At 48.1% G+C, this 56530-nt stretch carries 57 protein-coding genes and 1 pseudogene (2 of these 58 cut by a window edge); 26 read left to right on the forward strand and 32 right to left on the reverse strand.

Translation table 11 applies throughout. The features are described from left to right. Both oadA and ABXJ76_RS01975 read right to left on the reverse strand, forming a co-directional pair. Positions 1–334 carry the start of a sodium-extruding oxaloacetate decarboxylase subunit alpha gene (oadA, locus tag ABXJ76_RS01970; RefSeq protein ID WP_432743597.1) on the reverse strand. Its footprint begins 1457 nt before the window's first position, so 334 of the gene's 1791 nt are visible here — the first part of the coding sequence; the start codon lies at positions 332–334; its stop codon lies beyond the left edge, outside the window. 154 nt (positions 335–488) lie between these two features. Next, positions 489–722, reverse strand: coding sequence for an OadG family protein (locus ABXJ76_RS01975; protein ID WP_432743599.1), 234 nt, complete (start codon positions 720–722; stop codon positions 489–491). 354 nt (positions 723–1076) lie between these two features. Here ABXJ76_RS01975 and msrB point away from each other — a divergent pair, with 354 nt between their 5' ends. The 6 genes from msrB (at position 1077) to ABXJ76_RS02005 (ending at position 8668) form a co-directional block, all read left to right on the forward strand. Further along, positions 1077–1475 carry a peptide-methionine (R)-S-oxide reductase MsrB gene (msrB, locus tag ABXJ76_RS01980; protein WP_432743601.1) on the forward strand — a complete coding sequence of 133 codons (399 nt, stop codon included), beginning with the start codon at positions 1077–1079 and terminating at the stop codon, positions 1473–1475. Continuing rightward, positions 1472–2779 (forward strand): M18 family aminopeptidase, encoded by a 1308-nt coding sequence (locus ABXJ76_RS01985; RefSeq protein WP_432743603.1) that lies wholly within the window; start codon positions 1472–1474, stop codon positions 2777–2779. Before msrB ends, ABXJ76_RS01985 begins: the two co-directional genes overlap by 4 nt. Further along, positions 2779–3363, forward strand: coding sequence for an alpha-ketoglutarate-dependent dioxygenase AlkB family protein (locus ABXJ76_RS01990; protein ID WP_432743605.1), 585 nt, complete (start codon positions 2779–2781; stop codon positions 3361–3363). The genes ABXJ76_RS01985 and ABXJ76_RS01990 overlap by 1 nt, the downstream gene beginning before the upstream one ends. Positions 3364–3613: 250 nt before the next feature. After that, a complete protein-coding gene (locus tag ABXJ76_RS01995; protein ID WP_432743607.1) occupies positions 3614–4156 on the forward strand; it encodes a YfiR family protein in 543 nt (180 codons plus the stop codon). Further along, entirely contained in the window at positions 4149–6551 is a 2403-nt protein-coding gene (locus tag ABXJ76_RS02000) for an EAL domain-containing protein (protein WP_432743608.1), read from the forward strand. The genes ABXJ76_RS01995 and ABXJ76_RS02000 overlap by 8 nt, the downstream gene beginning before the upstream one ends. Beyond that, on the forward strand, positions 6548–8668 hold the full coding sequence (locus ABXJ76_RS02005; protein ID WP_432743610.1) for a TonB-dependent receptor plug domain-containing protein: 2121 nt from the start codon (positions 6548–6550) through the stop codon (positions 8666–8668). Before ABXJ76_RS02000 ends, ABXJ76_RS02005 begins: the two co-directional genes overlap by 4 nt. 264 nt (positions 8669–8932) lie before the next feature. On the opposite strand, the gene ABXJ76_RS02010 is transcribed toward ABXJ76_RS02005, so the two are convergent. After that, entirely contained in the window at positions 8933–9718 is a 786-nt protein-coding gene (locus ABXJ76_RS02010) for a PEP-CTERM/exosortase system-associated acyltransferase (protein ID WP_432743612.1), read from the reverse strand. A gap of 449 nt (positions 9719–10167) precedes the next feature. Here ABXJ76_RS02010 and ABXJ76_RS02015 point away from each other — a divergent pair, with 449 nt between their 5' ends. Next, positions 10168–10950, forward strand: a complete 783-nt coding sequence (locus tag ABXJ76_RS02015) for a methyltransferase domain-containing protein (RefSeq protein WP_432743614.1) — start codon at positions 10168–10170, stop codon at positions 10948–10950. Positions 10951–11059: 109 nt separating this feature from the next. Here ABXJ76_RS02015 and purD read toward each other — a convergent pair whose 3' ends face one another. From purD to aroQ, 12 genes are all read right to left on the reverse strand, one after another. Then, complete coding sequence (purD, locus tag ABXJ76_RS02020) at positions 11060–12337, reverse strand: phosphoribosylamine--glycine ligase (RefSeq protein WP_432743616.1); 1278 nt, start codon at positions 12335–12337, stop codon at positions 11060–11062. A gap of 90 nt (positions 12338–12427) precedes the next feature. Further along, a complete protein-coding gene (purH, locus tag ABXJ76_RS02025) occupies positions 12428–14038 on the reverse strand; it encodes a bifunctional phosphoribosylaminoimidazolecarboxamide formyltransferase/IMP cyclohydrolase (protein ID WP_432743617.1) in 1611 nt (536 codons plus the stop codon). 70 nt (positions 14039–14108) lie between these two features. Next, a complete protein-coding gene (locus tag ABXJ76_RS02030) occupies positions 14109–14393 on the reverse strand; it encodes a helix-turn-helix domain-containing protein (RefSeq protein WP_340121688.1) in 285 nt (94 codons plus the stop codon). A 1-nt stretch (position 14394) separates the two neighbouring features. Beyond that, positions 14395–15378: a tRNA dihydrouridine synthase DusB gene (gene dusB / locus ABXJ76_RS02035; protein WP_432743619.1), complete on the reverse strand. Its 984-nt coding sequence runs from the start codon at positions 15376–15378 to the stop codon at positions 14395–14397. Positions 15379–15808: 430 nt separating this feature from the next. Next, positions 15809–16336: a hypothetical protein gene (locus tag ABXJ76_RS02040; RefSeq protein WP_432743621.1), complete on the reverse strand. Its 528-nt coding sequence runs from the start codon at positions 16334–16336 to the stop codon at positions 15809–15811. A 218-nt stretch (positions 16337–16554) separates the two neighbouring features. Beyond that, the gene (locus ABXJ76_RS02045; RefSeq protein WP_432743623.1) at positions 16555–17751 is read right to left on the reverse strand and encodes a class I SAM-dependent rRNA methyltransferase; all 1197 of its coding nucleotides are present in this window, start codon (positions 17749–17751) and stop codon (positions 16555–16557) included. A 155-nt stretch (positions 17752–17906) separates the two neighbouring features. Beyond that, the gene (gene prmA / locus ABXJ76_RS02050) at positions 17907–18785 is read right to left on the reverse strand and encodes a 50S ribosomal protein L11 methyltransferase (protein ID WP_432743625.1); all 879 of its coding nucleotides are present in this window, start codon (positions 18783–18785) and stop codon (positions 17907–17909) included. A 148-nt stretch (positions 18786–18933) separates the two neighbouring features. Continuing rightward, positions 18934–19164, reverse strand: a complete 231-nt coding sequence (locus ABXJ76_RS02055; RefSeq protein ID WP_432743627.1) for a type II toxin-antitoxin system HicA family toxin — start codon at positions 19162–19164, stop codon at positions 18934–18936. A gap of 2 nt (positions 19165–19166) precedes the next feature. Next, positions 19167–19376 (reverse strand): type II toxin-antitoxin system HicB family antitoxin, encoded by a 210-nt coding sequence (locus ABXJ76_RS02060; protein WP_432743629.1) that lies wholly within the window; start codon positions 19374–19376, stop codon positions 19167–19169. 77 nt (positions 19377–19453) lie between these two features. Continuing rightward, positions 19454–20797 carry an acetyl-CoA carboxylase biotin carboxylase subunit gene (gene accC, locus ABXJ76_RS02065; RefSeq protein ID WP_432743631.1) on the reverse strand — a complete coding sequence of 448 codons (1344 nt, stop codon included), beginning with the start codon at positions 20795–20797 and terminating at the stop codon, positions 19454–19456. Between the two features lie 19 nt (positions 20798–20816). Further along, the gene (gene accB / locus ABXJ76_RS02070; protein ID WP_432743633.1) at positions 20817–21254 is read right to left on the reverse strand and encodes an acetyl-CoA carboxylase biotin carboxyl carrier protein; all 438 of its coding nucleotides are present in this window, start codon (positions 21252–21254) and stop codon (positions 20817–20819) included. A 3-nt stretch (positions 21255–21257) separates the two neighbouring features. Continuing rightward, positions 21258–21704, reverse strand: a complete 447-nt coding sequence (aroQ, locus tag ABXJ76_RS02075; RefSeq protein WP_432743635.1) for a type II 3-dehydroquinate dehydratase — start codon at positions 21702–21704, stop codon at positions 21258–21260. Between the two features lie 301 nt (positions 21705–22005). Here aroQ and ABXJ76_RS02080 point away from each other — a divergent pair, with 301 nt between their 5' ends. Beyond that, positions 22006–22353, forward strand: a complete 348-nt coding sequence (locus ABXJ76_RS02080; protein ID WP_432743637.1) for a hypothetical protein — start codon at positions 22006–22008, stop codon at positions 22351–22353. 40 nt (positions 22354–22393) lie between these two features. On the opposite strand, the gene ABXJ76_RS02085 is transcribed toward ABXJ76_RS02080, so the two are convergent. The 3 genes from ABXJ76_RS02085 to cutA are packed head-to-tail and all read right to left on the reverse strand — an operon-like array spanning position 22394 to position 25439. Beyond that, the gene (locus tag ABXJ76_RS02085) at positions 22394–22909 is read right to left on the reverse strand and encodes a TlpA family protein disulfide reductase (protein WP_432743640.1); all 516 of its coding nucleotides are present in this window, start codon (positions 22907–22909) and stop codon (positions 22394–22396) included. Then, entirely contained in the window at positions 22906–25119 is a 2214-nt protein-coding gene (locus tag ABXJ76_RS02090) for a protein-disulfide reductase DsbD (RefSeq protein ID WP_432743642.1), read from the reverse strand. The genes ABXJ76_RS02085 and ABXJ76_RS02090 overlap by 4 nt, the downstream gene beginning before the upstream one ends. Continuing rightward, the gene (gene cutA, locus ABXJ76_RS02095; protein WP_432743644.1) at positions 25098–25439 is read right to left on the reverse strand and encodes a divalent-cation tolerance protein CutA; all 342 of its coding nucleotides are present in this window, start codon (positions 25437–25439) and stop codon (positions 25098–25100) included. Before cutA ends, ABXJ76_RS02090 begins: the two co-directional genes overlap by 22 nt. Positions 25440–25531: 92 nt before the next feature. Between cutA and ABXJ76_RS02100 the strand changes: the two genes are divergently transcribed. Beyond that, positions 25532–25969, forward strand: coding sequence for an FxsA family protein (locus ABXJ76_RS02100; RefSeq protein ID WP_432743645.1), 438 nt, complete (start codon positions 25532–25534; stop codon positions 25967–25969). Positions 25970–26029: 60 nt separating this feature from the next. On the opposite strand, the gene ABXJ76_RS02105 is transcribed toward ABXJ76_RS02100, so the two are convergent. Further along, on the reverse strand, positions 26030–26251 hold the full coding sequence (locus tag ABXJ76_RS02105; protein WP_432743647.1) for a YgaP family membrane protein: 222 nt from the start codon (positions 26249–26251) through the stop codon (positions 26030–26032). Between the two features lie 137 nt (positions 26252–26388). Between ABXJ76_RS02105 and uvrD the strand changes: the two genes are divergently transcribed. From uvrD to sufT, 6 genes are all read left to right on the forward strand, one after another. Next, positions 26389–28617, forward strand: coding sequence for a DNA helicase II (gene uvrD / locus ABXJ76_RS02110; protein WP_432743648.1), 2229 nt, complete (start codon positions 26389–26391; stop codon positions 28615–28617). A gap of 185 nt (positions 28618–28802) precedes the next feature. After that, positions 28803–29882 (forward strand): class II fructose-bisphosphate aldolase, encoded by a 1080-nt coding sequence (gene fbaA, locus ABXJ76_RS02115; RefSeq protein WP_432743650.1) that lies wholly within the window; start codon positions 28803–28805, stop codon positions 29880–29882. A gap of 219 nt (positions 29883–30101) precedes the next feature. Next, entirely contained in the window at positions 30102–30809 is a 708-nt protein-coding gene (gene ubiG / locus ABXJ76_RS02120; protein WP_432743652.1) for a bifunctional 2-polyprenyl-6-hydroxyphenol methylase/3-demethylubiquinol 3-O-methyltransferase UbiG, read from the forward strand. A 3-nt stretch (positions 30810–30812) separates the two neighbouring features. Next, positions 30813–31490: an HAD family hydrolase gene (locus tag ABXJ76_RS02125; RefSeq protein ID WP_432743655.1), complete on the forward strand. Its 678-nt coding sequence runs from the start codon at positions 30813–30815 to the stop codon at positions 31488–31490. Continuing rightward, a complete protein-coding gene (locus ABXJ76_RS02130; protein WP_432743657.1) occupies positions 31481–32209 on the forward strand; it encodes an SDR family NAD(P)-dependent oxidoreductase in 729 nt (242 codons plus the stop codon). Before ABXJ76_RS02125 ends, ABXJ76_RS02130 begins: the two co-directional genes overlap by 10 nt. 10 nt (positions 32210–32219) lie before the next feature. Beyond that, on the forward strand, positions 32220–32768 hold the full coding sequence (gene sufT, locus ABXJ76_RS02135; protein WP_432743659.1) for a putative Fe-S cluster assembly protein SufT: 549 nt from the start codon (positions 32220–32222) through the stop codon (positions 32766–32768). A 185-nt stretch (positions 32769–32953) separates the two neighbouring features. Here the strand turns inward: sufT and ABXJ76_RS02140 are convergent. The 5 genes and pseudogenes from ABXJ76_RS02140 to ABXJ76_RS02160 form a co-directional block, all read right to left on the reverse strand. Continuing rightward, positions 32954–33363 (reverse strand): annotated as a pseudogene (locus ABXJ76_RS02140) (UbiD family decarboxylase domain-containing protein); the annotation flags it as partial. A 242-nt stretch (positions 33364–33605) separates the two neighbouring features. Then, the gene (locus ABXJ76_RS02145; protein ID WP_432743661.1) at positions 33606–34343 is read right to left on the reverse strand and encodes a transposase; all 738 of its coding nucleotides are present in this window, start codon (positions 34341–34343) and stop codon (positions 33606–33608) included. Beyond that, entirely contained in the window at positions 34343–34783 is a 441-nt protein-coding gene (locus ABXJ76_RS02150; protein ID WP_432743663.1) for a type II toxin-antitoxin system VapC family toxin, read from the reverse strand. Before ABXJ76_RS02150 ends, ABXJ76_RS02145 begins: the two co-directional genes overlap by 1 nt. Beyond that, the gene (locus ABXJ76_RS02155) at positions 34783–35016 is read right to left on the reverse strand and encodes a hypothetical protein (RefSeq protein WP_432743665.1); all 234 of its coding nucleotides are present in this window, start codon (positions 35014–35016) and stop codon (positions 34783–34785) included. Before ABXJ76_RS02155 ends, ABXJ76_RS02150 begins: the two co-directional genes overlap by 1 nt. 143 nt (positions 35017–35159) lie before the next feature. Next, positions 35160–35399, reverse strand: coding sequence for a tetratricopeptide repeat protein (locus tag ABXJ76_RS02160; RefSeq protein WP_432743667.1), 240 nt, complete (start codon positions 35397–35399; stop codon positions 35160–35162). A 755-nt stretch (positions 35400–36154) separates the two neighbouring features. On the opposite strand from ABXJ76_RS02160, the gene ltrA reads away from it, so the two are divergent. Further along, positions 36155–37525, forward strand: a complete 1371-nt coding sequence (gene ltrA / locus ABXJ76_RS02165; protein WP_432743669.1) for a group II intron reverse transcriptase/maturase — start codon at positions 36155–36157, stop codon at positions 37523–37525. A 119-nt stretch (positions 37526–37644) separates the two neighbouring features. Continuing rightward, complete coding sequence (locus ABXJ76_RS02170) at positions 37645–38610, forward strand: class I SAM-dependent methyltransferase (RefSeq protein WP_432743671.1); 966 nt, start codon at positions 37645–37647, stop codon at positions 38608–38610. Positions 38611–38743: 133 nt separating this feature from the next. On the opposite strand, the gene ubiD is transcribed toward ABXJ76_RS02170, so the two are convergent. From ubiD to ABXJ76_RS02195, 5 genes are all read right to left on the reverse strand, one after another. Continuing rightward, the gene (gene ubiD / locus ABXJ76_RS02175; RefSeq protein ID WP_432743673.1) at positions 38744–40204 is read right to left on the reverse strand and encodes a 4-hydroxy-3-polyprenylbenzoate decarboxylase; all 1461 of its coding nucleotides are present in this window, start codon (positions 40202–40204) and stop codon (positions 38744–38746) included. After that, positions 40201–42288, reverse strand: a complete 2088-nt coding sequence (prlC, locus tag ABXJ76_RS02180) for an oligopeptidase A (RefSeq protein WP_432743675.1) — start codon at positions 42286–42288, stop codon at positions 40201–40203. Before prlC ends, ubiD begins: the two co-directional genes overlap by 4 nt. Before the next feature lie 8 nt (positions 42289–42296). Then, positions 42297–43655, reverse strand: a complete 1359-nt coding sequence (locus tag ABXJ76_RS02185) for an HDOD domain-containing protein (RefSeq protein ID WP_432743677.1) — start codon at positions 43653–43655, stop codon at positions 42297–42299. Positions 43656–43726: 71 nt separating this feature from the next. Further along, positions 43727–44197 carry an RDD family protein gene (locus ABXJ76_RS02190; RefSeq protein WP_432743679.1) on the reverse strand — a complete coding sequence of 157 codons (471 nt, stop codon included), beginning with the start codon at positions 44195–44197 and terminating at the stop codon, positions 43727–43729. Then, positions 44198–44377 (reverse strand): hypothetical protein, encoded by a 180-nt coding sequence (locus tag ABXJ76_RS02195; RefSeq protein WP_432743682.1) that lies wholly within the window; start codon positions 44375–44377, stop codon positions 44198–44200. It lies immediately after the preceding gene. A gap of 214 nt (positions 44378–44591) precedes the next feature. On the opposite strand from ABXJ76_RS02195, the gene pcnB reads away from it, so the two are divergent. From pcnB to panD, 5 genes are all read left to right on the forward strand, one after another. Next, positions 44592–45980 carry a polynucleotide adenylyltransferase PcnB gene (gene pcnB, locus ABXJ76_RS02200; protein ID WP_432743684.1) on the forward strand — a complete coding sequence of 463 codons (1389 nt, stop codon included), beginning with the start codon at positions 44592–44594 and terminating at the stop codon, positions 45978–45980. Positions 45981–45991: 11 nt separating this feature from the next. After that, positions 45992–46495 (forward strand): 2-amino-4-hydroxy-6-hydroxymethyldihydropteridine diphosphokinase, encoded by a 504-nt coding sequence (gene folK / locus ABXJ76_RS02205; RefSeq protein WP_432743686.1) that lies wholly within the window; start codon positions 45992–45994, stop codon positions 46493–46495. A gap of 37 nt (positions 46496–46532) precedes the next feature. Continuing rightward, positions 46533–47348, forward strand: coding sequence for a 3-methyl-2-oxobutanoate hydroxymethyltransferase (gene panB, locus ABXJ76_RS02210; protein WP_432743688.1), 816 nt, complete (start codon positions 46533–46535; stop codon positions 47346–47348). A gap of 5 nt (positions 47349–47353) precedes the next feature. Next, positions 47354–48238: a pantoate--beta-alanine ligase gene (gene panC, locus ABXJ76_RS02215; RefSeq protein ID WP_432743690.1), complete on the forward strand. Its 885-nt coding sequence runs from the start codon at positions 47354–47356 to the stop codon at positions 48236–48238. A gap of 76 nt (positions 48239–48314) precedes the next feature. Continuing rightward, a complete protein-coding gene (gene panD, locus ABXJ76_RS02220) occupies positions 48315–48704 on the forward strand; it encodes an aspartate 1-decarboxylase (RefSeq protein ID WP_432743692.1) in 390 nt (129 codons plus the stop codon). 528 nt (positions 48705–49232) lie between these two features. Here panD and fliW read toward each other — a convergent pair. From fliW to ABXJ76_RS02235, 3 genes are all read right to left on the reverse strand, one after another. Continuing rightward, positions 49233–49691, reverse strand: coding sequence for a flagellar assembly protein FliW (gene fliW / locus ABXJ76_RS02225; protein ID WP_432743694.1), 459 nt, complete (start codon positions 49689–49691; stop codon positions 49233–49235). A gap of 84 nt (positions 49692–49775) precedes the next feature. Beyond that, positions 49776–51002, reverse strand: coding sequence for a flagellar assembly protein T N-terminal domain-containing protein (locus tag ABXJ76_RS02230; protein WP_432743696.1), 1227 nt, complete (start codon positions 51000–51002; stop codon positions 49776–49778). 119 nt (positions 51003–51121) lie between these two features. Continuing rightward, on the reverse strand, positions 51122–51829 hold the full coding sequence (locus ABXJ76_RS02235) for an LPP20 family lipoprotein (RefSeq protein WP_432743698.1): 708 nt from the start codon (positions 51827–51829) through the stop codon (positions 51122–51124). 145 nt (positions 51830–51974) lie between these two features. Here ABXJ76_RS02235 and rlmH point away from each other — a divergent pair, with 145 nt between their 5' ends. The 4 genes from rlmH to ABXJ76_RS02255 form a co-directional block, all read left to right on the forward strand. Beyond that, on the forward strand, positions 51975–52442 hold the full coding sequence (rlmH, locus tag ABXJ76_RS02240) for a 23S rRNA (pseudouridine(1915)-N(3))-methyltransferase RlmH (protein ID WP_432746418.1): 468 nt from the start codon (positions 51975–51977) through the stop codon (positions 52440–52442). Next, positions 52442–53017 carry a Maf family protein gene (locus ABXJ76_RS02245; RefSeq protein ID WP_432743700.1) on the forward strand — a complete coding sequence of 192 codons (576 nt, stop codon included), beginning with the start codon at positions 52442–52444 and terminating at the stop codon, positions 53015–53017. Before rlmH ends, ABXJ76_RS02245 begins: the two co-directional genes overlap by 1 nt. Next, complete coding sequence (gene rng / locus ABXJ76_RS02250) at positions 53014–54468, forward strand: ribonuclease G (RefSeq protein ID WP_432743702.1); 1455 nt, start codon at positions 53014–53016, stop codon at positions 54466–54468. The genes ABXJ76_RS02245 and rng overlap by 4 nt, the downstream gene beginning before the upstream one ends. 160 nt (positions 54469–54628) lie before the next feature. Then, a protein-coding gene (locus ABXJ76_RS02255; protein ID WP_432743704.1) for a YhdP family protein crosses the window boundary here: on the forward strand, positions 54629–56530 show its start. It continues 1995 nt past the right edge of the window; the window shows 1902 of its 3897 coding nt (coding positions 1–1902); its start codon is at positions 54629–54631; its stop codon lies beyond the right edge, outside the window.

The raw sequence follows: 56530 nt of genomic DNA on the forward strand, positions 1-56530 counted from the left end.
TGACGCAACGCTCGACAAATTTATCCACTACATCGTCGGCATAATGCCGGTAGCCTAAGATATTTTGGCCGCGAAACAGCATTTGCTGGGGCGTGTTAGGCATAGCGGCTTTCAGCAGACGCAGTCTTTCCCAAGGATCTTCGCCCAGATAACGGATACAGGCATCAAAAGTCGCTCCGCCCCAGGATTCAATAGACCAGTAACCAATCCGGTCGAGTCTTTCGCAAATAGGCAGCATATCTTCGATGCGCAACCGGGTTGCCAAAATAGATTGATGAGCATCACGCAGAACGACTTCGGTGATACCTAAGGGCTGCTTTATATCGGTGGACATGCTTGTTGTTTCTCCTGAAACCTTGATAAATTGTAATGACTTGGTTATAAAAAATAGAACTCGGGTGACACGGCATCATCTACTCAGTCAAATCCGTGGTACCTGCTCTGCCAAGTGATTACGATAAATTTTTTAATCATTGACCTTGTGGCCGTTAGTTATGCTTTTTTCGGTACTGATGCACGGCAGCAGTTATCGCGGCAACAACGCTTTTATCGATGTCGGAGCTAATACCGGGTACCGACCGCGATACCGGCATTTCCGGGAAATAGCGCTGTACCACTGCCGACATCAGGACAATAGCGCCTACCAGCATGGTCAAAAACAGGAACACGATGCCCATCCCGGTAAACATTAATTCGATTCCGCTAGTCATTAGTTCTGTCATGGTTGATCACGTTTTTTAAAATGTTTAACTATTGCATTGTATCATAGGCAAAAATCATAACTAATCGATGTTTTTTCATCAAATTTCTTCGCTGGTCTGAAACATCGCCCTCAGGGGGGCTTATTTGAGTTTTACAACGATGCACTGGCATCGTTATCCTTTTTGGTAACCTCCTCGTTCACGGGGAGGAAAAACCCACCGACCTCTATCCGTCGGCGGTTGTCACTCGACGGATGAGGTCGGGTGTGGATTGAAACATGATAACAATTGGCAGGTAGTCTTTTGGTTATGGGGGTTGTGGGCGCGAATAAATTCGCGCCCACATTATAAATGGTTGTTATTAGGAGTAAAAATATGACAGATAAAGAACGCGACGAAAATGAACAGTGGCATGACAAATTAACGCCCGAGCAATTTAATATTTGCCGGCTGAAAGCTACCGAGCCGCCGTTTACCGGCAAATACGCCGATTGTAAAAAAGACGGGATTTATCAGTGTATTTGCTGCGGCAATCCGTTATTCGATTCGGCGACTAAATATGATTCAGGTTCAGGTTGGCCGAGTTTTTGGAAGGTGCTGTCTGAACACAGCGTGGCTGAACATGTCGACGCCAGTCATGGGATGCGCAGGGTTGAAGTGACTTGCCAATCCTGCGATGCACATTTAGGCCATGTATTTGAAGACGGCCCGCAACCGACAGGCCTGCGTTACTGCATAAATTCTGCGGCCTTAGACTTAAAAGAAAGATTATGAGCGTTAGACAGCAGGTTCAAAACTTACTGGATTTTATCGATGCCAGTCCCAGTCCCTGGCATGTGGTTAAAACCATCGAAGCCCAGCTTGCGACGCAAACTCCGGCGTGGGAGCGTCTTTACGAAACCGCCAAATGGACATTGCAGCCGGGTGGGCGTTATTACGTGGTGCGTGACGATTCGTCTATCGTCCTGTTTGTACAGGGACAAAAACCGCTGGCTGAAACCGGGTTTAAAATTATCGGCGCACATACCGATTCTCCCGGCTTGAGAATAAAACCGAATGCTGCCAGTAGCGGGGATGGCTTGTTAAGACTGGGCGTCGAGATTTATGGCGGACCCATTTTAGCGACTTTTACCGACAGGGATTTAAGTCTTGCCGGTCGGATCGCTTATAAAAACGATCAGGACGACATAGCCAGTCTGCTGGTCAAATTCGATCAACCGTTGCTGCGCTTGCCTAATCTGGCAATACACATGAACAGAACAGTTAATGAAGACGGCCTAAAACTGCAAAAGCAGACCGAGTTGCCGCTGATCTTGTCGGCATCGACCGAAGAACAACTGCCGCAAGCCTATTTTTCAGCGCTGCTGCAACAGCAAACAGGCATAGAAGCTGCGCGTATTTTATCCTGGGATTTGGCCGTGTACGATACGCAGAAAGGCGCTTTCTGGGGAGCGGAGAGCGAGTTTTATGCAGACAGCCAACTGGATAATCTGTCTTCCTGTCATGCCGCGTTGCAGGCATTGCTTTCCAGTGATACGCAGCCGGACACTACGCTGATATGCGCGTTGTTCGATCATGAAGAAATCGGCAGCCGAAGCAATAAAGGCGCTGACGGCAGTTTTCTGCCCGATGTGCTCCAGCGCATAGCGCTTTCGACCGCAACCGACAACGAGGATTATGCCAGGGCGCTGGCGCAAAGCTTCATGATCAGCGCGGATATGGCGCATGCCTATCAGCCCAATTTCCCCAATGCCTACGATCCCGGCCATAAAGTCAGCGTCAATAAAGGCCCTGTGATTAAAATCAACGCCAATCAAAGCTACAGCTCGGAAAGCGTCTCCGTAGCGATGTTCGCCGACTGGTGCGAACAGGCCGAAGTGCCTTACCAGACCTATTCGCACCGTTGCGATATGCCCTGCGGAAGCACTATCGGGCCGATTACGTCCGCAAAACTGGGCATACGCTCAATCGATGTCGGCAGCCCGATGTGGGCGATGCACAGCATCAGGGAAAGCGCCGGGGTGCTGGATCATGATTACCTGATCAGGGTGATGAAACGGTTTTTTGCTGCGCGTTAATGACAGCCAACCTAGTCCCCTTTGACGGCGAGCTTTATCTAATCAAACAATTTTACAGCTTGCCGGAGGCTGATTTGCTGTTTGCAAAGTTACATGCCGATTTGGCTTGGCAGGAAGAAGCCATTTTTATCTACGGCAGGTGGGTTAAAGTGCCTCGCCTGATATGCTGGTATGGTGATCCCGGTGCCTGGTATAGTTATTCGGGCGTTAATCATCAGCCGATGCCTTGGATTCCGGCGTTACAGGCAATCAGGGAGAAGCTGGAGCAGCAATGCCACTGTGCTTTCAATAGCGTATTAGCCAATTTATACCGTGACGGTAAAGACTCGATGGGATGTCATGCCGATGATGAAAAACAGCTGGGGAAAAATCCGGTGATTGCGTCATTGAGCTTGGGCGATCAGCGCCTATTCAAGCTACGTCATAAAAAAAGCCAAGAAAAACTGGATATAGTTTTAGGCCACGGCGATTTGTTAGTGATGTCCGGCACCTTGCAACACCACTGGATGCATGCGCTGCCTAAAACCAAAAAAATGAAAATGCCCCGGATTAATTTGACGTTTCGGCAGATTAAGGTGGCTTGATTCGTCATGAAGACTCTAACTAGAGCCTCAAGAAAGAAAATAAAATTTCGTTTCTTCGGTTTTTTTTAATATAAACTTAAGTAGCGATTTATATCTAATCAACACGCTTTAACTCAGTTACTTTAGCAATGAAAAAATGAAGGCACATCAACAAACGGCTGAAGTCGTAAATGAACAAGATTTAGATGGAAAAATAACAAATACAGCAAAAATATCTATACTTATCCAATTAGCCTACGCGCCAGAATAGATGAATATTATCAACTTATTAGGTGTTTTTTTTAGCGTAGTCTTATTGCTTTCACAGCAGGTCATCGCTGATGATGCCGATGTCGAATATAAAGTAAAAGCCGGTTATTTATACAATTTCACCAAATTTATTACTTGGCCTGAGGATGGGAACGAAACCTTTAATCTCTGTATTGTGGGTGAAGATCCTTTTGGCACTTTAATAGACCCTATCGAACAGCGATCAGCTTTTGGACGACCTATTAAACTATTCAGGATGAATAGTCTTAATAAAAAGCAGCATTGCCATATTCTTTTTATCAATGCCGCTATCAAAGATAAGGTGTTGCTCAAAGGCATGTTGGTTATTGACGATACCCATACATCATTAACCGTAGGAGAAAGTAACGAGTTTGCTGCTCAAGGGGGAATGATTGGTTTTGTTAACAGACTGGGCAAAATTAAATTACAGATTAATCTGAAAGCTCTACAACAGAGTGGTTTAAAAATCAGCGCAAAATTATTGGAAGTTGCTGAACTGATTGAGGGAGAAAACAATGATTAAATTTATTCGTAATCTGCCAATAAATCACAAATTGCTACTCATTTTATTGTTTTCCAGTATTACCTCTCTGCTGTTTGCCGGCCTGCTTTTGGTTGTGCTTGAGATCTCAGAGTTTCAGAAAAATACCCGAGATGATTTGTCAATCTTGGCTCAAATGGTAGGTAATCGCAGTACCGCTGCATTAATGTTCGAGGACCGAGACTTGGCTAATGAAAATTTGGCTGTATTTAACAACCTGCCAGACGTGCAAGCGGCTTGTTTTTATGATGCGCAAGACGCTGTTTTTGCACAATTACAGAAAAACAGGGATCAGGAATGGACCTGTCCTGTATCGGTTAAGGCTGAAAAAACCCGATTTGAAAGCACTCATTTACGTGTAGTTCAGCCAATCGTTGTCGATGCAGCGGAAGTCGGTGCCATTTATATTCAGGCCGATTTGACTCTGGCTTACTGGCGTAAAGTGCAATTTATAGGGCTGATATTTTTTGTGCTGGCGGGGGTATCGATACTCACCTTCTTCCTGTCAACCCCGCTGTTGAAGCTTATTTCCTCGCCGATCAAAAAACTGGTCGATAAAGTTAAAAAAATTAGCGAGACACAAGATTATTCGTTAAGAGCGGATAAAGTTAATGATGACGAGTTAGGCGTTCTGGTTGACGCCTTTAATGGCTTGATTGCTACTGTTGCGGCTCAAAACCAGGCTTTGACGCTGGCAAAAGACCGTTATTTGGCGCTTTATGATGATAATCCGACGATGGTATTTAATCTACAGATAGACGGTCGCATTTTATCGGTTAATCGTACCGGGGCCAGGCATCTGGGTTTATCTGTTGACGAAGTGCAAGGTTGTTCGATTTTTGATTTTGTTCATGGGGATGACTTGCCTATCATCCATGATTTGGTTGAATGTTGCTTGACGCGCCCTTTACGGGTCTATAAGCAGGAGCTTAGACAGATTTGTCATAAAGGCAGGATTATTTGGGTTAGGGCCACAGCGAGATTGGTCGAAAATGAACATCAGCAAAACAGTTTGTTGCTGGTGGGTGAAGATATAACAGAAGCTCGCTTATTGAGTGAAAATATAGCTTATCAGGCGAGCCACGATGCCTTGACCGGCTTGGCTAATCGCAGTCAGTTTGATAGTTATATTAAGCAGGCAGTCGCATTGGCTTATGCCGATAATTCGGAGCATGTTTTGTGCTATCTGGATTTGGATCAATTTAAAGTGGTTAACGATACCTGCGGGCATCTTGCCGGCGATGAATTGCTCAGACAGTTGGGTGATTTATTAAGGACACATGTAAGGAAACAGGATTTTGTAGCCCGTCTGGGTGGTGACGAGTTTGGCGTGTTGATGATTAATTGCTCATTAAATGAGGCATTTTTAGCGTGCGAAAATTTACGCGATTTGGTTAAAGATTTCCGTTTTGCCTGGGAAGATAGGAGTTTTACCATCGGCGTGAGTATCGGTATTTCAGCGATAAACGGTTCCAGTGGTAATGCCGTCAACCTGCTTAAAGAGGCCGATTCCGCCTGCTATGTGGCGAAAGATAATGGTCGAAACCGGGTGCATGTGTTTAGTCCTGATGATGAAGAGTTAGCGTTGAGACAGGGAGAAATGCAATGGGTAGAAAAAATTCAGCAGGGTCTGGAACAAAACCGTTTTTGCTTGTATGGGCAGCCGATAGTAGCAATTACTCCTCATGAGGAAGGCATGCATTTTGAAACGTTGGTTCGTTATCAGGACAATGATGGGGGCATTATTCCCCCCGGCGCATTTTTACCGGCGGCAGAACGTTATAACCTGGCGCCCTTGCTGGACCGTTGGGTGATTAGTCATTTGTTTGAATGGATAGCAACGAAGCCGGGCTTTATTGATGAGTTATCGTTGTGTTCAGTCAATTTATCCGGCCTGTCGTTGTCTGATGAAACCATGCTGGCATTTATCTCTGAACAGTTCTCCAAATGGGCCATCCCCGCGCATAAAATCTGTTTTGAGGTTACCGAAACCGCCGCTATCGCCAACTTATCCTATGCAACCAAATTTATTAAGCAATTAAAAGAGCGCGGCTGTTTATTTTCATTGGATGACTTTGGCAGCGGTTTGTCTTCTTTTGCCTATTTAAAAAACCTGCCGGTCGATTATCTTAAAATTGACGGCCTGTTCGTTAAGGATATGCTTAATGATAAAGTGGATCTTGCCATGGTGAAATCAATTAACGAAGTCGGGCATGTTATGGGCAAAAAAACGATTGCCGAATTTGTTGAAAACGAACAAATCTTTAATTTGCTAAATGTTCTAGGCGTAGATTATGCGCAAGGCTACGGTATTGGCAAACCCGTGCCTCTGGATGAACTAAAACTTATAAAACCCTTTACCTCGGCATCAAAATGAATGTTAAATTGTCCATAATTATTAGCTGGTTAGCGACTGTTAGCTACTTTAGTTCCTGTGATGCCAGCGCTGAAGACTTAATGGATCTGTCTCTGGATGAATTGGGTGCAATTGCTGTTACTTCTATTGCTACCGGCACATCAAAACCTATTTTTCAGTCCGCTGCAGTGACCAGTGTGATTACCGCCGAGCAAATTAAATCGATGGGCGCGACCGAGTTGCATGAGGTATTGGAAACAGTGCCGGGGGTTCATGCCAGTCTTCAGGAAAATACCTATGATTATAGTTACACTATGCGTGGTATCCGTAATACCCAAAACTCACAGGTTTTGATGCTATTAAACGGAACCCGTATTACCACGCCTTTTAGTGGCACCTTAATGACAGGTACCGAGTTGCCTATTGAGGCTATTCAGCAAGTGGAGGTTATCCGGGGGCAGGGCTCTGCATTGTATGGTGCGGATGCATTTGCCGGCGTTATCAATATCATTACCAAAAAAGCCAAGGATATTGATGGTACAACGGTAGGTGGTCGGATAGGTGATCATAACACTCAGAGCGGGTGGGGACAGTATGGCGCTCAGTGGGCAGGCTGGGACGTTGCGACCAGTCTGCAATATCAGCATACCAGTGGCGATAACGGGAGTATGGTCAATGCCGATGCTCAAACCGGCTTTGATACGGCATTTGGAACGAAAGCTTCTCATGCCCCAGGCGCATTGAATACTCGCTATGAAACTCTTAACGGCCATCTTAATCTGCAGCGCAAGCATTGGGATATCGGTTTCTGGGCATTTAATTCAATTAACGCAGGCACCCGTGCGGGTGCTGCCGGAGCATTGGATCCAAATGGCGTTGGCAACGGTGAACAATATTTAGGCGATGTGCGCTTTTCCACTGAAGACTGGCTGGATAGCTGGGAATTGACGGCTCATGCCAGCTATCAGCAAGCTGATTTTCAGGCTCGACAATTACAGCTTTTTCCTGATAACGTTGTGTTGCCCATAGGTTTTGATGGGAATATTAGTCCTTTAGGTACACCCGTTTCATTTCCTAATGGTGTCAATAATAATTTAGGTCGAATAGAGAAGATTCCCGCAATTGAATTGAGCTCAATTTACACGGGACTGGATAATCATATACTGCGCTTTAGCACCGGCTTTCGCTATGAAGAAACTACGACCAGTGACAGTAGAAATTACGGCTATGGTGAGCCGTTACCCGCTGCGGTTAATGATACATTAACCAATGTAACGGGTACGCCTTCTGTCTATTTGCCGGATACACATCGAAGCATCTGGTCTTTAGTCGCGCAGGATGAATGGCAACTCGCTGAAGATTGGCTGTTGACTGCAGGCCTGCGTTATGACGATTATTCTGACTTTGGCGGAACCGTCAATCCGCGTGTTGCTCTAGTTTGGGATATTAATGAACAAATCACCAGCAAGATTTTGTATGGCAAGGCATTTAGAGCGCCCAATTTTGCAGAACAGTTTACCCAGAATAATCCGGTCGTGCTGGGCAATAAAAACTTAAAGCCCGAAACCATTAATACTTATGAATGGGCTATAGATTACCGGCCATTTTCAGCACTGAGAACCGCAGGTAATGTGTATTATTATCAAATTGACAATCTTATAGCGGCAGTGCCTGATTCAGGCAGACAAACAAATAGCTATCAGAATAGCGGTAATCAAAACGGCTATGGAACAGAGTTGGAATTTAACTGGCAAGTCGTTGAACAATGGAATGTAAAAGGCAATTACGCGTGGCAGCACGCCACTAACGAAGTAACCAATCGATTGGTTACGGGCGTACCCGAACATCAAGTTTATGTTGCTTTGCAGTGGCAATTTATGCCGAACTGGCAATTACAGCCGCAGCTTAACTGGATAGGTGGTAGAACCCGATTACCAGGCGATAACCGACAGTTGAGTGATTACGAAACCATTGATTTAACACTACGGGGTAAAAAATTGTTTGGGCATCTCAATCTCGCGGCCTCTTTACGCAATGCGTTCGATACTAATTATTATGAACCGGCGGCGTTCCAGTTGCCTCAAAATCTGCCTATGCCGGGAAGAAGCTTTTATCTTGAAGCATCGGTTAACTTTTGATGTCTCCATGCTATTGACTTAGGGAATGCAATCTGCATAAGGTAGATTGGGACAGTTGGGACTATTGTGGGAGCGATGCCCTCATCGCTCCCACAATGACATAACATCAGTGCTATCAAATTTTAAATCGCTGTCCCGGCTTAAATAGGAAGCTCAAGCCTCGTGTATCTAAAGCCAGCTTGAGACTTCTTACCATCGGCATTCAAAACTGGCTTTAAACAGCCTGGGTTGATGACTGGGTACTGTCAAGGTTGAGCGATTACTTCATGTACCCACCCAACTATTACTCCTTGCGGCTTTGCTTGGCTTCTCAATTGGCCGGGTTTGTCCAAAACTTCCTTCATTAGTGAGAAAATTCCATATATTCGGTTTTTTTTCAGCTACACAGTCAAGCAAATCCGTTATTTTTATGACAGTCGGCCATCGTGGGCCGTGATAATCTCCTTGTGGACCAATTTTTATAAAATTGATGCCCAATGCTGATAAAAATTGTAACAACGACCGTTCCATAGTGGCATATAAATAGCGAATGTCGTTTTCATGGCTCGCTTTAATGACACAAGCGATTAAGGCGAGACTAATCAGCGGAAAAGCCCGTCGCTCGTCTGATGTAAAATAGTCCTGCTGATCAGGACCGATAGCAGCTAAGGTATGCGTTTCATTCTTTCTTTTTTTAAATTCTTTCGATACACAAAATCGTGATACTTCTCCCAGGTGCTCTCGATTAATAGGCTGCATCACTCCAGAATTATCAATTTCGCAATATAGTTCAAGTGGAAATAATTTTTCCGGGTTATCGGTACCAGGAAGGATAAGGCGAGTTGTTGCGGCATAATCTCCAGACTTGCGGTGACGAATCAGGTAATGGATCGATTGCCGGTCAAAGTCGTCAACTTCCAGTTCATCAGGATAGTGTTCAGAATTTAAAAACTCATTTTCAATGCAGTACACTTGATAGCGCAGTTTATACACTTCATTTTTAAGTTCAGCAGAGGTTGCCGGTATCATCTCAAAATATTCATCAAAATGAGCAATAATATTAGTGGTCAAGTGCTTGTCTCTTATTTGATCAGGCGTGATAGGTGATAACTATTTACTACAAAATTCTTTTGAATAACTTGGATAGGAGATTTTGCGTATTATGCAATCTGAAATTTTTCAGGTTACAACAGCAACTAAACCGGCATCAAGGTGATAAAAGGGCACTTCAGAAAATCACTGCTTGTTTCCGCTCCTGGAAAACTTCAACCGAGTATAGTTTCTATCGGAATAAAAAGCTATCGAGGTGTAGGTTCTGAGTTCATTCGCATGTTTGATCAGGGACGAAAGATACCACGCTGAACTGATGAACAAAAACAAGATTTTGCTTGTTGAGCTATACTTCCTGAGCTTGATCTGCGGTAAAATTATTCGTTGCCTTGTGGATGAAAAATTTCAAGGGTTGAAATTCTTGAATGCAAATTCAATTATGATGCACAAACTGTAATGAAGGATAAAAAATGGCACGACTCAAAGGCTATGTAGACCCGAAATATCTCCACATCATTGGAAATCAACTCAATCACATTAAGCAACGCTCCTACGCTCTGATGCAAATTCAGCCGGGGCATAAGGTGCTAGATTTGGGCTGTGGTCCGGGTACTGACACCATACCAATGGCGCCATTGGTTGGTGTAAACGGACAAGTCATTGGCGCGGATTACGATGAAGTCATGATTGCCGAAGCCGAGCAACGTGCTGAGCAAGCTGGTGTAAATACATGGGTTAGGCATAAACGCGTTGATGCTATGTCACTGCCGTTTGCAACCGATTATTTCGATTCCTGCCGTAGTGAGCGGTTGTTTCAGCATTTACCTAATCCCGCACCAGCTTTAGCTGAAATGACCCGTGTCACTAAACCAGGCGGATGGGTAGTCGTTGCGGATACCGATTGGGGTGGCTTGTCAACAGATAGCGATGAAACTGATATTGAGCGCCGCCTGGCTCGCTTTCTGGCCGAATCCTCTTTGCATAATGGCTACTCAGGGCGAAAATTATACCGCTTATTCAAACAACAAAATTTGGCTGATATTTCATTTGAGGTGTTTCCTGTGGCTACTCCCAGTTATGCCTTGGCACGCCAGGCAACGCAGGCAGAAAGAATCGAACAGGAAGCCCTTAAGGCGGGTGTCATTACGGCTAAGGAGCTCTACCGCTGGCAGACTGGCCTTGAGCAAGCGGACTCAGAAGGTGTCTATTTTTGTAGTGTCAATGTCATGATGTTTACTGGACGCAAGAATTGAATCTGCTGTTATTGAGGCGTAGGGTGCGCCTTATTCACTCAATCCTTTGCGCAAGGGACGACCGGCCGGTCGTCCCTACAATTTATCGCGAGTTTAAATTATTTGGATTTCATTTCTTAATAGCCTTAAAGCCAATATCGGTGCGGTAATAGGCTTTATCCCAATGGATATGGTCGGCTAGCGCATAGGCTCTGCTTTGGGCTTCCTTAATATCATCACCCAAAGCGCAAGCGCATAAGACCCGACCGCCGGCTGTGACCAGATCATCGCCAACTTGTTGGGTGGCTGCATGAAAAACCTTGCTGTCTTCGCGCTCCTCGCCAGGCAAGCCGGAAATAACCGCGCCGCTTTGATAGGCATCTGGATAGCCGTCAGCTGCCAAAACCACGCCTAAGGCGGCGCGCTCGTCCCAATCGCTAGTGGTCTTATCAAGATTTCCAGCTAGGGCGGCTTCGCACAATTCTACCAGATCGCTTTTCAAGCGCATCATGATCGGCTGCGTTTCAGGGTCGCCAAAACGGCAGTTGTATTCCAGCACTTTAATGGAGCCGTCGGCACTAATCATCAAACCTGCGTACAGAAAGCCGGTATAAGGCAGGCCGTCTTCCGCCATGCCTTTTAAGGTCGGCTCGATCACATCGCGCATAACCTTTTGGTGTATTTCAGGGGTGACCACAGGAGCCGGGGAATAAGCGCCCATGCCGCCGGTATTGGGGCCTTGGTCGCCATTATCGCGGGCTTTGTGATCCTGGGAGGTCGCCATCGGCAAGGCGTGTTTGCCGTCGGCAATCACAATAAAACTGGCTTCCTCGCCGGTCAGAAATTCTTCGACGACGACACGATTACCGGCCTCGCCGAATACATTGCCGGATAACATGTCTTCGACAGCCGCTATCGCATCCGCCTCAGTTTGGGCGACGATCACGCCTTTGCCGGCCGCCAAGCCGTCCGCCTTGACCACGATAGGCGCGCCTTGTTGCTTGATGTAAGCAATAGCTTGCTGTTGGTCGGTAAAGGATTGGAACGCGGCAGTCGGGATGTGATGGCGGATCATGAAATCTTTGCAAAAAGTCTTCGAGCCTTCCAGTTGCGCGGCTTTTGCTGAGGGACCGAAGCACTTTAAACCCGCTTCCTGGAAACGATCGACGATGCCTAAAACCAGCGGTACTTCGGGGCCGATGATGGTCAAGTCGATCGCTTCTTTTTGGGCGAATGCCAGTAGCGCGGCAATATCGTCGACCGCAATGGCGATGTTTTCAACAGCCGGTTCGAGCGCGGTACCGGCATTGCCGGGCGCGACGAACACTTTTTCGACTTTGGATGATTGTTTGGCTTTCCAGGCGAGGGCGTGTTCACGTCCGCCGCTGCCGACGATGAGGATTTTCATGGTGCTTCTCGTGTGCTTTGTGGGAGCGACTTCAGTCGCCCATATGTTAAAGGGCGACTGAAGTCGCCCCCACAGTTTATGCTTTGTTAATTAATGCCTGAAATGGCGCATGCCGGTAAAGACCATCGCGATATTGTGCTCGTCGGCTGCGGCAATGACTTCATTATCCCGCATCGAGCCGCCGGGCTGAATCACGGCGGTGATACCCGCTTCGGCAGCGGAATCAATGCCGTCCCTGAACGGGAAGAATGCGTCGGAAGCCATCGCCGAACCTGGCACATCCAGGCCCGCATCAACGGCTTTGATGCCTGCGATTTTGGCCGAATAAACCCGGCTCATTTGTCCTGCGCCGACGCCGATAGTCTGGCCGTTTTTGCAGTACACAATCGCATTGGATTTGACGAATTTGGCGACTTTCCAGGCGAACAGCAAATCGGCCAGTTCCTGTTCGCTCGGGGCGCGTTTGCTGACTATTTTGAGGTCGGCGGCGGTTATTTCGCCGATGTCTTTGTCCTGAACCAGCAAGCCGCCGGCAACGCGTTTGAAATCGAGGGAAGCTTGATTGGCATTGTTCCAGGTGCCGCATTCCAACACGCGCACATTTTGTTTTGCCGCCAAAACGGTTTGCGCGGCTGCGCTGATGGACGGTGCAATAATGACTTCGACAAATTGACGCTTGACGATTTCAGCCGCTGTCGGTTCGTCCAGTTCCCGGTTAAACGCGATGATGCCGCCGAATGCCGAGGTCGGGTCGGTTGCATAAGCCTGGTCGTAGGCGGTAAGCAGGTTGTCGGCCTGGGCTACGCCGCAGGGGTTGGCGTGCTTGACGATCACGCAGGTAGGCTGGTCGTTAAACGACTTGACGCATTCCAGCGCGGCATCGGCATCGGCAATGTTGTTGTAGGACAGCTCCTTGCCTTGCAGTTGCTTGGCGGCGGCAATCGTACCGCTAGCCGGTGATTTTTCCCGGTAAAACGCCGCATTTTGATGCGGATTTTCGCCGTAACGCATGCTCTGGTTATGGTAAAACTGCAAATTCAGCGTGTCGGGAAATTGGACGCCGTTATCGCCAGGGAGGGTGTGTATGCCGCAAGCCTGTCGGGAACTGGCGCGGCTAATGTTGCCCAAGTAGGTCGCAATCGCGGTGTCATAACGCGCGGTGTGTTCAAAGCTTTTTAGCGCCAGATTGAAGCGGGTTTGCTGCGCGAGTCCGCTGTTGTTGTTTTTCAGTTCAGCAATAATCGCTGCGTAATCGGCCGGATCGACGATGATCGCGACATCGGCATGATTTTTGGCGGCGGCGCGGATCATGGTCGGGCCGCCGATGTCGATGTTTTCAATGGCGGTGGCAAAATCGCAGTCAGGATTGGCGATAGTCTGTTCAAACGGGTACAGGTTGACCACCACCATATCGATCGGTTTAATGCCGTTCGCGGCCATTACTGCATCATCGATGCCGCGACGCGCCAAAATGCCGCCGTGGACTTTGGGATGCAAGGTTTTGACACGGCCATCCATCATTTCCGGAAAACCGGTGTAATCGGATACTTCGGTCGCCGGAATATGATGTTCAGCCAAGATTTTGGCAGTGCCGCCGGTAGATAGGATTTCGATGCCTAAGTGATCGAGTTCACGGCAAAAATCAACGATACCGGATTTGTCGGATACGCTGATCAGCGCGCGAGTGACTTTTTTGTTCATGCAGGTCTCTTCAATGAAAGGTGAGGGCGATTAAAGCTAGAGCGGATTAAAAATCCGGCTTGCTGGCGTCTTAGGACAGGCCGTAAAATTCCAGTTTTTTGCGCAAGGTGCTGCGGCTCAAACCCAATGCTTTGGCCGCTTTGGTTTGGTTGAAGCCGGAGTGTTCCAGGGTCGCCTGCAATAAAGGTTTTTCGACTTCGCCGATAACCATCGCATGCAGACCCACCGCATCATGACCGTTCAGGTGCAAAAAATACTGCTCCACGGTCTGTTTAACATGTGCAGATAAAGGAATGGCGGCGTTTTTTTTGCTGTCTATGTTGATGATTTCGGCACTTTTTTGGGATGCGTTCATATTATGCAGCACTGTCGGTAGTTAAAAGATTAAATGCCGAATGAATCAGCGCTATTTGTTCGGATGGACATTGTGCCTGGTTGATGTTGATTTTGGTATCCGGAGCCACGGACTCAAGATGCTTAAAATACCAAGCTATATGTTTACGGGCTATTTTAACACCGCTTGCATTGCCGTAGAAGCTATATAGTTTGTCCAAATGACTCATGAGTATGCTGTATATGTCAGTAACTGTTGGTTTTTCAAGGTGTTTACCGTGGTTGATAAAGTGACTTATTTGACTAAATAGCCATGGATTTCCTTGGGCGGCGCGGCCTATCATAATGGCGTCGGCACCGGTGGCCTGGAGTACAAATTGAGCCTGTTCCGGGGTATCAATATCGCCGTTGGCGATAACCGGAATGCTGATGGCTTGTTTCACTTGTTTAACGGTGTCATGTTCGGCTTGACCGTTAAATTTACAGGCTCGGGTTCGGCCATGAATAGTCAACGCGGCAATGCCGGAATTTTCGGCTATTTGGGCTATTTTGGCAGCATTACGGCTGTGTAAATCCCAACCGGTACGGATTTTTAAGGTGACCGGAATATCGACGGCATTAACGACAGCATCCAGTATGCGCTTTACCAGCGCTTCATCTCTCATTAGCGCCGAGCCTGCGGCAACTGAACACACTTTTTTGGCCGGACAACCCATATTAATATCGATGATCTGAGCGCCCCGTTGAGCGTTGAGTCTTGCCGCATCAGCCATAAGTTGAGGGTCGGTGCCCAGAATTTGTACCGAACGTATGCCGGTTTCACCGTCATGATTGGCTTTCAACAGCGTTCTTTTGTGCTGACGTAAAGCCGGATTGGAGGCCACCATTTCAGATACGGCCAAACCTGCACCGAATTGCGTGCACAATTCCCTGAACGGACGGTCGCTGATACCGGCCATAGGTGCCAGAATCAGATTGTTTTTAAGTTGATAAGGGCCAATGTGCATGAGAGATAAAAGGCGAAAGGCGAAAGGCGAAAGGCGAAAGGCGAAAAAATCGTAGCAACGCAGTCAATGCAAATTTTCGCTTGTTCCCACGCAGGAGAGACTGTGAAAGTATGCATATTTAGAAAATAACCACGAAGAACACGGACGACTGCAAGGATGCAGGAGGTAGAGCAACGCAGGAGCAGTTGCCGAGAGCACGAAGTTTTTAATGCCTTGAATTAATGCTGTTATTTTCTCCGTGTCCTTCGTGCTCTCTGTGGTAAATAATTTTTTTCAGCTCGATTTGGATAATACTTTCACAGTCTCAGGAGCGTGGGAACGAGCGTTGCCCCGTCCGGCTATGATGACTTGTGTAGATAGCTATGCCTGCTTAGTAGCGGTGAAAGAAAGGGCTAAGGGAGATTTTTTCGCCTTTCGCCCTTCGCCTAAATCACTTGTTTTCGGCATCATTCCAAATTGGGTTTTCCCGGTCTTCCGCTTCCAATTTAGTAATATCTTCAGGATATAAATGCCAGAACGACTTATCGATGCTGGCATTGTTATAACTTTCTTTTTTCTCGTGGGTGAACGGACACCACCAGTTTTCCACGATCTTGACCATATAGGCATGCCATTCGAATAAGGCAACGCTGTAAGGGCAGTACCAAGTGCAGTTCAGTATCCAGAACAGTTTTGACTGAGCCATGCTGGCTGCGAAAGAGCCTTCCATAGTGATCTGGTTTTTCAGGTTATAACGATGACTGCCGCGGTCAGGGATGAAATCAGCCCAGGTTTTAAGGTTGGTAGCGCCTTCCATGCGCAAGTGATAGTAGGTCAGATAGGCGCTTGCAATCACAAAAGGGAAGGTCAGTAAAGGCAGGTAGATCAAGACCATGCCGATGCCTCTTTGCCAGATGGGAATTTTTTTATGGTTTTTGCCGATTTCAACGCGGCCGGAACAGGAATCGCAGGCTTTCATTATTTTTATATCCTCATTTTTTCTTGGTTAGTAGGGGGGTTATCGTAGGTTTTGTCTTATCCTCATTAAATAACTGATAAATGCTTAGGCAGCCGGCGCAGCAAAATTTTTGCAGACCATCACTCGTGGTCAGGGAAAAACCGGTAATTTCTACCGGTTGCCCGCAAAGTACGCAGGGTTTCTTATCGTTTGCATCGCCCATATAGAAGCCTCATATTTTACAAGCTTGATGAGACAGAACAAAAAAAAGTTTTCAGATATTCGGTCTCGGGAGCGGCCGGGTCGATTGGATGGTCAGGCCCCTGGCCTCCCGCTGCAAAAAACACCAGATGACGATCTATGTGTCGTCCTGAGGAGCGCAAAATCTCATGCAGATTTTCACGGCTCAGGTGATAAGAGCAAGATGCCGAAATCAATACGCCGTTCTTGGCCAATACCTGTAAAGCCAGGTGATTCAAGCGGCGATAGGCTTCGTAGCCTTGTTTGAAATCTTTTTTGCGTTTAATTAAAGCAGGAGGATCCAGTACAATAATATCATAGAGCTGGTTTTCCAAACGAGCTTGCTTTAGAAATTCAAACACATCACTACGCACAAAATGCATTTTGTCCTGAACCTCGTTGAGTGCTGCATTTTCCTTGGCTAATGCCAGCGCATTTTCCGAAGTATCTACGCAAGTGACCTCGGAAGCTCCGGCTAACGCGGCAGGAATGCCCCATGCTCCGGTATAGGAAAATAAATCCAGCACCCGTTGGTCTTTTGCAATACCGGCTAATTGGGCGCGGCTGCTGCGGTGATCGTAAAACCAGCCGGTTTTTTGTCCGCCCAGTATGTCGATTTTAAATTGAGCGCCATTTTCTTCAATGATCAGCGGTTCGGGGAGTTTGCCGTAAGCGAGTTCGGATTCCAGGCTTAAGCCTTCCTGTTGTCGCTGGCTGTTATCGTTTTTCAGGATAATAGCCTCGGGACTCAGCAATTCAATCAGCGCAGTAAACAACGATTCTTTACGCAGTTCGATACCGACGGTAGTTATCTGCACCGACAATACCGAACCGAAACGGTCGATGACCAGACCGGGCAAGCCGTCGCTTTCGCCGAATATCAGGCGATAGTAGGGTTTGTCGAACAGTCGTTCCCGTAGCGCCAGCGCGGTAGTCAAGCGTTCTTTGAAAAAGTTGGCGCCGCATTTTAAGTTGGGTTTTCTGGACAAAAGCCTTGCGCATATCAGGGTTTTCGGGTTGATGTAGGCAGTACCCATTACCTTGCCGTCGTCGCTTTTTACCTGTACCAGATCGCCTGCGCTGAACTGTTCAAGCGGTGAGCGCTTGGTGTCGACTTCGTTGCTGAAAACCCATAGATGGCCTTTGCGCAGACGTTTGTCTTCGTTCTTTTTTAAATAAATTTCTGGATGTGCCATTGTCGTTAAATGAGTTAAAAAGTGTAACCGCCGACTTTTCAGTATGGCGATGTTCAGGCGGATATGCCTTAAGTTGATGCTGATGCGATACTTGGAGAATTCCCGAGAGAGATCATGCTGTCAAGAATCTGCTAGAGTCCTTGGCAGAAATTAGCTTAGCGCTTGATGCCTTCAAGCCTGATCCAGTCTTCCTGTTGTACCGGTGCGTCAAATGCTATGTATGGCCGATAAGCATCCATGACCGATTCGGCTTGTTCATGCAAGATGCCGGATAAAATTAAATGGCTGCCGGGAGCCACCAGCTTGGAAATCTGTTCAACCATGTCGATCAGGGGCTTTGCCAATATATTCGCCAGCACTATGTCAGCATGAAACGGCGTAAATTGTTCGGGCAGGTAACAGCTAATTTTATCTTGTACTTTGTTTTTTAGTGCGTTGCTTTGTGTTGCGGTTATTGCCTGGGGATCGATATCCACCGCATGAGCTTGTTTGGCATCTAATAAGATTGCTGCAACAGCCAGTATGCCTGAGCCGCAACCGTAATCGATGACGGTTTTGCCGGTCAAGTCGTGGCTGGCCAGCCATTCCAGGCATAAAGCGGTGGTCGGATGGGTGCCAGTGCCAAAAGCCAGTCCCGGATCGAGGGTCAGGCAAACTGTCCCGGGCTCATATTGCTCCTGATCGGTCGGGCAAACCCAGAGTTTATCGGCAAATTTCATCGGCTTATAAAATTCCATCCAGGCGCGTTCCCATTCCTGATCCTCTACAACTTCATGGCGCCAGGAGTGTAACTGTTCAGCCTTGAACCGGGCGTAAACCCGGGTTTTGATCAGCTCCGGTTCGGCGTCCAGTTCATACAACGCAATGACTTCGGTATTGCTCCATATTTTGGTTTCGCCGATAGCCGGTTCGTAAACCGGCTCGTCTTCGGCGTCCATGTAGGTGACGGATACAGCGCCAAGATGGTCGAAAAAATCGGCAAGCCGGGGTGCAAGGTCTTCATTGGTGATAACGGAAATTTGGTGCCAGGGCATGATGTAGAAAGTTATGTATAGGGGTGGTCAATTATTCACCACGAAGACCTGAAGTTTTTCGAGGTAAGTTTACTAAAACTCCAGCTTTGTAGGGTACGCTGTGCATACCTTCAGCGTTTAATGGTACGCATGGGTTACTTTTAGGGCTCTATCTGGTTTTGGCATTAAGAAGACCCTCAACCGTTAAACCAATATCTTTTGCAATTTGCCGAAGCAAAATCGGCGATATATCGCGTCCTGCATGAAATGGCACTGTTGTACATCTGCCATCAGGGTGGCGAAACTGCTTGTGCGAACCCCGTTGCCGAAGCTCACTAAACTCCAATATTTCAAGTAATGCAACGACCTCGCGAGGCTTAAGAACGGGCAAGTGTCCCATGCTCAAGCCACAACGATATTTTGGGTGCCGATATATTCGGCTTCCAAAACGGGTTCACCATCCTCAAGTAACATTTCAACAACTTCCCGAAGATTGTTATTGAGTTCATCCAGCGTTTCCGCTTGTGTATGCGCCCCTTGGAATCCGGGAATAAAACCTACATAAAGCCCCGTATCCTGGCATCGCTCAACAATTGCCGTGTAACTCCTCATAGAATTTACTCCTAAATCAGTGAATCAGCCGTGTAAATATATATGCTGGCGTACTTTCGACATTGTTCGTGGTGAACTTAATAAATCCCCAGCTTTTTTTCCAGGTAATGGATATTTTGGCTGCCGACTGCAAAGGCGCTGTCATTCATGATGTCGTGCTGCAAAGGGATATTGGTTTTAATCCCGTCGATGATGATTTCGCTTAACGCGGTGTTCATTCGGGCAATCGCACTCTTGCGGTCTTCGCCGTGGGCAATCAGTTTGCCGATCATCGAGTCGTAGTAAGGCGGGACTTTATAGCCGTTGTAAATATGGGTTTCGCAACGGATGCCGGGGCCTCCGGGCATATGGAACTGGTCAATAGTGCCCGGGCAGGGCATAAAGGTTCTGGGATCTTCAGCGTTTAACCGACATTCAATCGCATGGCCCTGAATTTTCACCTGATCCTGAGTAAGCGACAGTCGTTCGCCCGCAGCAATACGCAGTTGTTCCTTGACGATGTCAAAGCCGGTCACCATTTCGGTAACCGGATGTTCAACCTGTACACGGGTGTTCATTTCAATGAAATAGAACTCGCCTCTTTCATACAAAAATTCAAAAGTGCCCGCACCCAAATAGCCGATATCGACACAGGCTTTGGCGCAACGCTCGCCTATGGCTTTGCGTTGTGCTTCGGTGATGCCCGGCGCCGGGGCTTCTTCGACCACTTTCTGATGGCGGCGTTGCATGGAGCAGTCGCGCTCGCCCAAATGTATCGCGTTGCCGTGCGAGTCGGCCATGACCTGAAACTCGATGTGCCGGGGATCTTCCAGGAACTTTTCCATGTACACCGTGGGATTGCCGAAAGCCGTGCCCGCTTCGGCTTTGGTCATCGAAATGGCGTTTAATAGCGCCGCTTCGGTATGTACCGTGCGCATGCCTCTGCCGCCGCCGCCGCCGGCGGCTTTGATGATAATCGGATAACCGATTTCCTGAGCCAGCTTCAGGTTTTTTTTGTTGTCATCCGACAAGGGGTCATTGTTGCCGGGTACGCAGGGAATTCCGGCGGCCAGCATGGCTTTCTTAGCGGAAATCTTGTCGCCCATTATGCGGATAGTTTCCGCATTCGGGCCGATAAACACAAAACCGCTTTGTTTTACTTTTTCAGCAAAGTCGGCATTTTCGGACAAAAAACCGTAACCGGGATGGATGGCTTCTGCATCGGTCACTTCAGCCGCGCTGATAATAGCCGGAATATTCAAGTAGCTGTCTGCGGATGCGGCAGGGCCTATGCAAACCGATTCATCGGCCAGGCGCACATGCTTTAGATCTCGATCCGCCTCGGAATGCACGGCAACAACCTTGACACCTAATTCTCTGCAAGCGCGTAAAATACGCAGTGCAATCTCGCCTCGATTGGCGATAACGATTTTATCGAACATGAGATTCCCGTTTTTGGTGTTATTCAATGATGAATAAGGGTTGGCCGTATTCGACAGGTTCGGCGTTTTCAACCAGAACTTTAGTGAGGATGCCGTCTTTATCCGACTCAATCTGGTTAAGAATTTTCATCGCCTCAATGATGCACAAGGTATCGCCGACCTGGACGGATTGGCCAACCTCGACGAAAATTTTGGTACCCGGTGAAGCGGAGCGGTAAAAGGTGCCGACCATCGGCGACTTGACCACATGACCGGTGATATTTTCTTCTGCCGAACCAGCGGTTAAAACGGCTATCTCAGGTGCGGCGACAACGGGTGCCGACGCATAGGCAAGCGTTTGAGGTGGTGCAGAATAACGGCTGATACGAATGGATTCTTCGCCCTCTTTGATTTCCAGTTCGGCAATGCCGGATTCTTCGATAATCTCGATGAGTTTTTTTATTTTTCTAATATCCATGGTTTAGTGTCTCTCGGCTAATATCTGATGAGCGGCCAGTAAGGCCAATTCGTACCCTGTTGCGCCTAATCCGCAGATAACGCCTTTGGCAATATCCGAGAAATAGGAATGTTTTCTAAAAGGTTCACGCGCATGAACGTTTGATAAATGAACTTCAATAAAGGGGATCTTGGTTGCCAGCAGCGCGTCGCGAATGGCGACGCTGGTATGGGTAAAGGCTGCCGGATTCATGATGATGAAATCAACGTGGGCATGATAAGCCGCGTGTATCAATTCTACAATGTCGTGTTCTGCGTTATTCTGATGGAAGTTAAGCTGATGCCCCAGATCCACAGCCTTTTGTTCCAGATGTTGCCTAATGTCAGCCAGAGTTTGATTACCGTAAAGACCGGGTTCGCGAATGCCCAATAGGTTTAAATTCGGCCCATTTAGAACGGTAATAGTCGCCATCAATCTGCAAGTCGGTTAGGGTTAAAAAGCATAATTAGCCGCTAATTTTGCCCAATTTGTAAGGTTTTGTCCAGATATTCTATTTTTAGCAAAAGATAGCGACACAATTCAAGCTGTTTGGAGTCGTTACGCACAAGTCAGCGGATTTTAAAAGTTATTTATGCGAAAGTCCGGTTGGGTGGTCTACAAGTATTGTTCATGCTAATGATTGCTTGTGATTTACGCGTTGACAGGTTTTTTTTGCAAGCGTATAAAACCGACACCCGCAACATGTCGATGCGGTTTAACCCAAGAGAAAAACATGAAAGTTCACAAGTTTGTCGGCACACTGGTAGTCACGGCATCGTTGTTCGTGGGGATGATTTCTGTCAATAATGCGGTAGCAGCTGAATCAGAGTATTCGTTTAGTGTGCGTAACAATACCCGGGTCAAGATGACCAAACTGTTGGTATCTGAGGATGGGAAAGATTGGGGTTATTTCGATATTGGCTCAGGTATTGCAGCAGGTAGCAATATTACACTGACTTGGGATTCAAGTACCAACGACGAAGGCTGCGATCAGTATGTTAAAGCCGCCTATGCCGACGGCTCAGAATCCGAAGAGGCTAAGTTCAATTTTTGCGAAGCCGATTTAGAATTGGAGTTTTAAGGATATTGGCCGCGGATGGCTAACGCTTACGCCGTTACTGTCAGTTCAGTAGCGGCGTAATAACGTCCAGTATTTGCTCTTTGGAAAACTCGCCCGGGTGCCGGTTAATGATTTGCCCTTGCCGGTTAACAATAAGGGTATAGGGAACCGCATCGACAGTATTGCCCAATTGATGAGCCAGGGCGATGCCATTGTCTCCACCCAATAAAATCGGATAATTGACTTTGGTGGTGGCGATGTACTCGGAGACTGGTTCCTTATCCTCTAAAGCAATGCCGATAAATTGCACACCTTTGTCGGCATATTGCTGCTGCAAGGCGATAAAATCGGGAATTTCTTTTCGGCAAGGCGGACACCAGGTTGCCCAGAAGTTGATCACCAATACCTTACCCTGCCATTCGGAAATAGTGTGCTGATGGCCGGACAGATCGGGCAGGTTGAATTCGGGTAACGCGCTAGGGCTGATTTTTTCAGCGGGTGGAAAGACATGTCGTGCTGTCATGCCAAAACCCAGCGCAATAAACGCAATAATGATAATCAAGGCTGTTTGCTTCATGATTGGCTACGTTGCAGTGATTTGATAAAGGTTTCGGCATCCTGATAACCGATGATCCGGTGTGCGGTTTTTTCCTGGCTGTCTAAGCCGAAAAACAAAATACTCGGTGGTCCGATCAGCTTGAATTTTGCCAGCAGGGCTTTATCGTCATCGCTATTATTAGTAATATCGACTTGCAGCAGTACATAACCTTCGAGTGCCTGTTTAACGCGTGGATCGGAAAAAGTATACGCTTCCATTTCCTTGCACGAGATACACCAGTCGGCGTAAAAATCCAGCATGACCGGTTGATGATTGGCGGCGGCCTGATTGATTCGGGCTTCCAGGTCTGCCGAGGCGACCCTTTCAAAACTAATGCCCGGTTTTGCGGCTTGCGCGGTAGTCAAACCGAGTCCTTGCAGCGGTTTTAGCGGATTGCTGTTGCCCAGGCTAAAGCCGGTCAACAATAACAATCCGTAAGCCAGCATCATCAGGCCTAAGCCTTTCCACAACTTGCGCCAGCCGGAACTGTTTTCGGGTAGCGGATCGACGGCGCTGAGGTAAATGGCCGGAAATATCAACAGCATCGCCCACAACATCATAATCACCTCGCCCGGCAAAATTCGGCTGAGCATCCACACCGCGACTGCCAGCATGATCACGCCGAATACGGCTTTGGTAGAATTAAGCCAGTTTCCGGCCTTGGGTAACAATTTTCCGGCAGATGCGCCCAGCAACAATAACGGTACGCCCATGCCTAAGCCTAAGAAAAATAAGGCGCTACCGCCTAGCACAGCATCACCGGTCTGGCCGATATAAATCAGCGCACCCGCCAACGGCGCGGCGACACAGGGGCCGACGATCAGCGAGGACAGTGCGCCCATGATAGCAGCGCCCCAGAGTGAACCGTCACGGTGTATTTCGCTGGAATTATGCAGTTTGGCCTGAAATGACTTGGGTAGTTCTAGATGATAAAAGCCGAACATGGACAAGGATAGCACTACAAAAACGGCGCTGAACAGGCCGATAATCCAAGGCTGCTGGAAAGCGGTTTGCAGGTTGCTACCGAACAACGCGGCGAGTATGCCGAATACGGTGTAGGTCAACGCCGAGGCCAGCACATAACTGAGGGACAGTAAAAAGGCGCGCCTCGTAGTAATCCGGTTGCCGTGACCGACGATAATACCCGATAAAATCGGAATCATCGGGAAAATGCACGGGGTTAACGATAGCAACAAACCGAAGCCGAAAAAGCTGAGCAAGGTTATCGGCAAGCTGTCCTTGCGTAAGGATTGTACGATTTCATCTTGTTCGGAAAGCTCCTGCGCTTCAGCTTGTTGAGTTGGCGGTTGTAGCGCAACGGGTAAGGCCAAGTCGATGTTTTTGCTCATCGGCGGATAGCAAACGCCACGGTCGGCGCAGCCCTGATATTTTGCCTGTAGGGTAAGAGTTTGCGCCGATATGTCGGAACGGATAAGCGGCAGGTCGAAGCCGAGTTCGTTGTGAAAGGTTTCAACCAGGCCGAAGGCTTCATCCTGTTTGGGCGCGCCTCGGGGGATGTCGTAATGGCCCAGCTTTACGCCGTCTGCGTTAACCACTTCAAGCTGGATTTTTTCCCGATACAGGTAATAACCATCGGCAATATGCCAGTTAACCTGCAGGGTGTGAGCGTCTTTGACGGTTGCAAAAAACTCGAAAGCCTGATCCGGCGGCAGTAGGTCATCTTCAAACAAATTCAGTTTTATGCCTTGAAAGCCGCTTAACAGTTGTTTCACCGGATCGGCTTTGGCAACCGATGTGGGCAGCTTCAGGTTAAAAGTGGTTTTCTGCGGCGGATAGCAAACGCCCTGGTCGGAACAGCCATGATATTGCACCGACAGTTGCAGCGAAGACGCGCTGTTTTCGACGGTTAAGGCAATCGGGACGTTCAGGATATTGCGGTAAATAACCACATCGCCAAAGTTTTCATCATGCTTATTTTGCCCAGCCGGAAAAGTGGGATCGTCCAAGCGGATTTGCTCGGTTTTGGATTCGAAATGCATTTTGTCGCGGTACAGATAATAACCGTCGGCAATGTCCCAGGCGATTTCAACACGGTCGTGGCTAAGCGCTTTGGCCGAAACCTTGAAGGCCTGGTCGGGTGGCAGAAGATCGTCAGCGCCTAGCGCAAAGGTCGGCTGGCTAAGCAGCGACAGGAAGCAAAGAAAAATTATTTTTTTGAAGAATGGCATGAATCTATCCAATGCAGGTATTCAGGTAATCCGCGCTCAATAGGCGCGGCAATTATTTCAGGCAGTTCGTAAGGGTGATGAGTGCGCAAAGTGCTTTCAATGGTCTGATAGTGGTCTTTATGTGCCTTAATTAGCAGCAGATGTTCCTGGGCGGATTCGATTTTTCCCTCCCATTTGTACAGGGAGGTCATGCCGGGCAAGATGTTGACGCAGGCGGCAATATTGGTTTCAACCAGCAGTCGGGCTATTTTTTCTGCGGTGTCTTTATCCGGGCAAGTGCAGAAGATGATTAGATGGTCAGCAGGCATATTAGCAGTCATTAAAAGCGAGTGTGTCAGATATTATCCTAGAAATTAACCGGAATTGCCCTTATATTGTAACAATGACGATGACTACAACAAGAGAACTTTAGATGAAAATTTTTCAAACATTATTTCTGGTCGTGCTGATTATTTCTTTTGCAGAAATTTATTTGCTGCTGCAGATTGGCGGAATTGTTGGTGTGTTTCCGACCATTTTGCTGGTGGTTTTGACCGCCGTACTGGGGACTTGGCTATTGAGACAGCAAGGCTTTGCCACTTTTCAGCGATTTCAGGAGAGTTTGGCGCAAGGCGTGATGCCTGCTTATGAAATGGTTGAAGGGCCTATTATTCTTGTAGGCGGGGCATTGTTGTTAACACCGGGCTTTATTACCGATTTGATCGGCTTTGCCTGTTTAATTCCGCAGTTACGCAAAAAAATCGCCCAATACGTGATTGAAAATTATCTGGTTCAAGCGGGAGCGCATTTTCAGCAGGAAAAAGCGGCTGAAAATAACGTGTTGGAAGGTGAGTTTCGTAAAGAAGAGTAGGAAGAAGTAAACGGCACAAGGCTAAATCGGGTTTTTGTCTTGTGCCTTTGTAACTCGGCTTTATTTTTCGCAGGTATTTTTATTCAGCCCTGAATATATTGGACACCAACCGGAATAACCGGTTGCAACAAGAACCAAGCCCACTAATAATAAAAGAACTTCACCGCCTGGGATGAAAAGTGAAATAACCAGAAGTGCAGATCCTGCATACAAACGGTATTTTTTTTCTTTCTCACCAACATTGTGTTCAAATTTAAGCATACGTTTAACATCAAAATTCATCTTAAAATCCTCTGTGTGTCGTTATTATTATCATTAACAAAGCAATGGTTCAGTCTGTCATTATTGAACCTTACGCAATATACACAGCTCTAAAAAATGTGCAAGCAAAAAAATATTAACAGTAGGTGCTTTAAGCAATGGATGTAACTTCAATAATAGACCCCCTTAATGATGCTCAACGTCAGGCAGTTACCGCGCCATCGCAGGCCATGCTGGTTTTGGCCGGTGCCGGTAGCGGCAAGACTCGTGTTTTAGTACATCGCATTGCTTGGCAGATCCAGGTGGAAGGTGTGTCTGCGCAGAGTATTTTAGCCGTAACCTTCACCAATAAAGCGGCTAAAGAAATGCGAGGCAGGATTGAAGAGTTGCTGAAAATGTCCGCGCAATCTATGTGGATAGGCACTTTTCACGGTATAGCGCATCGGCTGTTAAGACGCCATGCCAAGCAGGCTAAATTACCCGACACTTTTCAGGTCATGGATTCCGGCGACCAGTTGCGGCTTATTAAGCGCCTATTGGCTACGTTGAATCTCGATGCCGACAAGTGGCCGCCGCGCCAAGTGCAGTGGCATATCAATGCGCAAAAAGACGAGGGTATCAGGGCCAGGCATACCCTAGAGACCAACGATCTCTACCAACGGCAAATGCTGAGGACATATCAAGCCTACGAAGAACTGTGCGACCGTTCCGGCCTAGTAGATTTTGCCGAGTTGCTACTGCGGGCGCATGAATTGCTGCGTGATAACCCTGATGTGCTGGAGTATTATCAGCAGCGTTTTCGGCAGGTTCATGTTGATGAGTTTCAGGATACCAACACGATACAATATGCCTGGTTGCGGCTGCTGACCGAGGGCAGGGACAATATTTTTGTGGTCGGCGACGACGATCAGTCCATCTACGGCTGGCGCGGTGCGAAAATCGAGAATATCTACAGCTTTCAAAAGCATTACCCGAATCATCAAGTCATCAAGCTGGAGCAAAACTACCGCTCTACCGGCAATATCCTCAAAGCCGCCAACAAGGTTATCAGTGTTAATGACGGTCGTATGGGTAAAGAATTGTGGACCGATGCCGGTGACGGCGAGTTGATTTCCCTGTATGCGGCATTTAACGAACAGGATGAAGCCCATTTTGTCGTCGAGCGCATCAGAGCCTGGGTGAATGAGGGCGGCCTACGTAAAGATATTGCCATTCTTTATCGGTCCAATGCCCAGTCCCGCCAGTTTGAAGAACGCTTGATGACCACCGGCATACCGTACCGGGTTTACGGCGGCTTGCGCTTTTTTGAGCGGATGGAAATTAAAAACGCGCTGGCCTATTTACGTTTGATGTCCAATCGCAATGACGATGCGTCGTTTGAACGGGTGATCAACACCCCGACGCGCGGTATAGGCGCTAAAACCATTGGTGAAATTCGAACTATAGCGCGGGATCAAAGCCTTTCATTATGGGCGGCGGCTATCGTGCTGATTAACCAGCGCACCTTGTCGGCAAGAGCGACCAATGCCTTGATCGGCTTTTTGGAATTGATTAAACAATTTGCTGGGCAGGCGGAAGGCAAGGAGCTTTTTGAACAGGTCAAGCTGGTGGTCGAGAAAAGCGGACTCATTGAACTGTATCAAAAAGACAAGGTCGACAAAGGCGAAGAGAAGGTAGAAAACCTGGAAGAGCTGGTCAACGCTGCGCGGCTTTTTGATGCCACCGCAATCGGAGATATCGCCATGGATGGTGTGTATGCCGCAGGTCTGCCGGGAGCAGACGCGGTGCTGGAAGATGAAGGGAGCTTGAGCGATCTGGATATGTTTTTATCGCACGCAACACTCGAATCCGGTGAATTGCAAGGCGATGATTTTGACGATTGCGTACAGTTGATGACCCTGCATTCGGCCAAAGGGCTGGAGTTTACGTTGGTGTTTTTGGTCGGTATGGAAGAAGGTTTATTCCCGTCGCAACAATCCGTCGATGACGTCGGGCGACTGGAAGAGGAACGCAGGCTTTGCTATGTCGGCATAACCCGCGCCATGCGACAGTTGTATCTGACCTATGCCGAATCCAGGCGATTATACGGTCGAGAAACGTACCCCAGGCCATCGCGTTTTCTGCGCGAGATTCCGCCGGAACATTTACAGGAAGTCAGGATGCGCGCCACCGTGAGTCGTCCGGTGACCGTGGTAAAGCCGAAAGCGCAATCGTTGCAAATAGCAGGAAAATACAAGCTGGGGCAACGCGTCAGTCATGCCAAATTCGGTGAAGGCGTGGTGTTGCAAATGGAAGGCGAAGGCGCACAGGAACGCGTGCAGATTAATTTCAAGCAAGTCGGGATCAAGTGGCTGATACTGGCTTATGCGCAATTGGATGTGTTGTAGCAGTGGCTGAGCCCCGAATAATTCGCAATTGTCACAGGGTTGCCGTACTGGCAAGTAGCCTAATATATGAACACACTTTATAATAGTCGGCAGATAGTATTGGGCTGCGGGTATTTTTACATCCGCAACCGCAATGGCTTTCGGCTTGATCCCCTCAACGTAACAGATTGAAATAGGAATCCTTAATGTCACAGAAAATTTTAGATGCAGTAAAGCCAGGTGTTGTCACTGGCGATGACGTACAAAAAATCTTTGCGATTTGCAAAGAAAACAGCTTTGCCTTGCCTGCTGTCAATGTCATCAACACGGATTCGATCAATGCGGCGTTAGAAGCGGCGGCAAAAGTAAAATCGGCTATCGTTATCCAGTTTTCCAATGGCGGCGCAGCATTTGTTGCCGGTAAAGGCCTTAAGGCGGAAGGCCAGCAAGCCGCTATTTTGGGCGCTATTTCCGGCGCTCAACACGTACATGCTCTGGCTGAAGCTTATGGCGTACCGGTTATTTTGCATACCGACCACGCCGCTAAAAAGCTGCTGCCTTGGATTGACGGCTTGTTGGATGCCGGTGAAAAACATTTTGCAACAACCGGCAAGCCATTATTCAGCTCGCACATGCTGGATTTGTCTGAAGAAAGCCTGAAAGAAAATATCGAAATCTGCGGCCAATATTTGGCGCGTATGTCCAAAATGGGCATGACGCTGGAAATCGAACTAGGCTGCACCGGCGGTGAAGAAGACGGCGTTGACAACAGCGATATGGATCACTCATTGCTGTACACACAACCTGAAGATGTGGCTTACGCTTATGAAGAATTAAGCAAAATCAGCCCACGCTTCACGATTGCCGCTTCTTTCGGCAACGTTCACGGCGTTTACAAACCGGGTAACGTTAAATTGACGCCTAGCATTTTAGCTAACTCACAAAAATACGTCTCTGAAAAGTTAGGTGTTCCAACGAATACCTTGAATTTCGTCTTCCACGGCGGTTCAGGCTCAACACCAGAAGAAATCAAGGAATCAATCAGCTACGGCGTGGTCAAGATGAACATCGATACCGACACCCAATGGGCAACTTGGGAAGGGATCATGAACTACTACAAACAAAACGAAGGTTATTTGCAAGGCCAAATCGGTAACCCTGACGGTGACGACAAGCCTAACAAAAAATACTACGATCCACGCGTCTGGCAACGTGCCGGTGAAGTCGGCATGGCGGTTCGTTTAGAGCAAGCGTTTAAAGAATTGAACGCAGTGAATACGCTGTAAACTGATTAGCTGAGTAAAAGGCCGGTGCAGCTGCATCGGCCTTTTTTTTGCGTTGGATGTGGCAAGATGAACATCGAAAATATCAGCCTGAGTCAGGTGTTGCTATGGGAGCTTGCTAAAATCCATGCGGCATAAAAAACAGCTCAACAAAGAACAACACATGACGAATAACCTACTAATATAGTAGACTATATAAATCTCAGATTACGGTTTAATACCATGACAGCAACAGACAATGTACACCCGCACGAAATTCATAAGTTCGGCTCGATGGCGGAACGCTGGTGGGACACCCAGGGTGAATTCAAAACTCTGCACGATATTAACCCGCTGCGACTTCAGTTTATTCAGCGTTATGCTGATATTGCCGGTAAACGCATCGTTGATGTCGGTTGCGGCGGCGGCATTTTGACCGAAGGCCTGGCTAAACACGGCGCTGATGCGTTGGGTATCGATCTGAGTGAAGACCTGATTGATATTGCCGATCTGCACGGGCTTGAATCCGGCGTGACCGCGCATTATCAAAAAATCAGCGCTGAAAATCTAGCCGAGCAGCAGCCGGAAAGCTTCGATCATGTGACTTGCATGGAAATGCTCGAACATGTGCCTGACCCCGGCTCTATCATCTCCGCTTGCGCCAGAATGGTCAAGCCCGGCGGCATGGTGTTTTTCTCGACGCTCAACCGCAAACCCAAGGCGTATTTATTGGCTATCTTTGCAGCGGAATACGTCTTGCAAATGCTGCCCAAAGGCACTCATGACTTTAAAACCTTTATCAAACCGTCGGAGTTGTGCCAGTCGGCGCGCGCCGCAGGCCTTGAATTGCAGGGTATGGTAGGTATTGAATATAATCCGTTCAGCAAGCATTTCAGCCTAGGCAAAGACATAGACGTCAATTACATCGCTGCCTTCAAGCGTCCTGAATAAAACATGTGTGCTGACTTCAAATTATCCTGCGTATTATTCGACCTTGACGGCACTCTGGTGGATACTGCGCCGGATTTGATTTCATGTTTGAACCGTGCGCTAAACGTTCACGGCTTTGATATTGTTGTTCCTGAAATCATTAAACCGTTTATTTCGTACGGTGCGGCGGCCATGATTAACGCCAGCCAACCTACGCTTGACGATCAGTTAAAGGCCGATATTCTGGAAACTATGCTCACTCATTACCAGAACAATATTGCCGAACATACGGTTTTTTTCTCCGGTATGGCCGACACGCTGGCTGCGATTGAAGCCCAAGGGCTTAAATGGGGCGTGGTCACCAACAAACGCAAACGCTTCACTAACCCGCTGATGGACGCGCTAAAACTGACCGAGCGCGCCGCCTGTATCGTCAGTGGCGATACCACTGCCAATCCCAAGCCGCATCCTGAACCGATGCTGCTGGCCTGCAAACAGGCGGATGTCGACCCGAAAGAGTGCGTCTATATCGGCGATGCGTTACATGACATTACCGCCGGAAAGAATGCGCAAATGAAAACCCTGGCCGCAGTTTACGGTTACATTAATCCCGGCGATACTCCGGAAACCTGGGGCGCCGATGCGTTAATCGAGTCCCCCGATCAAATTTCAACTTGGATAGCCAAACTATCATGCCGCTAACAAATCAAGTCATTTTAATTACCGGCGCGGGCGGAGGTCTTGGCAGTACCGCTGCTTTGGCATTAGCCAAGCACGGTGCGCATATCATTTTGCTGGATAAAAATATTGCCAAACTGGAAGCGGTTTACGATGCGATTTTGACCATCAAAGCGCCAGAGCCGGTCATTTACCCGTTCGATTTAGCCGGTGCCAATGAAAACGAGTATCAGGAATTAGCCGACAAGATCGATGAGAAATACGGCTCGCTCCAAGGTATCTTGCATTCAGCGGTAGAGTTTAGCGCCTTTTCTCCCATTGCTACGCACAAAACCAAAGACTGGGGACATACCTTAAATGTCAATTTGAATGCACCTTTTCTGCTGTGCCGGGTTTTGTTGCCGGTACTGCAAAAGAGCGAGCATGCTTCCATCGTCTTCACCTCCGATTCCTCGGCCAGAAAGGCTCCGGCTTATGCAGGCGCTTACGGCGTGTCAAAAATAGCTCTGGAAGGTCTCGCTAACATCCTGGCCGAAGAGCATGAATCATTCGGCAAAATCCGGGTCAATACCTTGATACCGGGGCCGATAGACTCCCCGTTAAGAAAACGAGCCTATCCGGCGGAAGATAAAAGTAAGTTGCCGACGATGAAATCGCTGGCTCCCATTTATCTGTATTTGTTCGGCTCAGAAAGTCTAGGCATAACCGGCCAAGCTATCGATGCCCGAACCTTCTATTTATAACTAAATCATTATGGCTGAAAGAGAAGACGTTGTTTTAACCCGAGATGTCAATATTGTTACCATTCCTGACGGCAATACCGACACGTTAAGCCAGGGTCAGATAGTCACGATTCATCAGGCGCTTGGCGACAATTACACCGTGGTCACTGAACATGGGCATATGGTGCGCATTGCCGGGATCGATGCCGATGCCTTGGGCAAGGAATCGCATCAGCTGCAAACGCTGGTATCGGAGACCGATGCGGCGGCGGTTGAACAAAACTGCTGGGAAGTGATGAAGACAGTTTACGATCCTGAAATCCCGGTCAATATTGTTGATCTTGGACTGGTTTATCAGTGCAAAGTAACCCCGGTAGATGAAGGCTTGAATGATGTTCATGTCATCATGACCCTGACTGCGCCAGGCTGTGGGATGGGGCCGGTTATCCAGAGCGACGTGGAAAAATGTATCCGCGCATTGCCCGGTGTCGATCGTGTTAATGTCGAAGTGGTGCTTGACCCGCCCTGGTCGCGGGAAATGATGTCTGAAGTGGCGCAGTTGCAATTGGGATTGTATTAAAGTTAGCTCAGAAATAACAAGAATTAGAATTTGGGTGAAAACAGGATGATCACTTTTAAAGAGATTAATTTGCAAGTCGGTTCGCGTCTGCAAATGGCGTTGCGACATGGTTCCGACGAACTAATTTATAATACGGAACTCACCGGTAGCCACTATAAGACTGGTGAAAAAGAAAAATCCCTAAAGCCTAAGTAGGTGCTGTGATAAATCGGCGCTTGGCGCTGGGTGATTCGTTCGATAGTGAATACCGGAAATCAGCGACTTCATTGTAATAGCCGGTATGGTCGCCATAAGGGCCTTCCGGCGCGAATTCGCCGGGATAGATAAAGCCTTCCAGCATGATTTCAGCGCTGGCCGGAACCTGCAAATCGTTAATCAGTGATTTGGCGACTTCGGTTTTGCTGCCGCGCAATAAACCGGCAAACGCGTATTCGGGCAGGGAGTCCGGCACCGGCGTGACGGCAGCCAGTAGGGTGGCAGGATCAGCGCCTAAAGCGACAGAAACAGGGAAGGGCTGGCCGGGATGGGTGGCCTGGAATTCTTTAAAATCCAATGCGCCACCGCGATGCGCCAGCCAGCGCATGATAACTTTGTTTGCCTCGTTCCCAAGCTCCAGCTTGGGAATGCAGTGCGGGATGCTCCAGCATCCCGTATCGCTAGAACAATACGACAAAATGCCTCGTCAAGCAGAGCTTGACGATAGGCATTCGCAAGCCAGAGCTTGGGAACGAGACAACGATAACATGCTGCGGTTGGCCGGGAATGATGATTCGTGGGAGACGTGCCATAAAATTGATCCTAAAAAAACAATTAGCTGCAGTTTATCTGGTTTTTTAATTAAAAATCAATCCAATCTGACCCATTGATTTGAGGTATTCGCGACGAACCGGAGTGGCAAGAAGGACGCCCCGGCTTAATTAAGCCAACTTTACGTCCGGCCATAGTTTCAATCTGTTTTTTAAAATACTCATTACCCAAAGGCGTACCTGAGCACAAACTTGCACGAATAATATCCAACTCATCGGCATCGGATTTCAGTGCAAATAATCCGCGATAGGTCGACTGCCTAGCTTCAGGCGTGCGGCCTAACGCCAAATATTGTTCATGCGGCTGAATGACCGCATTATCAACCCCCTGCGCATTAGCCGCATAACTTGACCAACGATACTGCGCCGCATGTTCGACCATACCCGCGCGTACCGGATTCATCTCAATATAGCGCATACAAATTAAAAAATACGCTTCCGATTCAATAATACAGCCTTTATGTCGGCCTTCCCACAGACTCCCACAGCGCTGATAGGTCTTATTCATATAAGGCACAAAATGCCGCCCGATACCTTGAAACAGCCTACTGATAGCTGTTGAAGATTCAGGAGTAACCAGCAAATGCACATGATTGGTCATCAACACATAAGCATGAACCCGGCAGCCGCATAGGTCAGCCGACGCCTTTAAACAACGTAAATAAACCAAATAATCTTCATCATCAAAAAACACCGGCGCCTTATTGTGTCCACGCTGAAAAACATGGACAGGAATGCCTGGCTGATAAAAGCGTGGTTTTCTGGGCATCAAGAATTCAACAACGTTAACGGATGCCTCAACTTCAAGCCTTTAAAACGCTTAAACCGCTTGTCAGCGGTCACCCACTCACAACTCCATTCCATCGCCAACGCCGCGTGATAAGCATCCGGTATATCGTTACCTGTTGCCTTAATCTGCGCCAGACATTCGACAAAAATAGTCCAATGCATTGAACCGGGTGCAAGACAAACCGCATTAGGCAGCCCCCTGATTTGTTCAGTAAAGCGAAGCGCACTTGATAAAGTAGAAGGAATTTCAAAGACTTTAGGGTGCGTCACAACCCGTAAAAAACCACTCAAAACCAACTCCGAATAAGCAAAAGACGCCTGACCATTAATAACCGACTCCAACCATTGGCGATAAGCCAAATGATTTGCCGCATCCTCCCTATGTGCATAGACCAGCACATTAACATCCATTAAAAACATCAATAACCAGCCATAATATCGTTCAAACTTCGATTATTATCCAAGTTAACACCCGGCTTTAAACCAGGCCCGGAAAAAGTTTCTAACCTTACCGGCTCATGTGAAGAGGATTGATGCGAAAAAAAATCACGCAACGCATCTTCCAAAATCTGCTTCAACGTACAGCCTTGTTGAACAGCCTGATGCTTGGCATGAAGTAACAATTGATCATCAATATCTATAGAAGTTCGCATAAGTTAATTTCTCAATTTAAGGAAGGTACGTGAATAATATAGCAGGAAAATAAAAGTCGTGCAGATATGTGTATTTTTTAAGGTGTCTGACCCCTTTATTATGACCCTTTTATTAAGGTGTCTGACCCCTTTATTTGACCCCTTTATTTTATTTTGACCCCTTTATTTTTGCTGTTGGCAATCGCTTTCCACACGCCCTGCAATAGCTTTAATGCGGCTTCGGGTTGGCCGGTGCGGTTATGAACCATCGCCAGACCCATGGATGCTGCGGCGTTGCCGGGCTGCATTTTCAAGGCCGCGCGGTAAAGTTCGGCGGCATCGGCATAGTGATGGTTTTCAAGCTGATTGCCGACGTCTTTGAAGGATGCGAATGTTTTGGCCATGGCTGCTGTTTTTATCGCTAAGTAGCGTAAAACTTCGCCGTTCAGGGCGGAGATGTAAGCGGCTCAGTTTCATATTTTCCATAGTATGAATCTCTATTGTGTTAAAATCAAATGGTGCCTCCAGAGGACGCTTAGGCTCTCTCAATGACGGCAACTTAGTTTTAAAAGACTTCAAAAGCACCATCAGCGATAACCAAGCAAATTGTGTGAAGTCTCGAATAACCGTACAAAAGTAAAACAACCGTCGGATAGACGGGGTTAGTCTGTGAAGTGAACGGTGCAATAATGCCGTCAGCAGCAGAAACCAGTCAGCAGTAGCAATACACACTCACTCTTAGGCAACTAGGAATCCCCCTTCCTTTAGGCGGGGGAGGATGTGTGCGCCCAGCATGGGCGCGATCTCGGAGGTGAAAGTCCTCCCGTGAGCTGACCACAGCGAGCGAATGGAAGCGCAACTGCGCAAAGGTGACTGAGCGTGGGAAGGAAGCGTGGAAAGAAACCGTGAGCCGATGAACAAAAATCAGATATGAGGCGCGTCCAATCAAGGCGAGCAGGCACATTACTGCGAAGCTTTTGTGGTCAATGAGAGGTGGCGTAGATCTGGCGGTTGTGCGGGGAAGGATCACGTTCTTACCTGGGGAGATCTCGTTTTACGCCTGAAAGGGCGACGGCGTAAGCCGGGACGAGAAGTCAGCAGAGGCCATAGTAGCTGGGTGACCAGCGAAGGGCCAAACGAGAAGGAGAGCTGAAAAGTTATGAATCTTGGAAATGTACTGCATCAGAAGTCCGGGAAACCGGAGCGGGTCGTGACCGGCAAGGGTGAAGCCCAAGCCGATGCGGCACGCGATGAAACACGTCCGGCGTTTCATAAACAAGAAGGCTTGGGGCGGGAGGACTTGCTTGCTCAGGCTCTCTCGCGTGAGAGCATGGCTGCGGCGTGGAAACGCGTCAAAGCCAACAAGGGAAGTGCTGGTGTCGATGGACTGACTATCGGGCAGACTCCGGAATTCCTCAAGACCCATTGGCCACGAATCCGGTCAGAGCTTTTAAACGGGACGTATAGGCCTCAAGCCGTGCGGCGCGTGGAAATTCCAAAACCGGCAGGTGGTACGCGGGAGTTGGGGATACCGACGGTTGTCGATAGACTGATCCAACAGGCCTTGCTGCAAGTCTTGCAGCCGCTGATCGATCCGACTTTTTCAGAGTCCAGCTATGGCTTTCGACCTGGCCGAAGTGCGCATGATGCAGTGCTCAAAGCACAGCAATACGCGCAAGAAGGCTACCGGGTTGTGGTCGATGTGGATTTAGAGAGATTCTTTGATCTGGTTAATCACGACATCCTCATGGACAGGCTTGCCAAACGTATTGCCGACAAGGCCGTTCTACGGCTGATCAGGCGGTATCTACAAGCCGGGATCATGGCCAAGGGTATGGTGATGGAGCGAGAACAGGGGACGCCACAAGGCGGGCCGCTGTCGCCGCTTCTGGCCAACGTGTTGCTCGATGAAGTGGATAAGGCTTTGGAGAAACGGGGACATCGATTCGCCCGATATGCCGATGACTGCAATGTTTACCTGCACAGTCAGAAAGCCGGCGAGCGGGTGCTTCGCTTTCTGAGGAACCTGTATGAGAGGCTGCACCTTCGGGTGAACGAGAAGAAAACCGAGGTGGGTCCGGTATTTGGGCGCAAGTTCCTTGGCTACTGCCTTCGGCGGTGGTCAGGCGATACGGTCAAAATTGCTGTGGCACCCAAGGCGCTCGACACGTTTAAGCAACGCATCAGGCTCATCACACGCCGGGTGGGTGGACAAAGCATGGCTCAAGTGGCTGAACAACTGCAAGCGTATATGCCCGGCTGGAAGGCCTACTTCCGACTGGCGCAAACGCCAACGACGTTCAAAGATTTGGACTCTTGGCTGCGACATCGACTCAGGGCGATTCAACTGAAGCACTGGCGGACTGGCACCACAATCTATCGTGGGCTACGAAAGCTTGGCGCGTCACACGAGTTGGCCCTGCAAACAGCGGGTGGTGGTGGTCGATGGTGGAGTCACAGTGGCTCTGCCTTGAACAAAGTCCTCACGGTGAGCTATTTTGACAGCATTGGCATTCCGAAACTCACATGACCTCAACTTCTCGAACCGCCTGGTGCGGACCCGCATGCCAGGTGGTGTGGCAGGGGCGCAGCTTAAAGCTGCCCCCTATGCCGTTCAACAAATAAAACGCTCCGGCATCTAGAAATAAAATGTGGATGGCACAAGAAAAAATCCTACGCGAATACGGCTTGCCCTGGCCTGATTACGAACTGCTTGATGCGGGTGACGGCAAGAAACTGGAGCGATGGGGACAGGTCATTACCATCCGCCCGGAAATTCAAGCCAATTTCAAGTCGGGGTGGCCTTACGCCCAATGGCAGACGATGGCGCATTGGGAATTTGAAGAGCAATCTTCAACCCAAGGCCGCTGGCTTAACATCAAGCCGCATGCGCCTGAGCAGTGGCTTATTTCTTACGGAAACGTAAACTTCAGCTTAAAACTAACCAAATTCAAGCATGTGGGCCTGTTCCCGGAACAACAGGCAAACTGGCGTTTTATTAAAGAGCAGGTTAGCGCCGGTCAGAAGATCTTGAATTTATTTGCCTACACCGGCGCGGCATCGTTGGTTGCCCGCGATAATGGTGCGGAAGTCGTGCATGTGGATTCGGTCAAGCAACTGCTTACCTGGGCCAACGAGAATAGGCAGCGCACCACTGCAGCGACAGATATTTTGCTCCATGCAGAATCTGCATCCCCGGCATCCCTGTGGGTTATGCCGGAGGTAGAGCCATGCATGGAACCATTGTCGAGTAGCCTTTCCGACATCAAATGGGTGCATGAGGATGCGTTAAAATTCGCCCGGCGCGAATTGAAACGTGGCAAACAATATGACGGCATCATCATGGATCCACCCGCCTGGGGGTTGGGTGCCAAAGGCGAAAAGTGGAAGTTGGAAAATCACCTGCCCGGTTTGATAGAAACAGCGTATGGACTGATGAATCCGGGCGCTTTTTTAATGGTTAACACCTACTCACCTAAAGTGGAACTGACCGATTTGGCAAACATTGCCGAGCAGTATTTTTCCGCGCATCAACTGGAAATAAAACAACTGTGGATGCCGACAAAAACCGGCAAGGAGCTGTATTGCGGCAATTTATTACGGGCGATCAAGTAAGGCTATTCTGACTGAGGGTATCTGTAAAATGGTAGGCGATGCCTACAGGACTCGCTGCTCGATTGAAACCGGCACAGATTCTGTGCGCTCAGCTATCAAAATAATAGCTCACGGATTGCCCTCTCTCCCACCGCTAAAACAAACTATCCCACATCTCATCCACTTTCTTGACCACCTCGGGCGACATCACGATCGTTCTGCCCCATTCCCGGTTGGTTTCCCCCGGCCATTTATTGGTCGCGTCAAACCCTACTTTGGAGCCTAAGCCTGAAACCGGGGAGGCGAAATCGAGATAATCTATTGGCGTGTTTTCGAGGATGGTTAAGTCTCTGACTGGATCCATGCGGGTGGTTATCGCCCAGATTACATCCTGCCAATTGCGCACATCAATATCGTCATCAACGACAATCACAAACTTGGTGTACATGAACTGGCGCAGGAATGACCAAGTCCCCAGCATTACCCGTTTGGCGTGACCGGGATATTGCTTTTTCATGCTGATGACGGCCATACGGTAGGAACAACCTTCCGGCGGCAGGTAAAAATCGATAATTTCCGGGAATTGCTTTTGCAAAATGGGTACGAACACTTCATTTAATGCCACGCCCAGAATGGCCGGTTCGTCGGGCGGCTTGCCGGTGTAGGTGCTGTGATAAATCGGCGCTTGGCGCTGGGTGATTCGTTCGATAGTGAATACCGGAAAATCAGCGACTTCATTGTAATAGCCGGTATGGTCGCCATAAGGGCCTTCCGGCGCGAATTCGCCGGGATAGATAAAGCCTTCCAGCACGATTTCAGCGCTGGCCGGAACCTGCAAATCATTAAGCAGTGATTTGGCGACTTCGGTTTTGCTGCCGCGCAATAAACCGGCAAACGCGTATTCGGACAGGGAGTCCGGCACCGGCGTGACGGCAGCCAATATGGTGGCAGGATCAGCGCCTAAAGCGACAGAAACAGGGAAGGGCTGGCCGGGATGGGCGGCCTGGAATTCTTTAAAATCCAATGCGCCACCGCGATGCGCCAGCCAGCGCATGATGACTTTGTTTTTGGCGATGACTTGCAGGCGATAGATGCCGAGATTCTGCCGTTCCTTATTCGGGCCTTTGGTAATCACCAGCGGCCAGGTAATTAAGGGCGCGGCATCTTCCGGCCAGCAGGTCTGGATAGGGTAAGCGCCCAGATCGATTTCATCGCCTGCTCTTACCAGTTCTTGACAAGGCGGGGAGCTGATTAATTTAGGTGCCATATTCAACACTTGCTTGAATATAGGGAATTTCTCCCACGCATCCTTCATGCCTTTTGGCGGTTCGGGTTCTTTTAGGTAAGCCAGTAGCTCGCCGATACCGCGTAATTCGGTGACCGAGTCTGCGCCCATACCCATTGCGACCCGACGCGGCGTACCAAAAAGGTTGGCCAGTACTGGAATATTGGCGCCTTTGGGATTTTCAAACAGCAATGCGGGGCCACCCTGTTTTAAGGTGCGGTCGCAAATTTCGGTCATTTCCAGGTAGGGGTCGACTTCAACGGTAATGCGCTTGAGTTCCCCTTGTTTTTCCAGTTGTTTGATAAAGTCGCGCAGGTCTTTGTATTTCATGCCGTTATGCCGTTATGTCTGAGCAAGGCGTCAATAGTGGGTTTACGGCCGCGGAAGTTGATAAATAATTCCATCGCGTTCTCGCTGCCGCCTTTTTCAAGGATGTTGGTCAAAAAGGCTTTGCCGGTTTCCTGGTCGAAAATGCCTTTTTCTTCGAACAGCGAAAACGCGTCGCTGGACAATACTTCCGCCCATTTGTAGCTGTAATAGCCCGCCGCATAACCGCCGGCAAAAATATGCGAGAAGCTGTGGGCAAAGCGGTTGAATTTAGGCGGAGAAACAACGGCAACCTGCTCCCTGACTTGTTCCAGGGTTTCATAGATGCGGCCGCCTTTTTCTGGGTCGTAGTCCCGGTGAATCCTAAAATCGAACAGGCTGAACTCCAGTTGCCTGACCATGATCATGCCGGCCTGAAAGTTTTTTGCCGCGATCATCTTATCAAACAAGGCGTCCGGCAATTTTTCGTCGGTCTGATAATGGCCGGATATCAGCGCCAGTGCTTCCTGCTCCCAGCACCAGTTTTCCATGAACTGACTGGGCAGTTCGACTGCATCCCATTCCACGCCGTTAATGCCGGAGACGCCCAGATGATCCACCTGGGTGAGCATGTGGTGCAGGCCGTGACCGAACTCATGGAACAACGTGGTAACGTCGTCATGCGTCAGTAATGCCGGTTGGTCTCCATGAGGCGGAGTAAAGTTGCAGGTCAGATAGGCGACCGGAGTTTGAATGGTATCGTCAAATCGCTTACGGCCTACGCAATCGTCCATCCAGGCGCCGCCGCGTTTTTTGGCGCGGGCATAAAGGTCGAGATAAAACTGGCCGCGCAGTGATCCGGCCTGGTCATGGATTTGGAAAAAACGCACATCGGGATGATAACTGTCAAAATCGCTGATTTCTGCTATTTGCAAACCGTACAATTTTTCGACGATGGCAAACAGTCCGGGCAACACGCGGGTGATCGGAAAATAGGTTTTCACTTCTTCTTGCGACAATTGGTAAAAATGTTGGCGCATTTTTTCCGAAAAATAGCTCATATCCCAGGATTGCAGGTCGTTAATGCCGTAGTGTTGGTTGGCGAATTCACGCAATTCGGACAGATCCTTGCGCGCATGTCGCCAGGATCGGTCGGCCAAATCTTCGAGAAAATTAGTTACGTCATCCGGCTTTTCAGCCATTTTGGTTGCCAGCGACAGTTCCGCGTAATTGGCAAAGCCCAGCAAACGGGCTTTTTCATGGCGCAAGGCCAGGATTTTTTCCATGTTTTCGCTGTTGTCCCACTGGTCTGCATGAGGGCCTAGTTCGGAAGCGCGGGTGGCGAAGGCTTCGTAGTGCTCTCGACGCAATTCGCGGTTATCGGCGTAAGTCATTACCGAAATATAGGACGGGAATTGCAGCGTGATCATCCAGCCGTTTTCGTCTTGACTTGCCGCGGCCTGCTTGGCCTGAGCCAATGCCGATTCAGGCAGTCCGGCCAGATCCTGTTCGTCCCTGATCAGCTTGCTCCAGGCATTGGTTGCATCCAGCAGGTTTTCTTCATAACTGCTGGCAAGAGCGGATAATTCCTGGCTGATGTCCTTGTAACGCTGTTGTTTTTCCTTGTCCAGGTCTATGCCGGATAATTTGAAATCTCTTAGGGCGTTGCGGATGATTTTTTGCTGGGCGGTGTCCAGTGTCGCAAATTCATCGCTGTCGGCAATAAAACGATAGGCTTTAAACAAGGCTTCGTTTTGTCCCATTTCAGTAGAATAGGCGCTGAGTTTGGGCAGGCAGGCGTTGTAGGCGTCACGCAGTTCATCGCTGTTGACCACCGAATTCATGTGGCTGACCGGAGACCAGGCTTTGTTGAGCTTATCGTCTATATCTTCCAAGGGTTCGATCAGGTTTTTCCACGTGTAATGTTGTGTGGCTTGAACGACTTGCATGGATGCAGGAGGTAGAGCAATGCCGGAGCAATTGCCGAGATGCTGTTCTATCGACGAACGGGCTTCGGTTAGTAGTTGGTCAATTGCCGGGACTACGTGTTCCGGTTTAATCTGGGAAAATAACGGCAGGGTGGAGTTGGCTAATAAAGGATTGTTCATAAGTGGTATCAAGAAAGAAAGTTCATGGCTGCATTGATGCGATGTTGTGCTTTGTGCAGTACATCTAAAGAAAAGTCCGGGGTTAGTTTGTTGTTTTTAAGTTTAGCATAGGCAGGTATAGAGTTCAGGTAAGGTATTTCCTTAGCTCTGTTGGTGCCGAAATAACTGTGCAGCTTGGCTAATATGACTATATCAACCAGACTCAACTGATCGCTCTCACTTTCGTAGAACCAGTCTTCGGCGTGCTTGGGGATGCAGGCTAATTCCGGAGCAAAGCCCAAAGTGTGCAGTACCAGCGAGCCTACAGGCGGGTTTAGAAATGGGATAGCCGAGTCCAATACATCCAAGTTCGGGTATTCGTTTGGATACTGTTCGGCAAAATGCAATATCGGTATTGTACCTATGTTGCAGACCAGTCCGGCTAATAAGGCATCTTCAGGGTTGACCGTACCGTCTTCCTGTGCAAGTATAAAACTCAAGCTGGATATATAGAGGCTGTTTTTCCACAAGGTTTGCATTTTAGCCATGAGTTGCGGATTTTGGCAGCGGAACAGTTGTTTTAGACTGATGCCCATGACCAGTTTGCGCGTTTGATCCAAGCCCAGGCGAGTAACCGCCATATGGCAGCTGGTAATGGGTGAAATGGGCAAATATATCGGGCTATTGGTCAACTGGATCAGTTTGGCTACGATAGATGCATCCATGCCGATAATTTTGACAGCCTCATTGATGCCTAAATCCCGCTCCATGGCCTTTTTTAATTTTAAAGCGACATTGGGCAATGAAGACAGGCTTAATTTATTTTCCCGGTAGGCCTCCGAAAAGCTGGTAAAAAAACGGTTGCCGGCTATTTGTTCAGGTAACTCAATATCAATAAGTTCAACGGTAACTGCCTGCTGTCGGCTTTGACCTGACCATCGACAGATAAATTCTCCCGAAATCGCCAGAATTGTAATGTCTGTTTTAGCGAATGCGGTTGCTCCGCAAATCTTGCCGCTATTAAGCGGCAGGTTGGCCAGCGATGACTCTGCCGACAGAGTGTAGCGGTTGTCGCTATCCGGCTGAAATTCAATGCTGCCTTCCAGTAGATAAAAAACTAAATGGGTTTTCTGGCCTAGTCTAAAAATTACGGAACCCTGAGCATAGCCTAGGGTCGTGTGAGCTAGTTGCTCTACATAAACGTCGTCCATGTCTCGAAGTGGAGCCAGTTTTTTTAGCGCTGTCAGCGACAGTTTTGTATGTTCGGTGAAGACGGGTTCCGAACAACTAAGTGAACTATTTGGATGATTGGGTGGGGTGATGTCTGGTTTTTTTTTCGGGGCAATACTTTGGGTGCGCTTGGAAAATAGTTTGGTAAACCAATTCATGATGACATCACTAATAAATTTAGTCGGCTGGCTGGAAGGTATGTGATTTTATATTTTATAAATGTAATGGATTAGTGATCTGAGTCGTGAGTATCAAAAAATAGGGCTGTTTTGGATAGATGATCGTGCCAGCTGCGCTGATTTTTATCAATAAGAATCCATAAGACGCCTAGTCCTAAAAAACCCCATGAAAGAATGGCGATAGAGAAACGGAGCAAGGCCTGTTTCCAGGTGAGGGGTTTTCTATCCAGGGTGAGTACTTTGATTTTCCACGCGCGCAGGCCTAATGTTTGCCCACCATGCGTCCAAAACCAGGCATAAAAGAAGAAGCTGACTAGCAGCAGATACAGGGGGAAAAGGAATTGTTGGGCCGTGAAAGCCTGGCCTGAATTTAGAGGTAACAACAGTGCAGTCGCAACAAATAAAACAGCGATTAGCAACAAGAGGTCGTAAAACATAGCTGCTAGTCGACGTAAAAAACCAGGCTTAGCAATGAGATAATTACCTGATTTTTGCTGTGTGCTCTTTGTTGATACGGCCAACTAAATTTTAAATAAAGCTAGTTTTTGTCCAAAATACATGCACATCACCATCAGTGCTCCCAGCATTACCAGGGAAAATAAGAATGGCGGCCTATGAAACAGCAGAATGAAGAAATCTGTTGCAAAAAGGCTGGTGAACAAAGGTTGGTCAATTAAGCCATTAAGAATCTTTTTGAACATAACAATCCCAGTCAAGCACGCTAATGTTTGTGCGCATGTTTAAAAAATGGTTGTCTGATATTTATCTGGTGTGTGCAATATGATCTAAATTAGAATTGCAGGTAAAAAAATCAGAGTGGTAATTTTACTCCATTCAAAAGGGGAATGTAAAAGAAACTTGCGGATTGGGTTAGAATTCATTAGCAATGATATAATCAATATAATTAGAAAAATAATGCAGGGTGTAAAGACTATTTTAAACTTCTTTAAAAAAATTATTAGTTCAGTCAGAAATGAAACTGAACCTGTTGCTGCAAAAAACAAAATATATTCGCGCGCGGAGCATAATATTTCACGATCAATGATCAGTGAGAGCGCGTTGAAGGTTTTATATCGTCTGCAAAGGGAGGGATTCGAAGCTTACCTTGTCGGTGGCTGTGTGCGTGATTTGTTGTTGGGACGGGAGCCTAAGGATTTTGATGTTGTCACCAATGCCGATCCTGATCAAGTTAGGAAAGTATTTCGTAATTGTCGACTAATCGGACGTCGGTTTCGTCTGGCGCATGTGCACTTTGGCCGGGAAATTATTGAGGTTGCGACATTTCGAGGTGCGGGAGAAGAACAAAGCGACAAACAAGTGCTCAATAATGAAGGGCGTTTGTTAAGGGATAATGTCTACGGCACCATTGAGGAAGATGTTTGGCGTAGGGATTTTAGCGTTAATGCGCTCTACTACAATATCAAAGATTTTTCGGTAGTGGATTTTGTCGGCGGCATGGCTGACCATAAGGCCGGCATTCTCAGGCTTATTGGTGATCCCGAAATGCGTTTTCGTGAAGATCCCGTACGGATGTTGAGGGCAGTACGTTTTGCCGTTAAACTCGGTTTCAAGCTGGATAGTGATTGCGAAAAAGCGATACACAACGACGCGCAGTTATTGGCGAGCATTCCATCCGCTAGGCTTTATGATGAAGCGTTAAAGCTGTTTTTATCGGGCTATGCATTACAAACTTTTGAAATGCTCAGGCATTACGGGCTTTTCCAAGTACTGTTTCCGTCCACAGAGAACAGTTTGGCGATTGAAGAAAACGGTTTCCCCCGGTTGTTGTTGATTAAAGCGCTGGAAAATTCGGATAACAGGATAGCCGAGGGTAAAACGGTTACCGCTTACTTTTTATGGGCCGCTTTTTTATGGGAGTCGGTGCAGATACTGGCGAAAGAAAAAATGAAGAAAGGCGAAGTCGAATATATTGCCTATCAGGATGCCGCTAGTGAAATCATTGCCAGGCAGATTAAAAGTACGGCTCTTCCACGCCATATCAGTATGGCTATGCGTGAGGTCTGGAATATGCAGCCCAAATTCAATGCGCGTATCGGCTCCAAACCCAGTCGCTTAATCGGGCACCCTCGCTTTAGGGCGGGTTATGATTTTTTGCTCTTGCGTTCAGAGACAGGAGGGGCGGATCCAGAGTTGGCTGCATGGTGGACTCGATATCAGAATGCCAGTGAAAATGAACAAAGAAAAATGACGCAACCACCCAGAAATTCACAGGGTAGCAAGTCGGGACGCAAAAGAAGCTACCATAGAAAGCCTAAAGACAGCGCGCCAAAAACAGAATCTTAATGTATTGAGTCATGAAAAATCTAGTCACTGATGGGGTAGTCGCTTATATAGGTTTGGGCAGTAACCTGGCAAACCCTGTAGAGCAAATACAAGCAGCGCGCACTGCAATAACGCAGCTAGCCGACGTGCAGGAATTGGCTTTTTCAAGTTTGTATCACAGCGCGCCTATGGGGCCGCAGGATCAGCCTGATTACGTTAATGCGGTGATCGGCGTTAAAACCGGTTTGCCGCCGATAGCTTTGCTGCGTTGTCTGCAGCGCATCGAAAACGCTCAGGGACGGGTCAGGAAATCTGAGCGCTGGGGAGCAAGAACGCTGGATCTGGATATATTGATCTATGGCGATCAGATGATTGAACTGCCTGATTTAACAGTGCCTCATGTAGGCATTGCTGAACGGGCTTTTGTTTTGTACCCCTTGTATGAGATTGCTCCGCAATTGTTGGTGCCCGGAAAAGGCAATATTGCCGGCCTGCTTGATCAGTGTCCCATGAATGAACTAAAACGGCTGGATTGAGTTCCTCTTCAATAAAGCCGACATCCATCTGAACAATATGAATCAATATCCTTCCACCGCTACGCTAAAACCGTTGTCGATTAACGATCTGGCGGCGATGAAACAACGCGGCGAGAAAATCTCTTGTTTAACCGCCTACGATGCCAGTTTTAGCGCATTAATCGACAAGGCAGGTGTCGATATGATGCTGGTGGGGGATTCTCTGGGTATGGTTATCCAGGGACACCATACAACGCTTCCGGTCACCATTAGGGACATGGTTTATCATGCCCGGTGCGTCAGCAATGCCAGACAGCGGGCGTTTATTATCGCCGATTTGCCGTTTATGAGTTATACCACGCCTGTTAGTGCAGCTAAAAATGCGGCCAAATTAATGCAGCTTGGCGGCGCACAAATGGTTAAGCTGGAAGGGCCGAGAATCGATTGCGTCAGTTTTCTTGTCGATCACGGCATTCCGGTTTGCGGGCATTTGGGTTTGTTGCCGCAATCGATTAATCAATTGGGCAGTTATAGGGTGCAGGGCAAGGAAAGGGCGGCTGCCGAAAAAATGCTTGCCGATGCCCATCAATTGCAGCAAGCGGGCGCGGGGCTGTTGGTATTGGAGTGCGTCCCGGCAACCTTGGCTAAAGACATTAGCGCGCAGTTAACGATCCCCGTTATCGGTATCGGTGCCGGTGCAGACTGCGACGGGCAGGTGCTGGTGCTGTATGACATGCTCAATATCGGCACCATCAAGCGTCCGCGTTTTTCCAGGAATTTCATGAATGGCGCCGCGAATATCGAGGAGGCTATTCATGCCTATCATCAGGCGGTCAAGCAATCCCTGTTTCCCGCTACTGAACATAGTTTTTAAGGTTTATGCGCATAGTTAATACCGTAGCAGAATTGCGCGACGCCCTTAGAGTATGGCGCTCAGCAGGACAGAGTATTGCCTTGGTGCCGACGATGGGCAATCTGCACTCCGGGCATCTGGCGCTGGTGGATGAAGCCCAAAAGAAGGCAGATCGGGTGGTGGTCAGTATTTTTGTCAATCCGACCCAGTTCGGTATTGGCGAGGATTTTGAGACTTATCCCCGTACCGAAGCTGAAGATCGGCAAAAGCTCAGTGCTTGCGGTGCGGATTTATTGTTTCAACCTGCTGTTTCAGCCGTTTATACATCGGATGCCAAAACGGCTGTATCGGTATCCGGTTTGTCTGAAGGGTATTGCGGCGCGTTTAGGCCGGGGCATTTTGACGGCGTTGCAACAATTGTGTGTAAATTATTCAATATGGTGCAGCCGGATGTCGCCTTATTTGGCTTAAAAGATTTTCAGCAGTTGACGGTGATACGGACGATGGTCAGGGATTTGAACGTTCCTGTTGAAATAGTCGGCGTAGCAACGGTTCGGGAGGCAAGCGGCTTGGCAATGAGTTCCAGGAACGGCTATTTAAGTGCCGAGGAGAAAACGACAGCCGCAAAACTTTATCAAACTTTATGTGTCGCGCGTGACGCTATTTTAGCCGGATCAGCCTCTTTTCAGGAAGTAGAACGCAAGGCAATACTGTTTTTGCAGGAATCCGGTTTTCAGCCGGATTATTTTAGTGTGTGTAGGGTGAGTGATTTGAAAAAAGCAGACGAGGATGATATGGAGCTGGTTTTGTTGGCGGCGGCGCACTTAAGCAAAACCCGGTTAATCGATAATGTTTGTTTTTCCAGAAAACCCCAATCCCACTCAGACGTTCTTTTATCTGAGGGGATTTAAAGGCTAAAAGTTGATGCATTGTCGCTATTAATGGATAATGCGCGGTTCTCAAGGGTATTTAGAGTGTTTTTTTATTATGCAAATCACGATGCTTAAAGCGAAATTACATAGAGCTACGGTGACCCATTCAGAATTGGGTTATGAGGGTTCTTGTGCGATTGACGGCAATCTTCTCGATTTATCGGGTATCAGAGAATACGAGCAGATACAGATTTACAATGTCAATAATGGTGCGCGTTTTACGACCTACGCCATTCGTGCAGAAGCAGGATCGGGCTTGTTTTCAGTGAATGGCGCGGCTGCCCGTCTGGCGTGTCCTGGTGATTTGATTATTGTTTGCGCATTTGCCATAGTGGATCAAAAGGAAGCCGAAAGTCATAAGCCTACCCTGATTTATTTTAATGAAAACAATGAAGTTCAACGTTCAGCCAGTTCCATTCCTGTTCAGGCTGCCTCTGCTGCTTGATGGCCTGTAGGCGTTCCCACGCCGGAGCGCTCGTCGTTATACACAAGTCTGTCCAAGAGCGTCATTTCGACATGGATACTGGGGATGTAGGCCGGAATAAGGCCATCCAAGCGCGTAGCGCGAGGTGGCGTTTCCGGCGATTTCGGGAGGTGTTTGCCGGAAACGCCAGTTCTCGCTGTCGCTCGAACCGGCTTATTCCGGCCTACTTCGAGATGTGTATAACGATGAGCGCCGGAGCGTGGGAACGAGGAACAATAAGCAGTTGCACGAAATTATTCACACCCTCTCAACAATATCGCACAACAACCGAGCAAATGCTTGCTGCTTGAAAGTATTCATTGGCTATTAGCTTTATGCGCTTTCAGAAACATGTTTCAATCCACACCCGACCTCATCCGTCGAGTGACAACCGCCGACGGATAGAGGTCGGTGGATTGTTCCTCCCCGTGAGCGAGGAGGTTACCAAAAAGGATAACGATGCCAATGCATCGTTGTCAAACTCAAATAATCCCCGTGAAGGCCGAGGTTTCAGACCAGCGAAGAAATTTGATGAAGTTCATTGCTGGTTTCAGTCAGCGTTATGCTTTGATCAACTTGCCCCAGCACTTTTTGCAAGCCTATTCTCTTGGTGCAGTTAATCACTAATGGCGATTTAATCGCACCTTTAATAGTCGGTTGATCGGTTTCGTCTTTGTGTAGAATTATTAAGATAAGCGTGTCAGCGATATCCTCAATTCCCAGTATGGCTTCTTCTGCATCGTTTAATTCAAAGTTATAATTGATGTTGAAAATAGAGGGCTGTGCAACTGAAAGCGTCAGGGATTCATCATCTAAAGATTGCAGCCAGAAAATGAGGGGATTGTCGCCTTCCTGATGAAATAGCTTGAAACGGGTTTGATCTTCAAAGCCGGGTATGCCGTTGGGAAAGTTAATGATGGTGTTGGAATCAATGAATTGTTTGCCTAAAAAACTAGATGTAATTTCCATAATAAACTCGGGTAAAAATGAATGTGAATGTGAATGTATAGTCTACAATCATCAGTATAGCAAGGCTGGCTTGTCATAAGCTATTTACCAGGATTTTACCCAGTCGCCGACCTTGACGCCCAGTTCACGAGCAGGGACTTCCAATTTGCCTATCGCGTAACGCGGCGTGATAGTGCGAATGGTTAATATGCCGACGGGTTGCTTGTCTTTACCGATAAAGCTAAGGCCGCCATCAAGATGTAAGTCATTGCCCGTCGTACTATAGACTGCCAGTTGGTCGCCGACGTTAAGTCTTTCCTGGGTGCCTGCATCAATAAACACGGTATCATCCTTAATTTCGATAATACGTGTTGTAAACGGGTAACAACTTAAGGACTGGCGAATATCGGTGCTTGCCTGATTGATAATTTGAGCTATTTTTCCGCCGGTTGAGGTGGCGTTAAAGCGCTCGCTGCCTACCGAATAAGTTGCGGGTATGAATACATCACCGATGACATCATCAACATAGCGTTGCTGGAGCAGTAATGCGCCGGTATATCCATCATGTACATAGACATCAATCCCTATGCCTCGTCTGGCGACGACATCGCGAGCTAAACTTCTGGCAAATGCCAAAGGTCCGGCGCCTCTCATGTATTCGCTGGATTCGACTTCTAAGTCTCTAATCACGCCGGATAACACAAATTGCACGCCGTTTGATGCGGCTATTTGCATGACTTTTGACGGACGATAGGCGGTACGGTCTTGTAATTCCGGAGCCAAATCGGCTCTTGGATATAGATTGATATTAGTGGCATTACTGCCTATAAATTCGCCGGATTCCATTAACAGGTTATTAAGTTCCCGTGGAATACCGCCATATAAATCTTGTGTTTCGTAGGCAATGACCTGTTCTTGTTTAACTAAAGGAAAGGCAGTTGCGATAATGCGTTTGCGGTAGTGGGGTGTGCAGGAATTGTCGGCAGATAATTCCACCATGGCGACAACATGATAGATATTATCGGCAGTCCATTCTTTGATAACTTTAGTATTGCTCACAGCGGCTGCGGTGTGCATCGAAACAGTATCCAGCGAAACGTTATTTTGATCGACTAAAGTCCGGCTGTGAATAGTAGCAGACGATTGCATGGAGGCTTGACGGATGGCATCCTGCAAGGCCTGTTTTTTAGCTAATAACGGCATGCCTTTGTTAATGGCAGCCTGACCTTCAACGGTAACTGTATGAGCACGAGCCTGAGGTTGAACATTGGCGCACGATAGCGATGACAAAAACAGCGATGCCAATATGCAGTTGAGTAATATTTTTGCCATTGATTAAACCGGTTTGTTGCTGAGAATAATTACGACACTGCATAATAGCCCTTAAATGCTATTTATGTTAATTTTCAAAAGTGAGTGTTTGTGGCAGTACCTGGCCAAAATGACCAAAATTATTGTCGATTAAAACCCTTAGTACTAGGATAGTTGTAACAGTCGATGGCATTGCATCCCGAACTAATACTCGATACGGTTGTGGGCGCGGTATGCCCAGCATTGGGCGCCGAAGTTTCTGGATTTTGTTGAAGACACTGATTCATCAGTTCGCTTGAACCGTTAATGCATTCATAGAATCTTGGCGTCAGATCAAGCTCCACAATTGTTTCAAAGGTATCGTCGCCGGCATAGGCGTCACTACCGATAACCGAGGTTCTTTTTACTCTGGCTCCTCGTACATAAGCATTAAGATAAACTTGATAACTGTCATGGCTGACTTGCATGTTTTCGATGCTAGTCTGGCCGCGTAATTGAATGCCGTTAAGCTGCTCGGCTAAGCTTCTGTAAGCATCCATTTTCGATGCTCGCATGGCCATTAGTTTGATTTGTGAGCGCGAATACTTATCGGATTTTTCGACGGTGCCATAGCCTGTCGCATTGATGGTTTTATTCGGCAAAAATGCAAGTGATGGCGCTGGCGGTATTTTGGCAGTAGTGCAGGCGGTCATCAATAAGCTGATAACTAACCCTGTTATCACCAGGGATGGTGTGTATGCCGTACGTTTGTCGGGAACAAACGCGGCGGTCGCCAAGGATGGTGTGTATGCCGCAATCCTGTCGACAATAGGCGCAGAAAATGCTGGTTTTAGGTATTTAATTTTCACGGTACTAACTCCTGTGTTGACTTACTCGTGTGTAGCGGCTGATAAGTCCATTCCTTAAGTTTTTAGCCCAGCTATTTTGTTGCCGGATATGACTGCCAATAGACTGCATTGCATCATAAGCCTGTTCTCCTGTATCCTGCACCGCATGCAAATAAATCTGATTTCAGTAGGAAACCGCATGCCGGGCTGGGTGCAGCAAGGCTACGCTGAATACGCCAAGCGCTTGCCCCGTGAATGTGAGCTGGTACTTAAGGAGATTGCGCCGGGCAAACGCACCAAAAACAGCGATGTCGGTCGAATTGTCAAAGAGGAAGGCGAGCGAATGATCGCGGCAATTCCTCAAAGCACCCATATTGTCACGTTGGATATCCCCGGAAAATCATGGACGACTCCAGAATTGGCCCAAGCGATGCAACGCTGGCTGGAAAGCGGGCAGCATGTCTCCTTATTAATCGGCGGACCGGAAGGTCTGGCGGACTCGGTCAAGCAACTGGCACGGGAATCATGGAGTTTGTCTGCATTGACGTTTCCTCATCCGTTGGTGCGTATCGTTGTTGCCGAACAGCTTTATCGTGCCTGGAGTCTTCTCCATAACCATCCCTATCATCGCTAATGACTGTACAGATTATTCTTGCCTCAGCCTCTCCCCGTCGCCAGGAATTGCTGGATCAGATTAAGGTAACTTACCGGGTTCACCCAGTCGATCTTGATGAAACCCCTTTGCCCGACGAAACTCCTGTGGACTATGTGCAACGATTGGCCGCAGAAAAATCTGCGGCCTGTGCCGCACAGCTGGGCGATAGTTTGCCGGTTTTGGCTGCGGACACCGCCGTAGTTTTGGGTGACCTGATTATGGGGAAGCCTAAAGATCGTGATGATGCCGTTGCCATGCTAAGACAGTTGTCCGGTAAAATGCACCGGGTTTATAGTGCAGTTTCGTTAAGGGGACGGGAGCATGGTCAGGCGATAAGTATTACCGAGGTGACTTTCAGACTGTTGACGAAATCCGAAATAGCGGCCTATTGGCAGAGCGGAGAACCACTTGATAAAGCCGGCAGCTATGCCATTCAAGGTAGGGGCGGTGTCTTTGTCGAGTCGCTAAGCGGCAGTTTTTCGGGTGTAGTCGGTTTGCCGTTATTTGAAACCGCAGAACTTTTATCCAGGCAAGGGATTAGGCTATTCAAATGAGTGAAGAAATTTTAATCAACGTTACTCCGCCTGAAACGCGCGTTGCCGTTATTGAAAACGGTGTATTGCAGGAACTCATCATTGAAAGGACCCGGCAGCGGGGTTTGGTCGGTAACATCTATAAAGGCGAAGTCTGCCGGGTGCTGCCCGGTATGCAGGCGGCTTTCGTCGATATTGGCCTGCCCAGGGCGGCATTTTTGCATCTTTCCGATTTGTGCGCCAAGGATCTGGAAAAGAAAGCGTCGGAAAACATCGAGCATTATTTGCATGAAGGCCAGCATATTATCGTGCAGGTGTTCAAAGATCCTTTGGGCAGTAAAGGTGCGCGATTAACCACGGAAATATCGATTCCGTCGCGGTTTCAGGTCTATATGCCTTATGCGCACAATTCCGGCGTGTCTCAGCGGATTGAATGCGAGGCGGAGCGCGTCCGTTTAAGAGCCTGTCTTGACGCTTTCAGGCAGGAACATCAATGCGGCGGCTTTATCGCAAGAACAGCGGCCGAATGTGTGGATGAGACGGTATTGATTGCCGATATGACGTTTTTGCTGAAATTGTGGGAGTCGATAGCCGCCAAAATTGCCGATGCCAAGCCCAAGCAGTTTATCCATAAGGATTTGCCACTGAGCATCAGAACCTTAAGGGATTTGTATCGGGAAGGTATCGAAAGAGTCCGGGTGGATTCACGGGAAACCTATCATCGCTTGGTTGAATTTGCGGAGATTTTTGTGCCGGAAATCGTGCCGGTTATCGAACATTACACCGGCGAGTGTCCGGTATTCGATATTTATAGCGTCGAAGATGAAATTCAAAAAGCGCTGGAACGTAAAGTCAACCTGAAATCGGGCGGACATCTGGTATTCGATCAGACCGAATCGATGACCACAGTCGACGTGAATACCGGCGGCTATGTCGGAGGTCGCAACCTGGAAGAGACTATATTTAAAACCAATCTTGAAGCGGCACAGACGATTTCCAGGCAACTGAGACTCCGGAATCTGGGCGGCATCATCATTATCGATTTTATTGATATGCAAGGTGCGGATCATAGAAAGCAGGTTTTGCAAGCATTCGAACGGCATTTAGAAAAAGACCGCGCGAAAACCAACATTACCGAAGTATCGGTGTTGGGTTTGGTGGAAATGACGCGCAAAAGAACCCGGGAAAGTCTGGAGCATATCCTGTGTGAGCCTTGTAGCGCCTGCGGCGGTCGAGGTGTTTTGAAAACGCCGGAATCCATGTGCCTGGAAATATTTCGGGAGATTATTCGCGAAGTCAGACAGTATAAGGTTCAGAAAATATTGGTTTTGGCGTCCAATGAAGTGGTGGAAATGCTGCTTGATGAGGAAGCGGATATGCTGGCGGAATTGGAAGTCTTTTTGAGTGTGCGCATCAAGTTCAGGGCCGAAGCTGAATACAATCAGGAACAGTATGATGTGGTTTTGCTTTGAGGCGAAGAGCGAAGGATATGCAGGAATACTTTTGTTCACAGGAACAAGGTTTTCAATGCATTAAATACCTTTTCCAGCGCCCTTCGTCTCTGTGTTTTTATTTTTTAGGTCAAAGTTTTTGAGCCTTGCACCTTGAACCTTTACCCTTTCACCTGATTCAGTGATCCATCATATTAAGCGGGCAACGCGGCATCTTATTTTTTGGTCTTTGATTGCGGCAGCTATCGGTTTGACTGGTGTGCGCCTGCTATTTTTCGGGATTGAGCATTATAAGTCTGATTTGGCTGCCCATATCGGCGAAGTTGTCGGTACACCGGTAACCATAGGCCGCTTGGGCGCAAATATGCGCGGTTTTAATCCTCAGCTGGTGTTAAAAGACATCGCTATTTTATCCCGTCTTGTTCCTTCATCGGTTGCTCTTGCCGATAACGAAAAGCCGGCTATCGAGTTTACTGAAATACGTTTGGGTATTGATTTACTGGAACTGTTGACCCGTAGGGATTTGTTGTCATCGTCTTGGGTTACCTTGGTGGGCGCCAAGCTCTCTATTAAACGACAACAGGATGGCAGCATTGTTATTGTCGGCTTAAAATCCAGTGATGGACAGCCTCAGTGGCTGTTGCAGGGCAGAAAATACGAAGTCTTGCAAAGCGAAATCAGCTGGCAGGACGAAATCAGCCGTAGTAAGCCGCTGTTGTTCAGCGGAGTAGATCTGGCGATCAGTAATGAGGGCGAGCAACACCGGCTGAATATGCTGATCAACTTGCCAAAAAAAGTCGGTAATACCTTAAGATTATCCATGGATTTTAAAGGCAATATTTTTGAGCCTTCAACCATTCAGGGGCGCGTATATATAGCAGGAAAAGCCGTTTTGTTGTCTGAATTGGCAGCACTTCTTGGTCAAACTTCAGCTTGGGATCGAATCAATATCAATGCCGGTATCGGTGATTTTAAAATCTGGGGTGATTGGCGGCAATCGCAACTGGTGGCTATGGATGTGGAGGCACAGCTTCAACAGATGGCATTGGTTCGTCAGGACAGGCAGTCATTTTTTGTTAAACAGCTGAAAACCCGATTTCACTGGGGGCTAAATAATGCTTCTTTGGGCAAAGACAAGCAGTGGCAACTTGATGTGAACGATTTTTCACTGGAAGCCCAGGATAATCCCAAAAGTACCGCTAAAAAATGGCCCTCCGCAGTGTTTAGCGCTTCCGGGCAATACAAGGATGATAATGTTTTAGCTAAAATAGCGCTGTTTGTTGAACAACTGGACCTGCAAGAAGCATCCGCGCTGGCGAAGTTTTTTGCTCCCCTGACTGATGACCAGCTTCAATTGCTGGCGCAAGCTCAGGTAAAAGGCGTGCTGGAGAACTTTTCTTTGTTTGCCGATCTGAATGCAAAATCGGTTGCCCTGAATGGCGGTTTTTCCAAAGTCGGTGTTGCGCCGATGTCGTCGATACCCGGCATAGAGAATTTGACCGGTCGAATAAAGGGCAATGAAAAACAGGGCACTATTAGCCTGACGACTAAAAGTGCCAGACTATCAGCACCGGAGCTGTTTCGTGAGGTTTTGCCGGTCGACCGTCTTCAAGGCACATTGAGCTGGCAGCAAGCAGGCAAGGTCTGGTCTGTATCCAGTCAAAGGATTGAATTGGATTCCTTGAGTTTTCAAAGCAAAAGTCGGCTCCGTATCGATATTCCCGAAACCGGTACACCTATTTTTATGGATCTGCAAAGCTCATTTTCGGGCGAAGACGCGCGTCAGGTCACGCATTATTTGCCGGTAGGCATTATGGACGAGGATGTCGTTGCCTGGCTGGATCATGCCATTATTAGCGGCAGCATGACTCATGGCGGCTTGTTGGTCTACGGTAATCTAAACGATTTTCCGTTTACCCGTGCGCCGGGTGTTTTTGAAGCGGTATTTAGTGGCGAACAGTTCGACCTGTCTTACGCTCCCGAATGGCCTCATATAACCGGTATGAACGCCGAGGTCATGTTTTCACAGGACAGTCTGACGGTTAATGTCGGGCAAGGAAAAACCGGTAACGTGATCATTAAA

This window comes from Methylobacter arcticus (genome assembly GCF_050917435.1).
GTDB classification, from domain to species: domain Bacteria; phylum Pseudomonadota; class Gammaproteobacteria; order Methylococcales; family Methylomonadaceae; genus Methylobacter_A; species Methylobacter_A titanis.

What these genes read in the sequence shown, in the direction of transcription:
- ABXJ76_RS01975 (WP_432743599.1), bottom strand. Translation starts at nt 722, where the DNA reads ATGACAGAACTAATGACTAGCGGAATCGAATTAATGTTTACCGGGATG.
- msrB (WP_432743601.1), top strand. Translation starts at nt 1,077, where the DNA reads ATGACAGATAAAGAACGCGACGAAAATGAACAGTGGCATGACAAATTA.
- ABXJ76_RS01985 (WP_432743603.1), top strand. Translation starts at nt 1,472, where the DNA reads ATGAGCGTTAGACAGCAGGTTCAAAACTTACTGGATTTTATCGATGCC.
- ABXJ76_RS01990 (WP_432743605.1), top strand. Translation starts at nt 2,779, where the DNA reads ATGACAGCCAACCTAGTCCCCTTTGACGGCGAGCTTTATCTAATCAAA.
- ABXJ76_RS01995 (WP_432743607.1), top strand. Translation starts at nt 3,614, where the DNA reads ATGAATATTATCAACTTATTAGGTGTTTTTTTTAGCGTAGTCTTATTG.
- ABXJ76_RS02000 (WP_432743608.1), top strand. Translation starts at nt 4,149, where the DNA reads ATGATTAAATTTATTCGTAATCTGCCAATAAATCACAAATTGCTACTC.
- ABXJ76_RS02005 (WP_432743610.1), top strand. Translation starts at nt 6,548, where the DNA reads ATGAATGTTAAATTGTCCATAATTATTAGCTGGTTAGCGACTGTTAGC.
- ABXJ76_RS02015 (WP_432743614.1), top strand. Translation starts at nt 10,168, where the DNA reads ATGGCACGACTCAAAGGCTATGTAGACCCGAAATATCTCCACATCATT.
- purD (WP_432743616.1), bottom strand. Translation starts at nt 12,337, where the DNA reads ATGAAAATCCTCATCGTCGGCAGCGGCGGACGTGAACACGCCCTCGCC.
- purH (WP_432743617.1), bottom strand. Translation starts at nt 14,038, where the DNA reads ATGAACAAAAAAGTCACTCGCGCGCTGATCAGCGTATCCGACAAATCC.
- ABXJ76_RS02030 (WP_340121688.1), bottom strand. Translation starts at nt 14,393, where the DNA reads ATGAACGCATCCCAAAAAAGTGCCGAAATCATCAACATAGACAGCAAA.
- dusB (WP_432743619.1), bottom strand. Translation starts at nt 15,378, where the DNA reads ATGCACATTGGCCCTTATCAACTTAAAAACAATCTGATTCTGGCACCT.
- ABXJ76_RS02040 (WP_432743621.1), bottom strand. Translation starts at nt 16,336, where the DNA reads ATGAAAGCCTGCGATTCCTGTTCCGGCCGCGTTGAAATCGGCAAAAAC.
- ABXJ76_RS02045 (WP_432743623.1), bottom strand. Translation starts at nt 17,751, where the DNA reads ATGGCACATCCAGAAATTTATTTAAAAAAGAACGAAGACAAACGTCTG.
- prmA (WP_432743625.1), bottom strand. Translation starts at nt 18,785, where the DNA reads ATGCCCTGGCACCAAATTTCCGTTATCACCAATGAAGACCTTGCACCC.
- ABXJ76_RS02055 (WP_432743627.1), bottom strand. Translation starts at nt 19,164, where the DNA reads ATGGGACACTTGCCCGTTCTTAAGCCTCGCGAGGTCGTTGCATTACTT.
- ABXJ76_RS02060 (WP_432743629.1), bottom strand. Translation starts at nt 19,376, where the DNA reads ATGAGGAGTTACACGGCAATTGTTGAGCGATGCCAGGATACGGGGCTT.
- accC (WP_432743631.1), bottom strand. Translation starts at nt 20,797, where the DNA reads ATGTTCGATAAAATCGTTATCGCCAATCGAGGCGAGATTGCACTGCGT.
- accB (WP_432743633.1), bottom strand. Translation starts at nt 21,254, where the DNA reads ATGGATATTAGAAAAATAAAAAAACTCATCGAGATTATCGAAGAATCC.
- aroQ (WP_432743635.1), bottom strand. Translation starts at nt 21,704, where the DNA reads ATGGCGACTATTACCGTTCTAAATGGGCCGAATTTAAACCTATTGGGC.
- ABXJ76_RS02080 (WP_432743637.1), top strand. Translation starts at nt 22,006, where the DNA reads ATGAAAGTTCACAAGTTTGTCGGCACACTGGTAGTCACGGCATCGTTG.
- ABXJ76_RS02085 (WP_432743640.1), bottom strand. Translation starts at nt 22,909, where the DNA reads ATGAAGCAAACAGCCTTGATTATCATTATTGCGTTTATTGCGCTGGGT.
- ABXJ76_RS02090 (WP_432743642.1), bottom strand. Translation starts at nt 25,119, where the DNA reads ATGCCATTCTTCAAAAAAATAATTTTTCTTTGCTTCCTGTCGCTGCTT.
- cutA (WP_432743644.1), bottom strand. Translation starts at nt 25,439, where the DNA reads ATGACTGCTAATATGCCTGCTGACCATCTAATCATCTTCTGCACTTGC.
- ABXJ76_RS02100 (WP_432743645.1), top strand. Translation starts at nt 25,532, where the DNA reads ATGAAAATTTTTCAAACATTATTTCTGGTCGTGCTGATTATTTCTTTT.
- ABXJ76_RS02105 (WP_432743647.1), bottom strand. Translation starts at nt 26,251, where the DNA reads ATGAATTTTGATGTTAAACGTATGCTTAAATTTGAACACAATGTTGGT.
- uvrD (WP_432743648.1), top strand. Translation starts at nt 26,389, where the DNA reads ATGGATGTAACTTCAATAATAGACCCCCTTAATGATGCTCAACGTCAG.
- fbaA (WP_432743650.1), top strand. Translation starts at nt 28,803, where the DNA reads ATGTCACAGAAAATTTTAGATGCAGTAAAGCCAGGTGTTGTCACTGGC.
- ubiG (WP_432743652.1), top strand. Translation starts at nt 30,102, where the DNA reads ATGACAGCAACAGACAATGTACACCCGCACGAAATTCATAAGTTCGGC.
- ABXJ76_RS02125 (WP_432743655.1), top strand. Translation starts at nt 30,813, where the DNA reads ATGTGTGCTGACTTCAAATTATCCTGCGTATTATTCGACCTTGACGGC.
- ABXJ76_RS02130 (WP_432743657.1), top strand. Translation starts at nt 31,481, where the DNA reads ATGCCGCTAACAAATCAAGTCATTTTAATTACCGGCGCGGGCGGAGGT.
- sufT (WP_432743659.1), top strand. Translation starts at nt 32,220, where the DNA reads ATGGCTGAAAGAGAAGACGTTGTTTTAACCCGAGATGTCAATATTGTT.
- ABXJ76_RS02145 (WP_432743661.1), bottom strand. Translation starts at nt 34,343, where the DNA reads ATGCCCAGAAAACCACGCTTTTATCAGCCAGGCATTCCTGTCCATGTT.
- ABXJ76_RS02150 (WP_432743663.1), bottom strand. Translation starts at nt 34,783, where the DNA reads ATGTTTTTAATGGATGTTAATGTGCTGGTCTATGCACATAGGGAGGAT.
- ABXJ76_RS02155 (WP_432743665.1), bottom strand. Translation starts at nt 35,016, where the DNA reads ATGCGAACTTCTATAGATATTGATGATCAATTGTTACTTCATGCCAAG.
- ABXJ76_RS02160 (WP_432743667.1), bottom strand. Translation starts at nt 35,399, where the DNA reads ATGGCCAAAACATTCGCATCCTTCAAAGACGTCGGCAATCAGCTTGAA.
- ltrA (WP_432743669.1), top strand. Translation starts at nt 36,155, where the DNA reads ATGAATCTTGGAAATGTACTGCATCAGAAGTCCGGGAAACCGGAGCGG.
- ABXJ76_RS02170 (WP_432743671.1), top strand. Translation starts at nt 37,645, where the DNA reads ATGTGGATGGCACAAGAAAAAATCCTACGCGAATACGGCTTGCCCTGG.
- ubiD (WP_432743673.1), bottom strand. Translation starts at nt 40,204, where the DNA reads ATGAAATACAAAGACCTGCGCGACTTTATCAAACAACTGGAAAAACAA.
- prlC (WP_432743675.1), bottom strand. Translation starts at nt 42,288, where the DNA reads ATGAACAATCCTTTATTAGCCAACTCCACCCTGCCGTTATTTTCCCAG.
- ABXJ76_RS02185 (WP_432743677.1), bottom strand. Translation starts at nt 43,655, where the DNA reads ATGAATTGGTTTACCAAACTATTTTCCAAGCGCACCCAAAGTATTGCC.
- ABXJ76_RS02195 (WP_432743682.1), bottom strand. Translation starts at nt 44,377, where the DNA reads ATGTTCAAAAAGATTCTTAATGGCTTAATTGACCAACCTTTGTTCACC.
- pcnB (WP_432743684.1), top strand. Translation starts at nt 44,592, where the DNA reads ATGCAGGGTGTAAAGACTATTTTAAACTTCTTTAAAAAAATTATTAGT.
- folK (WP_432743686.1), top strand. Translation starts at nt 45,992, where the DNA reads ATGAAAAATCTAGTCACTGATGGGGTAGTCGCTTATATAGGTTTGGGC.
- panB (WP_432743688.1), top strand. Translation starts at nt 46,533, where the DNA reads ATGAATCAATATCCTTCCACCGCTACGCTAAAACCGTTGTCGATTAAC.
- panC (WP_432743690.1), top strand. Translation starts at nt 47,354, where the DNA reads ATGCGCATAGTTAATACCGTAGCAGAATTGCGCGACGCCCTTAGAGTA.
- panD (WP_432743692.1), top strand. Translation starts at nt 48,315, where the DNA reads ATGCAAATCACGATGCTTAAAGCGAAATTACATAGAGCTACGGTGACC.
- fliW (WP_432743694.1), bottom strand. Translation starts at nt 49,691, where the DNA reads ATGGAAATTACATCTAGTTTTTTAGGCAAACAATTCATTGATTCCAAC.
- ABXJ76_RS02230 (WP_432743696.1), bottom strand. Translation starts at nt 51,002, where the DNA reads ATGGCAAAAATATTACTCAACTGCATATTGGCATCGCTGTTTTTGTCA.
- rlmH (WP_432746418.1), top strand. Translation starts at nt 51,975, where the DNA reads ATGCAAATAAATCTGATTTCAGTAGGAAACCGCATGCCGGGCTGGGTG.
- ABXJ76_RS02245 (WP_432743700.1), top strand. Translation starts at nt 52,442, where the DNA reads ATGACTGTACAGATTATTCTTGCCTCAGCCTCTCCCCGTCGCCAGGAA.
- rng (WP_432743702.1), top strand. Translation starts at nt 53,014, where the DNA reads ATGAGTGAAGAAATTTTAATCAACGTTACTCCGCCTGAAACGCGCGTT.